Origin of the sequence: Ferrovibrio xuzhouensis (assembly GCF_042648965.1) — a bacterium.
Classification (GTDB): Bacteria; Pseudomonadota; Alphaproteobacteria; order Ferrovibrionales; family Ferrovibrionaceae; genus Ferrovibrio; species Ferrovibrio xuzhouensis.
This window is the reverse complement of sequence record NZ_JBHRYJ010000003.1, coordinates 440,336-496,045: the sequence shown is the minus strand read 5'-3', so window position 1 is coordinate 496,045 and position 55,710 is coordinate 440,336. Positions and strand designations below refer to the sequence as shown.

Genomic DNA, 55,710 nt, shown 5'->3' with positions numbered 1-55,710 from the left:
GAGATAGTCGGTGTAGAAGCCCATGATGGGCCAGAGAACATTGTCTGGATCTTCGATCCTGAGCTGAAGGCGAAGGGGTGTTGGCATGCTCGATCTCCATTTGTGGGGATTTCGAGCAGGCCTCCGGATTATGTGCAGTTCAACAGATAGCCTGGACGGAGTCGTCTCTTCGCGCACCGTCGATGGCGGCTTGCATTATCTCCATATGTCCAGTAGTCTCGACGTATGGACGCAGATCAAGCCATCCTCGCCTTCTCGGCGCTCGCCCAGCCCACCCGGCTGGGGGTGTTTCGGCTTCTGATGGAGCACGAACCCGATGGCCTGCCGGCCGGCGAGGTCGCACGCCGCATGGACGTGCCCCACAACACCATGTCGACGCATCTCGCCATTCTGACCCGCGCCGGTCTTATCGAGGCCGAGCGCCAGAGCCGCTCCATCGTTTATCGCGCCCAGCTTGAGGCGGTGCGAGGGCTCACTGGCTTCCTCGTCAAGGATTGCTGCGGCAGCCGACCGGAGCTGTGCGCGCCGCTGATCGCCGACCTGTCTCCCTGCTGCCCATCACAAAAAACGTCGTCCAAGGAGGTCGCTCATGGCTGACCGTATCTATAACGTGCTGTTCCTCTGCACCGGCAATTCCGCCCGATCGATCTTGGCCGAAGGCATTCTGCGCAAAGATGGCGCCGGTCATTTCCGCGCCTTTTGGGCTGGCAGCCAGCCGAAGGGCCAGGTCAATCCCTTCGCGCTGAAGGTGCTCGGCAGCCTCGACTATCCGACGGATGGCTTTCGTTCCAAGAGCTGGGAAGAGTTCGCGGAGCCTGGCGCGCCCGTCATGGATTTCGTGTTCACGGTCTGCGACGACGCCGCCGGCGAGACCTGCCCCGTTTGGCCGGGTCAGCCGATGACGGCGCATTGGGGAATCGAGGATCCGGCTGCGGTCGAAGGCTCCGACGTCCAGAAGGAAGCGGCCTTCGTCACCGCGTTTCGCTACATGAAGACGCGCATCGGGGTGTTCGCGGCGCTGCCGCTGGACAGCCTCGACAAGATCGCACTCGGCACGAAGCTGCGCGAGATCGGCAAAAGCGAAGGCACGACGTCGCCTCGCACGAGCGCGGCGTGAGGCACATCATGGACGTCATCATCTACCACAATCCCGACTGCGGAACCTCGCGCAACACGTTGGCGATGATCCGTAATGCCGGTATCGAGCCGCATGTGATCGAGTATCTGAAGACGCCGCCCTCGCGGAGGATGCTCGAGCAGCTCATCGCCCGCATGGGCATCTCTTCTCGCGCGCTCCTACGCGAGAAGGGCACGCCCTATGTGGAGCTTGGCCTGGGCGATCCGAGCCTTACGGATGACCATCTCCTCGATGCGATGATGGCGCATCCGATCCTGATCAACCGGCCGATCGTTGTGACGCCACAAGGCGTTCGGCTCTGCCGTCCTTCCGAGGAAGTGCTCAATCTGCTGCCGCCCCAGCAGGGGGAGTTCATCAAGGAGGATGGAGAGCTCGTGGTGGACGAAGAAGGCCGCCGCGTAGCCACGGCGTAAGGAAGAGCTATGTCCACATTCGAACGGTATCTCACCCTCTGGGTTGCTTTGTGCATCGTCGTTGGCATCGCGCTTGGGCACATCATGCCCGGCACATTTCAGGTGATCGGTGCTGCGGAGATCGCCAAGGTCAATCTGCCGGTCGCCGTGCTGATCTGGCTGATGGTTATTCCGATGCTGCTGAAGATCGATTTCGCCGCGCTCGGCGAAGTCGGCCGCCATTGGCGCGGGATCGGCATCACCCTATTCATCAATTGGGCGATCAAGCCATTCTCGATGGCGCTGCTCGGCTGGCTGTTCATTGGATACCTGTTCCGGCCGTACCTGCCGGCTGGCCAGATCGATAGCTACATTGCCGGACTCATCATCCTTGCCGCCGCGCCCTGCACCGCAATGGTGTTCGTCTGGTCCAACCTGACCAAGGGCGAACCGCATTTCACGCTGAGCCAAGTGGCGCTTAACGACGCGATCATGGTCGTGGCCTTCGCACCGATTGTCGGCTTGCTGCTCGGGCTCTCCGCGATCACCGTGCCGTGGGGCACGCTCGTCCTGTCGGTGGTCCTGTATATCATCATTCCGGTGATAATTGCGCAGCTTCTCCGGCGCCAACTGCTGGCGACCGGCGGACAAACCGCCCTCGATCGGCTGCTGGCCAGGCTCGGGCCGGTCTCCCTCGTGGCGCTGCTGGCGACGCTTGTTCTGCTGTTTGGCTTCCAGGGCGAACAGATCATCGCACAGCCTCTGGTGATCGCGCTGCTCGCCGTGCCGATCCTGATCCAGGTTTATTTCAATGCTGGTCTTGCCTATTTGCTGAACCGGATTTCGGGCGAACAGCACTGCGTTGCCGGCCCCTCCGTCCTGATCGGCGCCTCCAACTTTTTCGAGTTGGCGGTCGCTGCCGCAATCAGCCTGTTCGGCTTCCAGTCCGGCGCGGCACTAGCCACCGTGGTTGGCGTGCTGATCGAGGTGCCGGTCATGCTCACCGTTGTGTGGATCGTGAACCGATCGAAGAGTTGGTACGAGCGCGGCCAACCAGCGCCGCGCGTCGTCAAAGAAGCGCCGTGATGCAGGTGCCCGATTTGGCGGATTTGCCGAACATCGATGCTGATGCGTTCGAACGTCCGACGACGGCTGCGCTAACCCCAGACCCGCCGATGCACCCGCCGCGCATCCTGCTGCTCTACGGCTCCCTGCGCGGCCGATCGTTCAGCCGGTTTCAGGCCCAGGAAGCCGCGCGTCTTCTCGAAGCTTTCGGCGCCGAGACCCGCATCTTCAATCCCAGCGGCCTGCCGCTTCCGGACGATGCGCCCGTCGATCATCCAAAGGTTCAGGAACTGCGCGAGCTATCAGCTTGGTCGGAGGGCCAGGTCTGGTGCAGTCCGGAGCGCCATGGTGCCATGACGGGTGTCATGAAGGCGCAGATCGACTGGATACCGCTGTCGATCGGGGCGGTCAGGCCCACTCAGGGCAAGACGCTCGCGGTCATGCAGGTGAGCGGCGGATCGCAGTCGTTCAATGCGGTCAATCAGATGCGTGTCCTCGGCCGCTGGATGCGCATGATCACGATTCCGAATCAATCCTCGGTCGCCAAGGCTTATGAGCAGTTCGATGAGGACGGCCGGATGAAGCCGTCTCCCTATTATGATCGCGTCGTTGATGTCGTCGAGGAGCTGATGAAGTTCACGCTGCTGACGCGCGGCCCTTCCGCTTATCTCACCAATCGCTATAGCGAGCGCAAGGAAGCGGCGGAGAAGCTCGCCGCGCGTGTCAAGTTTTCGGCGATCTGAACTCCACTTCCTGTGGGTGATGGTGGGCGATGCGTGGCGCAATATGCGCGCTCGACCATCGCTGCCGCTTCGGTCGAGCGCCAAGCAAAGCTGCTCATAATCTCCCACGGATCATAATCATGGACGATGGCGGCGATGTCGCCGTCATACTCGCTGGCGGGCGTCACCGAGAGGGTGCCGTCGCCGGCCTGGAAGATGACGATGGCGGCCATGAGCGTGGTGGCGAGGCTGAAGGCGAAGGCGTGAGCGTCGTTGAGGGACATCGATCCGGCTCCTGTTTCGAGCGGAGGACCATCCCCCGCTGACAGGCGCCCGAAGTGTCGGACTGAGCGCTGCAATCACCGCGCAGGCGCAGCCGCAGCGGCGGCATGCTCGCATAGCCGACCCTTTACGGGTTGATGGCGTCAAGCGATCAGTCGGACCAAGGATCAGCGCAGATAAGCGGGGGGTGCTTTGCTCTACGTGGAGGCACAGATCAGTCCGGAGACCTCATGCGCTTAGCCGTGCGAAGTCACTCCGTGTCGGCTATTCTTGCACTAGGTGACTCGGCGTCTGCGCCTGGAGCCCCGAGGCGGTTACAGCGATGCCTCATCAGAAACAAAGAGGATATCCGGCATGGGAGAGATCACCATCCCACGCGATGAACAGGTCGCCATCGCGACGATCGACGCCAGCGAATTGGACAGGCTCATCGATCAGGCGATCCGAGAGGAAAGATCGGGTGATCTGCACCGTCTGCGTCTCGGAAATTGCGGCACCTACATCGCAACGAAACTCCATGCTTTCGAGCGGGCCTTGGCTAGACACCGCGAGGCCAAGGCGCCGCTAAAGCGCGCGCAAACGGGAGACGCTCTCCGCCGCGCAGGGCATGATTTGACCTTCGCCGTCGGGGCTATGAAGCAACGGCTGGAAACCGAACAGAAAGACGCGCAGCTCTTCACCGTTGATGACCAGATCATGCCGCCTCATCGCTTCAGCAAACATCTGAGTGTCAGGGTGAGCTATCGGTGGCGCGGGACGGTCGATGACGAGTGGAAGTTCGGCCACATAACCTTCGTCCATGACGTCGATCTGCGTCCGGACTATACGAGGCCGGCCCCCAAGCGAAAGCCGAGCGCCGCGAAGCAAGAGCAGGACCTACAAAACACGCTCTATCAAACCTGGGAGCACCTGATGAGAGGCGCGCTCTATTCGGTCAGGGACTATTTCAGGGACGGCGGTGAGGGAGACAAGATCCCGGACACCTTCCAAGCGACAGTCGACTCGCATAGTCGCGGGTTGAACAACTACAGCACGCAGTTCTGGCGCCAGCAGCCTTGAACGCTTTCGTTTGTCGGGACGGTTGAAGGTGAAAGATGGCGGCGCTTACGCGCCGCCGAACTTCCAGACCGGGATGCCGAGCTTCTTGGCCTTGTCGGCGAGGTTGTCGTTGATGCCGGTGCCGGGGAAGTGCATCACGCCCTTCGGCACGATCTGCAGCATCTCGTCGTTGCGCTTGAAGGGCGCCGCGCGACCGTGCTTCGTCCAGTCGGGCGCAAAGCCGATCTGCGGGACATTGCGATTCTTCGCCCAGAGCGCGGCGATCTTCTCGGCGCCCTTCGGCGACTTGCCGTGGATCAGCACCATGTCGGGGTGCTTCTCGTGGACCTGGTCGAGCTTGGCCCAGATCAGCCGGTGGTCGTCGAATTCGAGCCCGCCGGTGACGATGATCTTCGGCCCGGGCGGAAGGAGCGCTTCCTGATCGGCGCGCTTCTTCGCCATGAGGAAGTCCCGGCTGTCGATCATCGCTGCGGTGAGGTTGCGATGGTTGACCTTCGATCCGCTGCGGGGTAGCCATGCCTTGCCGACGTGGCGTTCGTAGTGATCGGCGGCCTGGTCGCGCATCAGCTCGAAGGCGTTCTGGCGCTCGATCAGGGTCATGCCCTCGGCGATCAGGCGCTCCAGCTCGACCGACTTCACCTCGCTGCCGTCCTGCTCCCGCTGCGCGCGCTTCTGGGCCTGCTCGTTGTCGTCCAGTTCTCGGCCGATCCGTTCGGTGGCGCGGTGGAAGACGTTGACCGTCGACCACAGGAGATCGTCGAGGTCGGGTTCGAGGCGCGTATCCTCCAGGGTGCCGATCAGAGCGTCGAAGATGTCGGCGACCGCACCTGCGACCGCGTTGCCATCGGGCAAAAGCCTCTGGTCGGGCTCGTCGGCGAAGGGTCGGTAGCCGTGGAGCTGGAGTTCGTTGAGGACATGGTCGGTGGGTGAGGATTCGTGGTGCGGTTCGTAGTCGTCGTGCTCGCGCATGGGATGCTCCGTCGGTTGGACCGCGACCGTCGCGGCCTTCATGGCGACGAAGCCCACCAGCCGGACGGCCGGGCACCCGGAGCGCAAGCGCAGGGCTCGATGGCTAAGGCCGGCTATTTTGTCTCGCGATGGAAAGCGGCCTTCAGGCCGCGCCGGAAAATAGTCGGCCGCCGCCATTGCCCGGCTGTCCGGCTTGTGGGCCGATCGCCCTCTCGAAGGCCGAGGCGCGGTCCCCCTTCGACGAATTGACGCATCCGCCGAGCACGGCGGCGTCGCGCACGCCCATTCTCCTGCCGGCTATGCCGCCAACGCCATGAAGCGGGCCACGTCCTGCGGTGCGACCTGCAACCGGGCTTCCATCCGCAGTGCGTCCAGGCCGAGGGTGCGGAGATCCTCGTTGAAGTCGCCCAGCTCGGGCGAGATGACGATCGCTTCGATCCCGGCCGCGTTCGCCCGTTCGATCAGGCTGTCGCGAGCGCCGTCACCGGCCGGATCGTTGTCGCGGACGATGTAGAGCCGCCGCAGCGTGTCGGGGAACAGGATCGCGGCGAGATGAGCCGCAGAGAGCGCCGCCAGCATCGGCATGTGGGGAAGGACCTGCCGGAGGGACAGAACCGTCTCGATGCCTTCGCCCGCCGCCATCACTTCGCCGCCGATGCCGAAGCGGACCGCGTTGCCGAGAAGGTCGCCCATTGCCCGCCGTGGCGTGTCGATCGGAGCCTTGTCGCGACGGCGCGGATCGAGCCAGGTGCGATGCGCCCCGGTGATTCTGCCGTCGAGGTCGGTGACGGCGGCGATCATCGCCGGCCATGTTTCGGTCGGCGAATTCTCGTCGGGTCGATAGTAGCAGCGCGGGTGGAAGCGCAGATTTCCGGTTCCGCGTAAATCCGTAATGCCGCGTTCACGGAGATACGCTTGTACGTGGGTGCCGATGATCGGCTGCGACATGGCGAACAGCCGTCGTGCCGCTTCGGGCGAACCGTGCGGCGCCGGGCTCTGCCGATGCTGCTGGTGGGGCTCCGGCTCCGGCGGCGGCATGCTGAGGAAGGTCCGGGCCTCGTCGGCGACGTCCTTGAAGTCGATGAGGCCGCAGCTCTCGCGGATCACGTCGAGGAGATCGCCATGCTCGCCGGTTGCAGCGTCGGTCCATTTGCCGGAGGGGCCCTTCGGCGAGTCCTTGAGCCGGACATACATCGAGCGACCCGGCGTGTTGCGCACGTCGCCCACCAGCCAGTAGCCGCCCTCGCGGCGGCCGTTGGAGAGATAGTGACGGCACACTGCCTCGGCCTGCCGGCGCAGACGATGTGCAAGATCGGAGGCGTCCTGGCGGGCCATCACGCGGCCTCCCGCTCGGAAATGCGCGCGACTGGGAACGTGTCGAGAAGTTTTGCGAGAACGGTCGGTCCTGTGGCGTCGGCCGGCACGAAGAAGCGCAGCTTCCACGAGATGATCTCGCTGAAGAGACCATAGGCCCGCAGACGGTCGCGCATGGCCTCGGTGAATCCGGTCAGCTCCAGTCGGTGGGCGCTCATCACGCGTGCGCGGCGAAGCTGAAGGCCTTCGGCGAGGTCGAGGATCGTCGTGCCGTCCATCAGGGCCCCGAAGGCCTGCTCCGGCGTCAGCGACGCGGCGCCCGTCGTCGTGGCGTTCGCCGCCCAGGCGGGTGAGACGCGACGGCCGATGATGCGCTCGCCGGCATCGGTCTGGAGCCGATAGACGCGGGTCGACTCGTCCGGCAGCCGTTTCCAGATCGGCAACAGCAGCCCTGCGACGATATGGATCGTGCTGTCGGAGAACTCCGGCACGTCGTTCAGCTCCGCCAACCATGCGGCCGCGAAACGAGCGCGATCGGCTTCCTCCCAATGGGTCTCGTCCATCATGCGTAGCGGCGCATAGTGCTGCTCCATGGGCCGGATCAGGCAGACGCGGCGCTCGATCTCGCCATCGTCGAGCATCATCGACGGCGCGGGGACTTGCACCGCGGCCCGGCCGGAGCGGCCGTTGACCAGCAGCCGAGCGCGCGGGTCGGACAGATGGTCGAGCGCATCGGTGAGCGTGATCGGCCGGTTGCGCTCGCGCCGGATGATGGTGAGCAGTCGGGTTTCGGCGCCGGTGCCCGGATGGGTATGGATCACCTGGCTGTCGGTGACGACGAAGCTCTCGGCCTGCAGCGTCTCAAGCCCGACATCGTAGACGCCGCTGCGGATCGCACCCTCGACCTTGGCGGTCAGGAGCTGCTCGAACGTTGTGAAGAGCACGCCCTGCAGGTCGATGGTCAGCGCCAGTAGGCGATTGAGGAAGGTGGTGATCGGCGGCAGCTCGTCCTTGATGCCGTTGTCATCCATGAGCTTGAGGCCGGTGGCGGACTCGAACCGGTCGAGCGAGCAGCCCTCGACCTTGCCGCGGACCAGCAGCAGGTAGAGCTGGCGAAGCGCATCGCGGGCATAGGGGCTCTCCAGATTGTCCTCGGGACGGAACAGGCCCTGGCCGCCGGTCTGACGCTGCCCTCGCGTGATGGCGCCGAGCGTGTCGAGCCGGCGCGCAATCGTCGAGAGGAAGCGCTTCTCGGCCTTCACGTCGCTGGCGATCGGCCGGAACAGCGGCGGCTGCGCCTGGTTGGTGCGATTGGTGCGGCCGAGCCCCTGGATCGCGGCGTCGGCCTTCCAGCCAGGCTCCAGGAGATAGTGGATGCGCAGGCGCTGGTTCCTGGCGGCAAGGTCCGCGTGATAGCTGCGCCCCGTGCCGCCGGCGTCTGAGAAGACGAGGACGCGCTTCTGGTCGTCCATGAAGGCGGCCGCCTCGGCGAGATTGGCCGACGCCGCCCGGTTCTCGACGACGAGACGTTCGCCCTTGCGCACCACGCGCCGCGATCGGCCAGTGACCTCGGCCACGACATCGGTGCCGAAGCGCTGGACGATCTGGTCGAGCGCGCCGGGAACGGGCGTCAGCGATGCGAGCCGCTCGATCAGCTCGTCGCGGCGGGCGACGGCTTCTCGGCTCTCGACGGGCTGGCCGTCCCGGTAGACCGGCCGCGACGACAGATTGCCCTCGCTGTCGGAGAACGGCTCATAGAGCTGCACCGGGAAGGAATGGGCGAGATAGTCGAGGACATATTCGCGCGGCGTGATGTCGACGCACACGTCGTTCCATTCCTCGGTCGGGATCTCGGCCAGGCGGCGCTCCATCAAGGCTTCGCCGGTCGACACGATCTGGATGACAGCGGTGTGCCCGTCCGCCAGGTCTTGCTCGATCGAGCGGACCAGCGTCGGGGTCTTCATGCTGGTCAGCAGATGGCCGAAGAAACGCTGCTTGGCGCTCTCGAAGGCCGAGCGTGCGGCCGACTTCGCCTGCCGGTTCAGCGTGCCGCTGTCGCCGGTGATGTTGGCGGCCTGCATCGCGGCATCGAGGTGATTGTGGATGATGGCGAAGGCGCCGGCATAGGCATCGTAGATGCGGGTCTGCTCGGGCGTGAGCTGGTGCTCGATCAGCTCATATTCGACGCCGTCATAGGAGAGCGACCGGGCCGTGTAGAGGCCGAGCGCGCGCAGATCGCGGGCGAGCACCTCCATGGCCGCGACGCCGCCGTTCTCGACCGCCTCGACGAATTCGGCGCGATTGGCGAAGGGGAAATCGTCGCCACCCCACAGGCCGAGCCGCTGGGCATAGGCGAGATTGTGGACAGTGGTCGCGCCGGTCGCCGAGACGTAGACGATGCGGGCGTTCGGGAGCGCGTGCTGGAGCCGCAGGCCCGCACGGCCCTGCTGCGACGGGGCGACGCCACCCCGTTCTCCCTTGCCGCCGCCGGCGTTCTGCATCGCGTGGGACTCGTCGAAAATGATCACTCCGTCGAAATCGGAGCCCAACCATTCGACGATCTGTTTGACCCGCGAAAGCTTCTCGCCGCGGTCGTCGGACCGTAGCGTAGCGTAGGTTAGAAATAGGACGCCTTCGTTCAGCCGGATCGGCGTGCCCTGCGGGAAGCGCGAGAGCGGCGTGACCAGCAGGCGCTCCATGCCCAGCGCCGACCAGTCCCGTTGTGCGTCCTCCAGCAGCTTGTCGGATTTGGAGATCCAGACGGCCTTGCGGCGGCCCTGCAGCCAGTTGTCGAGGATGATGCCGGCCGACTGGCGGCCCTTGCCGGCGCCGGTGCCGTCGCCGAGCATGAAGCCCCGGCGGAAACGGACGGCGTTCGGCGCATCGTCCGGCGCGGCGCTCACGAGATCGGCGGTCTCGTCCACGGTCCAGGCGCCGGCGAGATACTCGCCATGGGCCTCGCCGGCATAGATCACCGTCTCGAGCTGGGCGTCGGACAGCACGCCGTCGCTGGCGATCGCGGCCGGAAGCGTCGGGCGGTAGCCGGGCTTCGGGGGCGCGACCGACGCCATGGCGGCCGATTGCACCAGCTTGGTGGGATGCGGCTGCGCGTCCGGGATGCGGATCGACTGGAGCACGTAGGGCTCGTAGATCGAGTCCGACAGGCGGCCTCCCTCGGGCGGGGTCCAGTCTACTGTCTCATAGTGGAGCGGCACGCCCTCGATTTCAGCGATGCGGCGCGCCGGCGCGGCGGACGCGACCCGGGCGAGATAGCCGCGCACCGTGCGCGGAGCGGGCTCAGTCGCGACGGTCGGCAGCGTGACGGCCATCCGTGGCGGGACGTCCCGCTCGATCCAGGCGAGCAGCGTTGCGACGTCCGGCGCAAGACCGGCGGATTCGGGGACGCGAGCGGCATCCTCGGCCGGCGCCTTGTCGATGACGGTCAGGCGCGTCTCGATGGTCGTTCCGTGCTTCGCATAGACGGAGCCGGCGATCGCCGCGGTGAATACGACGCGCCCGCGCTCCTGCAGTCGGACGAAACTGTCCCGCCAAGCCGGGAGCTCAGGTGAGAAATTGGCACCGGTGATCGCCACCAGCCGGCCGCCCGGCGCGAGCCGCGCCAGCGCCGAGGCGACATGGCGATAGGCGGCATCCGCCACGCGTCCCGAGACGTTCGCCATGACCGAGAATGGCGGGTTCATGATCACGACGCTGGGAATGGCAGCGCGATCGAGATGATCGTCGATCTGGGCGGCGTCGAAGCGCGTGACAATCAGAGCCGGAAAGAGAGATGCGAGCAGATCGGCACGGGTTTCGGCCAGCTCGTTGAGGATGAGATTGGAGCCGGCGATCTCCGCGAGGAGAGCGAGGAGGCCCGTGCCGGCCGAAGGCTCCAGCACCCGGTCGGCGGACGTGAGCGATGCGGCGGTCAGCGCAGCCAGGCCGAGCGGGATCGGCGTCGAGAATTGCTGGAAGGTCTGGGCTTCCTCGGACCGGCGCGTATGGGTCGGCAGCAGACCTGCGATCTTGGTCAGCGCGGCGAGCCGTGCGGCCGGAGACGCGGCTTTGCGGAAAAGCGGCTTTCCGTACTTGCGCAGGAACAGGACGGTCGCCGCCTCGCAGGCGTCGTAGGCCGTCTTCCAGTCCCAAGCGCCGCTGGCGTCGGACGCGCCGAAGGCCTGTTCCATGGCAGAGCGCAGGATCGCGGCACCGACGGGCCGACCCTGTTCGAGATGAGGAAGGAGATGGGCGGCGGCGGCCAGGATGGCGGTGGCCGGAGGCGCGTCGGGCGCGAGCGGAAGCGAGGCCGCCGGAGCGGCTCCGGAGACGGGAGCGTGAAGCATGGAGGATACCTCGAAAGAGCGGAAGACGGACGAGCCGGTCCGGCGCTCTCTCTCGACCGGACGGGCTCAAACCCGTCCCGGCCGACCTCTCACTCTGGCGCGGCTGGCGCCCGTCCCATTGCTCCGCCTTCCGGCGGCGGCGATGGGACGCTAATCTCGGTTGGGAAAATTAGCCGCGGCGTCTCCTCTCACGGGCTCGCCGCGCCGGGCGAGGAAGGCAGACGGCATGAAGGGAAGCGCGATCGGCATCATTGCGGCGGGATGCCTGGTAGTCGGATTCGGCGCGGGCCTCGTTCTCCGGCCGGTGATCTCGCCCGTCGCGGCGTCTCCGGCCATGACCGCGGGCGTGGCGCAGCCGAGCGAGGAAGAAGCGACGGCCGCCGTCCGGCGCTATCGCCGATTCACGGGCACGTCGCTCGAACGTGCGGCGCTGAAGCTCGGCGACTGTTCGCCGGGCGGCGTCGGACCCGGCGTGACCTGCATGACGCAGCTCGTCATGGACCCGGCGAAGCCCGGTGCGGCGCCGCAGAACCGCCCGATCGGCTTCGCGCGGGTCAACGGCCAGTGGGAAGTCGCGGTCTGGTAGCGGCGGGCGACATCGACCGCGAGCTGGCAGCCACGTTCTTCGCCAATGGCAAAGGCTTCCTGCCGAGCGCAGCCTCTGCCGATCGCGGCGATGCGTGCGAGGTCTGCTACGCGGTCGCCATTGCCACCGAGCTGGCGCTGAAGGCGTTCCTCGTCGCCCAGGGCTGGAGCGACGATCGCTGTCGTCGGGATGTCCGCCACGATCTGGAGAAGGCGCTGGCCTTTGCCAAGGCCGCAGGTCTGGAGGCGGTGGCCGAGCTGGACGGTGTCGTCTCCGTGCTGAACGCCTACTATCCGAACCACGCGTTCGACAGGTTCGTCGTGCCGGCCGGTGACGAGGCGTTTCCGGCCAGGGCCCGCGCGATCGTCGCGGACCTCTTCGAGCGCGTCCGCCCTCAGGTCGAGGCCTCGGGCGGACGGTAAAGGTCGAAGGGATTGCCGTCGGCCAGATGGCCGAACGGTGTGAACACGTAGTCGCCGGCATCGCGCCCGACGGCGCAGATGACGTAGCGTGTCTCGCCGGTCGCGACCTCGGTGCATTCCATCAACGCCAGGTCGCCGCTGGTCGCGGCGCGCAGCAGCGTCTGGAAGTTGGCGCGGGTATGGTCGGGAATGCTCATCGCGCGCCTCCCTCTCCAAGTCGGTCGGCGAGCCAGCGCCCGGTGCTGATCCATTCGAGCGTCTGACCGGTCGAAAGATCGAGGACATGGGCGCCGCCGGAGAAGCCGTTGACGACGGGGTCCGAGGCGATGTTCGCCCATTGGAATCCGCAGCGACCGGTCAGACCAAAGGCCTCGGCGCAGCGTGTCACGAAGGTGATCGCGAGCTGCTGGTCGGCGCTCCCGGGATCGCGCAGCCAAAGGCGGGCCGGTCCGTGCTCGGGCGTCAGCGAGAGCATGAACGGCTCGGCCGGCGGGTCTTCGCGGCCGTTCTCGGCGATCAGCGCGGTGTAGATGTCGAAGGCGCTCGCGGCGTTGGCGGCGGTGCCGACGTCGAGCAGGCATGAATAGCGAGTGAGAAAATCGGTCATGGCGGGGGGCTCCTGAAACGAAAAAAGCCCGGCGCTGGGCCGGGCTCGGGAGGGATCGAAGGGCGGTCGGGCTAGTAGCTGAACTGCCAGGACGGCCAGGGTTGACCGTCGTCGGCGGCCCGCACGGCGTCGTCGAGATAGGCGGGGTCGCCCTCGACGACGGTGGGATCGCTGACCGGCGTTTCGTCGATGACGGTGACGTGGGCAACGAGCCCGTCCTCGACCTCGACATGCACGGGGACGAGATATTGGAAGACGACGCGCCGGGGCGCCGGGGCAGATTGCGACATGGCGCTGCTCCTTGCGTTGGAGGAATGGGCGGAGCGGCCGAAGCCGCTCCGCCTGCGCTCACTCGGCCGCGGCGAGGTGTTGTTCCTCGTCTTCGGAGGGGGCTTCCTCGTCATCACCCGCGAGGAAGTCGGGCAGTGCCGCGCCGTCATCCTCGCCGCCGGTCTGGGTCTCCGGCGTGGCCGCCTCGGTCTCGGTGACCAGGCGCAGCGGTTCCGGCAGCCAGCCGGAGTCGGCCAGCAGGCGCTCGGCCTCCTTGGCCATGTCGCCTTTCTTCAGGTGGTCGATGAGCTGCGCGGCCTGTTCGCCAGCGCCCTCGCGGACGGCCTGGAGGATGCGGGGCTTGGTGACCCGGCCGAGATAGTTGCCGACGGTCGGACGCCAGCCGACGTCCACCATGTCGAGGCCGGTCGCGCGGGCCAGTCGGTCGGCTTGGCCGAGCCGCATGTCGAGGCCGTGCTGCGAGACGCCGTTGCCGCCATACGGGTTGGGCTTCTCGTAGAGCGCATTGACGCCGTAGCTCACGCAATGCGCCAGGAGCGCCATCCGGCTGGTATCGTCGAGCGCCGCCAGCCAATCCCACAGAGCGTCGTCCTTGGCGGGGATGTCGCCGGCCCAGGCCTCGTGGCGCTCATGCACGGCGCGCGCCGACGGGCTGTCTTTCAACGCGTCATCCTGCACGGGGAAGAAGACGTGGCTGACGGAGGCCTCCATCGCGCCCTTGTACATGCGGTGCTGGAAGGTGTCGGAGACCAGCTTGTGCAGCAGCGCGGTCATCGCGACATGCGGGTGGCCGGCCAACGCATTGCGCAGCGCCAGGGTGCGATGGGCCGTCAGCTCGGTGACGAGGCGATCGGGAAGCGGCTTGATCGCGTCGTCCTCGTCGTCCTCCGGCTCGGTGGGCTGTCCGCCGATCGTGATGACCGCCCGTTGCACCACGGGCTCGGCCGGATCGCCGCCGCCTTCCACGCCGGTCTCGCCTTCGATCTCGATCGGCGCTTCGTCCTCGGCCCGGACGTAGCCGCGATCGATGTCGAGGCTGCCGTCGTGGGCGATGCTGATGAACACGCCCGCGCGGGGGATGTCGTCCGCCTCGAAGCGCACCGGCCGGGTTTCGAAGGCGGCGAGCGCCGTCTCGATTTCGCCGAGCCGCTGGTCGACGTCGTCCGGCAGCTCGTCGGCGCCTTCATATTCGGCCTCGAGCTTCTGGTATTCGGCGTTGAGCGCCTCGATGGTGGCCTGTTCCTCGGTCGAGAGGTCGAGCGGTTCGCCCTGCAGCTCGCGCAGGCCCCGGGTGGCGTCATAGGGGAAGCTGACCGCGACCTCGATCCACTTCCAGCCCTCGGCCGCGATCGCCTCGGCCGTGGCCTTCAGCTTCTCGGCGACCAGCCGGTCGAGCAGCGCCGGGTCCTGCAGCCAGCCGCCATCGTCGGACTGGAAGAGATCCCGCATGGTGACGCCGCCGACGGCCTCATAGGCCTCGACGCCGACGAAAACGGCCCGCTTGTCCGAGGCGCGCACCGTGGTTTCGGTGAGCATGCGCCGGATCTGGTACGGCTCTTTCGACCAGGCGTCCTTGATCGCCTCCCAGACCTGCTCCTGGCGGGCGTGGTCGTTCGACACGGTGAACGCCATGAGCTGCTCCAGCGTCATGCCGTCCTCGGCATAGACATCGAGCAGCGCCGGCGACGCGGACGCCAGCCGCAGCCGCTGCTTCACGACCTGCGCCGGCACGAAGAAGGCGGCCGCGATCTCTTCCTCGCTCATGCCCTTGTCGCGCATGTCCTGGAAGGCGCGAAACTGGTCGAGGGGATGGAGCGGCGCGCGCTCGATATTCTCGGCGAGCGAGACCTCTTCGGCGAGGATGCCGCTGTCGCGCTCACGCACCACGCAAGGAACCGGCGCGATCTTGGCGAGGCGCTTCTGCTTGACCAGCATCTCCAGCGCCCGGAAGCGGCGACCGCCGGCGGGTACCTCGAACATGCCGGTCTCGTTGCCCTCGGCGTCGACGACGGGGAAGACGCTGAGGCTCTGGATCAGGCCGCGTCGGGTGATCGAGGACGCCAGGTCCTCGATCGAGACGCCGGCCTTCACGCGCCGGACGTTGGACTGGCTGAGCGCCAGCTTGTTGAAGGGGATGTCGCGCGAGGACGACAGGGTGATCTTCTGAACGGCAGTAGCCATCGGGATGTACTCCGCGACGGGCGGCCGAGAGCCTCTCTCTCGACCTCCAACCCGTCACGAAATCCCATCCGCTCTCTTCCTCTACTTCCGGCGACGCCCACCACTGACGCCGACACGAAGCGAAAGCCTCTGCCGCGCGTCACGGAGGTAGTCTCGATAGGTCACGGTCTGCGAGACGGATTGACGATATCCGTTGCTCAGTGCGATCGCGATGAGGCCGCGTGGGGGCTTCAATGTCCCACTGGCCTGCGCTTGGGCAAAGAGGCGCTTCGCAAGCGCAATTTCTGCATCGGTATAGGGGGCTGACTTACGTGGCATGATGTTTCTCCAAAGGTTGAAAGTGGCCCTCGGAGAAAACTGCCGCACACGACGCGCCCCTCCGCGGGGCTGCGCCGGTTAACCTCCACGTTTGGAGGACGGGGCCCTGATCGGAATCGGGGCTGACGGCGAAGCGCCATCATGCGAAGCAGAGCGATACATAAGTTCGACAACGCGCCGATCAAGGCCAGGGCCGTTTCAGGCCGCCTCGCAATCGGGACGGGCGACGAGCGTCTCGCCGGCTAAGGAACCGAGCATCCAGTCGGCGTGGTCGCTTGCGGTTGCGGCCGTCGTCGGTGCTATCGCTGTTCTTGCACTCATCGCGATTACCCAGCTACCGCACCTGCTTGACCGATCGCATCACGCTCTCAGCCGTGCTGAGACCTAGTCCCATATCCAAGCAGAGCTTAAAAAACTCCTCAGGTGCATCGGCGATATCCAAGCGGTATCTCCGCGTCAGCTCACGCGCCGCTTTGCCGATCGGAACGATGTCGCTCGAAGAAACCCATTCAGGGTTGCCCACCTTCGCCTCAAACTCTTTGACAACGGGCTCCGGCAATTCGGTCCCGAACAGAAAATAACGCAGATGCTCAAGGAAATGAGGATGCGTGTAGATATCGGAGCCGGTGCATCCATTCCGCTCAAACAGGCCCTTGCGTGAGCCCTTGACGCGGCCGGTCCGATAGTTGGGATCATTCCAATAGCTGAGGCGCACCTCCGGCACGGCTTTCCGCGCGCTCAGCAACTTGAGAAGTGCCAGGATCGGCTCCTGGTTATTCAGATATGCTGCACGACCATCGTCATGATGGGGATGATGAGAGCGGAGGTCGATCTTCGATAAAAGCTCGGCCTCTTCTTTCGTAAGTTTGATGTGGTACTTCTCCATTGGCGCACCGTCTCAGCTTCGATTCCTAATTACTCCAGAAATCACCGGAAGTTGCGAGCAAAGATAGACGCGACACACCGATATCCACCGAAGCTTCACTCACGCCGCCTCGCGTTCATCGTCCAGCTCCGGCGTTCGCAACGCGAGATCGGGGGCGAAGCCGAGCAGCCAGTCGGCCGCCTTGCTCGCCTGCGAGGCTGCGCGGACGATGGCGCGGTTATCTTCCCGTAGCACCTCAAGCCACGAACCGATGTAGTCGGCATGGCGCACGGTCGGAACGATGCCGAGCGAGGCACAGCAGAAGGCGGCGTTCATCTCGGCGCGTTATCTGAACAGTCAAGCTGTCTCAGCGGACTTTCATCAGCCGAAACCAGCCGATCTGGCGGCGTTGCGCGGTTTTAGAACGGGTGAGACACTCGGGAGTATCTGGAGGGCTGCTCTTCGCATTGCGGTTCGTGGTTTTTACGACTGCTCAGCGAACCGAATGCGACTGGTGAAGGGATTTCTTTCGTGCAGACTGCTCCGCGGCCGTACCGGTCGACCACCTCACTTACGCTCAAAGCATCTCGCCGATATCTGACGCGCCGCTGGGATATGCGAACATGGTGGTCTTCAACTGCTCTGCCGTCAGCCCTTGCCTGATCGCCAGTGCAAAGATGTTGATCACTTCGTCAGCGTGCGGACCGACAAGATGGGCGCCGAGGATGCGGTCAGTGTCCGCGTCGACCAACGTTTTGAAGCCATACACCGTCTCGGCCTGCTGGCGTGCGGTGAACCAGCCGTCCACGCGCTCGGTCTTTACGCGAACGTTCAGGCCTTTCTCACGCGCCTTGGCTTCGCTCATGCCGACGGCTGCGATCGGCGGGATGGTGAAGGCGACACTCGGAACGCCTGTGTATTCAGGCCTGACCGTGTTGCCGTTGAGCAGGTTCGCCGAGACTACCTTCGCGTCATGGCTTGATACCGGAGTGAGCGGCGGTCCTAGGCCGGCGGCATCACCTGCTGCGTAGACCGCGGGGTTGGAGACGCTTTGCAAAAATCCGTTCAACGCCAGCCGCCCGTTATGGTGCTTTACGCTCCCGGCATCGAGATCGAGCGTCGCGAGCGCCGGCGCCCGACCCGCGGCATGGACGACCAGATCTGCGTCCATATCGAGTTCGCCGTCAGGACAGTCCGCCCGGACGCGATAGCCGTCTGATACCTTCTCAATGGCGGTCACCCCTGCCTGTGTGCGGACATTGATGCCGCGCTCGCTGAACTTGTCCATCAGCCAGCCGACGAGATCGGGGTCGAATTGCTTGAGCATTCGCTTCCCGTGCTGAAGAATTGTGACCTGTGCTCCGGCGCGCGCCGCGATGTGCGAAAACTCGGCCGCGATATAACCGCCGCCGACAAGGACGATGCGTTCAGGCAGGCTCTCCAGTTCCAGGAAGCCTTCATTGGTGATCAGGTGCTGCTCGCCCGGAATGCCGAGCGGCACGGCCTCGGCGCCGGCGGCGATCACGATACGGTCCGCCTCGATCCTCTCTCCTCCGAACTCGAGCGCATTCGGGCCGATAAAGCGAACGTGACCGTGGAAGGCGTGAATCCCTTTGTCGGCAAAGGCTTTCTCACGCTTCTGCGGTACCGGATCGGTGAAGCTGCGCTTGAAGGCCATCAGTCCCGTCCAATCGAGCGTCGCGTCCCCTTCGATTCCACGTCCGCTCATGCGCCAGGCGTGATCAGCCGCCTCGGCGCCGCCGACCATCATCTTCTTCGGATCGCAACCGCGCAAGGCGCAGGTGCCCCCGAAGGGCCGGAAGTCCGCGACGGCGACGCTCCAGCCAGCCGCACGAACCCTGTGTGCTGTTACGATCGCAGCCGTTCCCGTGCCGATGATCGCAAGGTCATATCTCTTCGCCACTAGATCTCCTCCAACATTGTCACGTTCGACATCCGAGCCTTCACGGCTCAGCCGGCGCAGCATGAGAGCTTCGCCACGTCCTTGTCGAAGGCAAGAGCCGCGAGCTTCAGGCCCTCAACGGTGGTGAGATACGGAAAGAGCGTATCCGCGAGGTCGTCGACGGTGAGGCCGTGCCGGATTGCCAGGGCCGCCGTCTGGATGCTGTCGGCTCCCTCCGGTGCGAGGATATGCGCCCCGAGCAGCCGGCCGCTGCCAGCGTCGGCGACGAGCTTGATGAGCCCGCGTGTGTCTCGGGCGGCAATCGCGCGCGGCACCTGGTCGAGACCGATCGTGGAGACACGGACGGCGTGGCCGGCGGTCCGCGCAGCCGCCTCTGTCAGCCCGACGCTCGCCACCTGCGGATCGGTGAAGACGATGGCCGGCATGGCACTGTTGTCGTAGCGCAGGCTGTCGCCGTTGAGGGCGTTCTTCGCCGCGAGCTTGGCACCGTAGGCGGCCATGTAGACGAACTGATCGTGACCGGTGACGTCGCCGGCAGCGTACACGCCCGATCTTGTCGTGCGCATGCGGTCATCGACGAAGATGCCGCCCTTCGGCGAGAGAGCGATCCCATGCTCGGCGAGCCCGAGACCTTCGATATTGGGCGCGCGGCCCGTCGCCACGAGCACCTGATCGGCGTCGATCGTGACGTCCTTGCCGTCGCGATGGACAGTGAGTGCAACACCGTCCGCGGTCTTGCGGATCGTCCGGTACGTGATGCCGGAAATCACCGCGATGCTCTCGTCCATGAAATACCCCGTCAGCGCCGTGCCGATCTCGGGTTCGGCCTCCGGAAGGAGACGCGAGCGGCACACCAGCGTCACCTCGACGCCGGCGCGGGCGAACATCTGGGCGAGTTCGGCCCCGATATAGCCGCCGCCGATCACGAGCAGAGATCGGGGCAGCGCCTCGAGATCAAGCGCCGTCGTGCTCGTCAGGTATGGCACGGTCTCGATGCCTGGGATGACAGGGACGGCCGGTCGCGCGCCGGTCGCGATGATGATCTTGCCGGCTGAGACAAACGTGCCGTCCACCTGGACGCCGCCGTCCACGATGCGCGCCGGCCCTTCGCGATAGGCGATGCCGTTGTAAGCCGGGAGCAGGTCGGCGTACTTGGCCTGACGTAGCTCCGAAACCAGCGCGTCCTTCTGACGGACGGTTCCGCCCCAGTCGGTCAGTTCGGCCTCGGCCGTGATGCCGGCGAAACGTGCCGCGGCTCGGGCATTGTGGAGCGTCTCGGCGGCGCGGATCAGCGTCTTCGACGGCACGCAACCGATATTGACGCAGGTGCCGCCGATGGTGCCGCTGCCGATGAGGGCCACCTGGGCGCCCTGATCGGCTGCCGTGATCGCGGCCGAGAAGCCGGCCGAGCCGGCGCCGATGATGGCAAGGTCGTAGGAACCATTGTTGCGGCCATTCGTGCCAAGGCGCCGATGCGTCACGGGCCTGTCCGGCGATGCCGTATCGCCCGACGATTGAGGCTCACCTTGTGTCTCGGCCGCGTTGTTGCCGTGGCCGGCGATTGTGCCGATTCCGGCAAGGCTGGGCCCGAAGATCGCCCGACCTGCTTCGAGAGCTTCCTCGATCGACAGCCGGAATCCCGGCTCGTCTGCAGGACGCTGCCGGCGCCACGCGGCGAGGTGATCGTCGGAACAGAAGAAGGATGTTGCAGTGCACAGCGAGTTCGCAGCGCATCCGCCTTCGTAATGGACGCTGAGCCATACGACGGCCGTCGTCGGCTCAACGTCGGCCAGAGCCCGGCCCCGTTCCTGCGTGGTGATCCGGACCGGCGCGCCGCAGTGGCGGCAGCGCGAGACGATCGAGATGTCTTGGTCGGTCATAGCGCCGATGCCGAGCGCGTCGACCGCGCACATCGCAGTAAGAGTGCGTCCGTCCAGTGTGACCCGGTGGCCGGTGTCGCGGTCGGTGAAGGGATACGCGCCGACAATCATGTCGCCATCGAGTACGACGAGGTCGCGACGGCGGAGCTCTTCGAGCAGCGCACGGACGGCTTCCTCGCTCAGCCCCGCACGCTTGGCAAGCGCGCTTGGGGTCGGGGCTCGCCCGTGTTCGGCGTAGAGCTGTAGCAACGCAACGCGCACGCGATCCGTGGCCGCCTCGTAGCCGCTCCAGCGGTTGAGCACATGGTCGGAGCCGACCATGGCCAGCAGGGCCTCCTTCACCACGGGTGACGAAACCACCGACCAGTCCGGAAACGTCACACCCGGCCGCACGGCCAAGCTCGGCACCGTTGCGGATGTAGAAACCGTCGCCTTGTCGCGGGACGCGGAGGATGTGCAGCAATCGTTCATGGCTTCAGGCCTTCATTCAGAATCTTCGTGTTGGAACAGACGACCTTTGCACGGCGATGATGGATGCCGCAGGCGACAAGCCCGAGGCCCGCGGCGATCAGGGAAAGCACGACCAGACCCGAACCCGTCAACCACGCGCCGAGGCCGGCCAGCGGCGGGGGCACGGCAAGGAGTGGCGCCGCGCAGCAGATCGCAACGACAATGGCGCCTGCGGCGCCGGTGCGGATCAGGGCGCGGTCATGCATGTCAACTGCCTTGCTCCTGCGTCGGGCGGGCCGGATAGCCGGCATTCATGCTGGCGGCCGCGATGGCATCCGGGGTCGTCTGCGCGTCGTCGAAGGTCACGGTCGCGGTCTTGGCTTCGAACGAGACGGCCACCGTCGAGACCCCGGGGACCGCCGCCATCGAGGTCTTCACGATGTAGGGGCAGGAGGCGCAGGTCATGTTGTCGATGGCGAAGGTGACTGTGCGTTCGGTAGCGAACACGGCAGGCGCGGTCATCACCGACATGATCAAAGCAAGAGCACTCAAACTCTTCTTCATGGGACGGGTCTCCTCTTGGTGTCAGGCGGAAAGCAGCAGCGGGGCGACGTAGTCGAATGCGAAGGCGGCCGCGACGAGCACCGTCGCAAACCAGAGCGCGATCTGGACAATGCGGCTGGGGATCGGGCGCGCGCAGGCAGCATCCTCGGCGCAGGCCCGCCTCGGCTTCCAGTAGACGAGATAGAAGCCGTAGCCGAGAACGCCCGTCGTCCCGGCGACGAAGAGCGGCTTGTAGGGCGCGAGCGCCGTCAGATTGCCGATCCAGGCGCCACCAATGCCTAGGCTAAACAGGATGAGCGGGACGATGCAGCACGAGGAGGCGGCAAGCGCGCCGAGAATGCCGCCGACGGCGACCAGGCGCTGCCGTCCGACTTCGGCTCGGTCCGACGCGAGCACGTCGGTCGTGGCGGACGTCATGCCCGCCGTGCTGGGTCGCGATATATCCATGTCCGATCTCGCTTTCCTTGCCGAAATCCTCATTGCGCAGTACCATGCGGTCTGTAGCAACTACAGGGTCAAGAGGGATTTTTGCGATGCGCGATCACGCTGGCGTGAAGGGCCTGCAGCGGGCTGAGCTCGCCCGGCGGACGGGCAGCAATCTGGAGACTGTGCGCTACTACGAGAAGGTCGGGCTCCTGCCCGAGCCACCGCGCACGGCGGCCGGCTACCGCAGCTACGACACGACGCACGAGCGGCGCCTTCGCTTTGTGCTGCGGGCACGCGAGCTCGGCTTCTCACTCGACGAAATCCGCGAGCTGTTGCGCCTGGTCGACGAACGCGACCAGCCCTGCGCCGAGGCAAGCGCGGTCGCCGCCGCGCATCTCGACGATGTGCGGGCGAAGATCGCTGACCTGAAGCGCATGGAGCGGGTGCTCAAGGACGTCGTCGCGCAATGCGCCGACGGCACGCGGCCGGAATGTCCGCTGATTGAGGCGCTGTTCCGGGAGCGAACTGTCAACTGATCGGGTCGAGGAGCGCCTATGCGGCGCCCCTGACGTCGTTCCGGCAAGCGTTGCCCTGCTGGGCGTGCAGCCAGTCGGCGATCTGCTGCGCCTTGGCTGCGGCGGTGAAGATCGCGCGCTTGTCGGAGCGAAGCACCTCGAGCCAGGAGGCGATATAGCTGGCGTGGTCGGGCCGCGGCTCGACGCTGAGATGGAGGTCGGCGCAGATCATGGCGCTCAGGAGCTCGACCGTGCATTCCTCCATAGCATAGGCGGCCGAGCCGAACCGTCCGGAGAGATCACGGTCGAGGCGATGCCTGGCGCCGGAGGCGTGCCCGCATTCGTGGAGCAGCACGGCGTAATAGGCTGCGGCATCGCGGAAGCAGGCGAAGTCGGGCATCTGCACGTGGTCGGTGGATGGGCGGTAACAGGCCTGCGATCCGCCGTGGCGGATGTCGATGCCGAGCGCTGCGCAGAACCGTTCGGCCCGCTCGATGCGCTCGGCCTCGGGTAGCACCGGTATCTCGGGCGGCGTGTAGCCGTCGACCTGCGCGCAGTTGAAGACCGTGTAGCCGCGGGCGAACATGCGCCGGGCGGGCTCGTCGCGATCCTCGTCGCCGTCCTGTACGTCTGCCTTGCCGTGGCGATCGACGGTCTTCCAGAACACGACGAGGTGCCCGCGCTCGCCCTTGCGGACCTGGGCGCCGAGCGCCTGCCACTGGCGATAGGTGCCCCAGATGCCGGCGGGAAAGCCGGCGGCGTGCGCGGCGGCCCAGAGTGCGATGACGTTGACGCCACGATAGGCCTTGCGCGAGGCGACGTTGACGGGCGTAGTGATGGCCGATCCGTCGTGGTGCCAGGGCATCCGGTACTGGTCGGCGCCGGCCTCGATGGCGGCGATGATCTGGCTGGTGACACGCTCGTAGATGTCGTTCCGGGGCTGGGGTGTGCGATCGGTGGTCATGGCTGCCTCCTGTGTTCGCCCTCTCCGTCGAGGGCGAGGCGGCAGGGGCAGACGCGGGAAGCCGGGCCGTCACACCCTGTTCTCGGTGCTGGTGCGGAACAGGGTTGATGGGCCGGCAGCGTCTGCCACAACCCGAGCCCTGCCTCGACGGGCGAGCACGGGAGGCAGCCATGACCGGCGAGCGGCGCCTGGACCGGTCAGGATGAAGCGCGGCTGTCAGCCGGTGCCGTCCAGAGGCGGACGCCGCAACGGGACGACCCTGGCGTCCACGGATCGAGACAGCTCCGCTCGCAGACCTTCGATGACGGCATCTCGCTCGGCGAGCTGCAACGTCAGCATCTGGATGTGCTGCGCGAGCGTCCGGGTGAGCGCCCGCAGCTCCGCCATCTCGGCACCACGCACGGCGCGTAGTTCCGCTTCCAGAGCATGGATGCGTTCCTTGAGGGCCCTGGGCGACGATCGCCGCAGGCGGGCTTCGGCCGCGCGGAGCTCGGCGAGAAGATCGCCGGCCCGGTTCGCCGTCGCTCGGCTGACGCCGGCCTCGCGCGCCAGGTTGGCGACGGTCAGCGCCCCGTCGGTGCGTTCAGGGCGGCCGTCGAGCAACCGCTTCATGGCAGCCCTTAGCGCCGCTTGGCTCTTCGGCCCGAGCGCGGTCATGCGTCACCGTCCATGAGAGGCGCGATCAGCCGGCACTTGCGCTCGTTGTCCCGCAGGATCGCCGTGCGCTGCAGCGGCGATAGACGCCGGTCGGCCAGAAGCGCTTCGCCCTCGACGATCGAGGCCTGCCACGGTTCGCGGTGCCGGGCGGTCAGGCAGGCGTTCGGGCACCGGTCGGGGCTGCAGCGCGATAGGGCCGGCGCCGTCCGCTCGGCATCTGGCGCGCCGGTGAGGCAGAGCGCGGTCGCTGCATCGAACAGGCAGTCGTTGAGGAAACCGACATGCAGGGTCCGCCCGAGATGGGCAACCATGGTGCGCAGCCGCTTGCGGTCCAAGATCCGGCCGGGAAGATCGCCAAGTTCCTCCTGCACGCGGCCGAACTCGCGTCGCAGTCGCGCAGCACCCGGTCCCGCCGGGCCTTCACGGCGAAGATAGGCCTCGTAATGGGCGACAATGTCGTCGAGCTGGCCGAGTGCACGTTCGCGCTCGATCGCCAAGCGGAAGTCGGCCTGCGCCGATCCGGCATAGCCTTCGAACATGGCGACCGAGGCGTGCTTGTACTGGATCTTGCCGGCGACCGTGCCGAACGGCCGGTTGGCGATGTACCAGGCGATCGTGCGTCGGAGCTGCCGGGTCGTAAACTTCCAAGGCTCGTCGCCGATGCGCGGAATCGCCGGCGCGGCCTCCGAGCGCGTGTCGAGGCCCTCGCGGAAAAGGTTGAGTGTCGGCGTTGCACCCATCCCGAGATGATCGTTGCTCCAGGGCCAGTCCTTCAGCGCCACCCACAAGGATGACAGTTCCTTCTCTCGGCGATTGCGTGCCGAGAGAACCTCCATCACCGCGACGGCGCGAGCGACGGGCTCGATCGTGATCCAGTCGGCCGTGACGCCGCGCGCGCCATGGCGCTTGTACACCGTGCTGCGCAGCCGGTACCGCTCGACCAGGCCGTCGGCGCTGCGCACCGGCGACACGCAACCCGGCTGCATCGCCTGCACCTCGCTGTCGCGCATGCCGGTGAGGTAGGCGCAGACGAGATAGCAGGCGCCCTGCAACATCCGTTCTTCGCGGGCGAGGCTGAGGCCGTCGAAGCGCTCGCGCCATGGCAGTCCGGTGTCCGGATCGATCGAGATCGGCGTATCGAGCCCGCCGATCTCGGTTCCGAGCTCGGCGGCTGCCTTCTCGATCAGTCGTGCAGTCGGCTCGGACTGGCTGATGCGGCCGCTCTGCGGAGCGCCGGCGTGAAGGCGCATCAGATGGAGATTGTAGGGCGGGGTCTCTTCGCCGGTGAGCGGGTCGATGCGGCGGGCCACATTGGGCGCGTGCTCCCAGATCGGCACGCCTCGGCCCATGGCCCGGCGCACGTCGAGCCACTTGGCCACGCGGGCGCGATAGTTCTTGGCCACGGCCCGTCCGGCCCGCGCGTCCCGCGCCATCAATCGGGCGCAGCGGGCTTCGAGAGCGTCAAGCTCGGCCCGCGCCGCGAGGATATCGGGCGCATAGACCTCGACATACTTGAGCGCCCAGCGCAGCATGGCGCCGATGACCGGCTCGGGAATGCGCGGCGTGGCGTTCTCGGCGGGCGCTGGCGGCCGGCCGGCAACGCGGTGCGCCGCACGTCCACGCCACGGCAGGAAACCGATGCCGCCGCCGGTTAGCCATGGCGCCAGGTGATGCAGGTCGATCGGCACCTCGACATACTTCACCGTCTCGTGAGGCGTTCGCCGTCCGCCGTCACGGGCATACGCCAGATAGGCGTCGAGCAGCGCCTGATCGATCCGGCTGAGATCGACGGCGCCAGTCCTTGCGCGGAGGAACGCGGCGAAATGCTGGATGTAGCGCAGCAGGCGGATCGCCGAGGTCGCGCCGCAGGGCGCCCGATATCCCGGCACATGGATGCGCAGGCGGGCGATCACGTACTCCTTCGCCAGCCGCCGCGTGACGGGATCGGCGATGCGGGCGAGGTTCAGCCGGTAATTGCTGTAGCGGGCGTTCACCCGGAAAATGGCGGCGCCCAGGTCCCAAAGATCGTCACCGAAGCGCGGAAGTCGCGTGCGGTCGGCATCGCCCCTGACCGCCACGCCGGCAAGCACGGGCTCGTCGTTGCCATAAATGGCCGAAGGCAGCGACGCGTGCTGCGGCAGCTTGATCGGTGCCGGCATCATGGCGCTCTCGCTTCGGGCGGCAGGTAGAGGAGCGCGGGGTCCGATGACCCAATCCGACGGGCTTCCTCGATCTCGGCGTCGGCGAACCGGGGCAGAATCTGTTCGGCGATGCGTCCGTGAACCCGGCCGAACTTGGCGATCCAGTCGGCTTCGCTCAGCACCTGCCGCTGCGCCCGGATGAAGTTGAGGAAGGCCAGGAGCGCGGGCACCTTGCGGGCGGTGACCACGGCATTGCTGCATTCGAGACACCCCCAGAAGGGGGACGGACAGGCCTCTCCCTCCGAGCCGAACGGGCTGTTGTAGAAGCCGCCGCAACTGGCGAGCCAGACGTCCTGCTCGCCGCCGAACAGCGCCTTGACCGCGGCGGCGCCGACAACGGGAAGGCCGGTCGCCTTGTCGGGATCGGTCTGGACGGCCGCTTCCTCCTCCGACGACAGGACACAGGGGGGGAACGCGGCGTCGAGCGCATCGGTCATGGCGTCGGCAATTGTCGCCTCGTGCAGATGACGAAGCGCGGGAATGTCGGCGTAGTGGTCGGCCGCGACCGCGACAGTGTGGCCGACGGCGAAGCGGTCGAGCTGGCCGCCCGTGCGCCGGTACCATGCCGCCTTATGCGTCTTGCGCAGGCGCGTCAGATTGAGGCGAAGGCGTTGGCCCCGCTCATCAAGGATGCCGTGCCGGCGCGTCCATGAAGCCGCGAGCTCCTTCATGCTGAGCACCCGAGGGGTCAGGCGGCCCCAGGCACAGTGCGCCCAGAGCGTGTCGGCGCCGAGCCGGCTTCTCGCCGGACCGGTCCACTGCAGCGCCTTGCGGATCAAGCCGCCCGGCGTCGAGGAACCGCCGTCGCGCACACGCAGCCGCTTCCACTCGGCGCCGCGCGCCCGACGCTTGCAATACTCGATCTCGACATAGCCGCCCGCCGGGTTCTTCAGGCAGTCCGCTCGCAAGCCCTTGATCGCTTCGATCTCCATGCCGGTGTCGAGCGAGATAAGCACGATGAGCGGCACGAGATCGGCGGCGATGAGATGCCGGCGGCCATGCAGATCGTGGATCAGGCGATCGTTCGGCAGGCCACTCTCGCGGCGGAGCGTGTAGAGTCGCTTGAAGAGAGGGTGCCTGTGCCCGATGACGCCTTCCGCGTCGATCACTTCCATTACCTGTTTGTGGGTTGCTGCCAGCGCCTTGCTCCGATCGGAATCCTCGACCGCCGGAATACGATCGGCCTCGCCCAAGCGGCGGATGATGGCGGCGAGATCGGTGCGCGCCGCCTTCCGCAATGCCGCGGCGACATCATCGCCATAGGCATCGCGCGGCCTGGCGCGCACGCCGGGCCGATCGCTCGTGTACATCAGCCGGCGTGAGGCATCGGGCGGCAGGTGGCTGGGCTCCGCGGCCTCGGCAAGCCGCAGCAGGTTGAGCACCTTGCTCATGCGGTGCAGGCGGTGATTGGGATGCAGGCCGCTCCCCTCCATCCAGGAATCGAAGCCGTCGATGCAGACGGCACTGACGTCGGAGAGACGGGCGACGTGCGATCCGGCGGAATCGAGATAGCGCCAAAATGTCTTGAGCGCATTGGCATAGGCGTAGGCCGTCGAGATCGAGCCGGCCGGACCACCGACCTGGCAGGCGCGCCAGAGCGCGCCGGCAAAGGTCCGCGCCAATGCCTTGCGGCCGGCGAGCATCGTCAGGTCGATCGTCTTGCTGCGATCCGCCAGCGTGACGGTAAAGCGCAGCGATGCGATCGCAGCGGCGGCCTCGCCCTCGGGATCGGGCAGCGCCTCGGGAAAGAGGGCGCGGCGACCCGGCCGCCGCACCGATGGAGCCGCCGCGGCGGTCATGCCGCGCCGCCAGCCGTGTCTTCGGCCCAGCGATCCGCGGCGGCCTCGACCAGCTCCTGCGCCTCGGCGAGGCTGTCGAGATAGATGTAGGTGCTGGTGATACTCGCATGCCCCAGCAGGTGCTGGAGCTTCTGCAGAGGATCGCCGAGAATCCGCCGATAGGCTGCGCCGTGCTGGTCCTGCGGATCGAACACGGATCCGATCTGCTCGCGGATCAGCATGGAGAGCATGTTGACGGCGAAGGTGTGCCGCAGCGTGTGTGGCGTCACCTCGACCTCGATGCCGAAACGGCGGCAGCGGGTGCAGGCCCGCCGAAAGGCAGCTTCCCAAGTCGCCGAGGGCACGGGCTTGCCGCCTTCAGTCAGCCAGAGCAAGGCATGCTGCGCCTGGCCGGGCGTGCCGACCAGCACGCGGCGGCGTTCGCCCAGCGTCAGACGGTCGAGCCGGACACGCTTGCCCGCCGCGTCTGTTGCCTTCCCGTCCTCCAGCATCAGCCAGAGCGGATCGGACACCGAAGGCTCTGAGCGCGCGGCAGAGACCGTGCGCTCGAGATCGACATAGTCGCCGATCAATCTCAGTACCCGGCGGGGAACGCGGATGCGCCGTGGTCGTCCGCCCTTGGCGATCGGACCGGGGAGATCGAACGGCACCGAGCGCGATTCGGGATCGGTCAGGCGCGGCAGCTCACTCAGCAGCAGACTGCCGGCCTCTGTCAGCCGCAGGCCGGTCGTGACGAGAAGCTCGGCAAACAACGCATTGCGCTCGCCGTTGCGGCCGCGCCACGTCGCGTCCTCCGAGCCGTCGGGAAGCCGGCCGCGCAATCCCACCTCGCGGAACAGCAGGTAGCGGCCAAGATCGATGTAACGGGTATCGTGGCGCCGCGCGGCGCGCTCGCGGGCACGGTTCGTCGTCACAGCGAGCACTGCGCGGCTACCGCCGGCCCTGCGAAGGGTGGCGCCGTAGCTGAAGGGCGAGATCGCAATGATTCCTTCCTCGACAGCCCAGCGATAGAGCTTGTCGAGCGCGGCAACGCTCCGGTTCCAGCTCGCAGCCGAGATGCGGTAGGGAGCTGCCGACAGCCGACGCGCCCGGTGAAAGGCCAGGACATCGTCGCGGCCGGCCTGCCAGACCGTCTTGCCGCCGCGCCGTTCGACAAGAAAGCGCGCCCAGACGAGAATGTCGCGGGCGTAGGAGCGCCACGTGTTCGGCGATCGCGCTCCCATAGCAGGACAGGCACGAAAGAACCGGTTGAGAGCGAGATCGTAGCTGCCGTCATCCATCAGGATGAACGGCATGCCGTGAATCAGCCCGGTGCGCTCGACCGCGTCGAGCGCACCGGGCGCGAGGCTCACTGCAAGGTCATCAAGGAAAAGCGGACGCGAAATAGTGTCAAGATCGGTAAAATACAAATGCACGCACGATACCCAAGCGGAGCGCCTTCGGCGCAACTTCATTGTTTAGAATGCGAGGGGTTCCCCTCGCGCTCTCCCGCTCGCCGCGTGGCAGGGGTGCAGGACTTAGCCTGCACCCCATGAACAGCTTGTCGTGCCGCCGCCGCGTCAAGCGTTGTCCTCGCTACGCTGCGGGAACGCTTGACCCGGACGTCTGAAGAGCTTCACCGGAGCCGTGGTGAGGCGCCTCCAATGCATGATTCTGAGACAGGATCACAGAGTCAGGATAAGGCCACCAACTCCTCGAACGCGTATTTCTTGGAACCGAAACTGCCGGCCATATCCCGGCCGAGACGCGACGGATGGCCCGTGGCGTGGCCGAGCTCGTGGAGCGCAGTGCGGTGCCAGTTGATCGGCTCGAAATAGGCCTGGGGCGGCGGCACCTGCACATAGTCGAGCGCCGGGACGTAGAAGGCGCGGTTGCCGCCGATGCGAAAGTCGATGCCGGTCGCGCGGATCAGCGCCTCGATCTGGGGTTCGATCAGGCCCGGCGGCGGTGGCGGCGCGACGATCGCGATGTCATCCGGCAGGTTCTCGCACTGCGCGGCGTTGAACACCGTGAAGCGTTTCAGGAACGGGATCGCCTGGGGTTCCTCGCCGGTCTCGCGGGCGCGCCGCTTTTCGTCGTCGGGTACGAAGCGGTCGGCATAGACGACGGTCGTGCCGCGCTCGCCCTTGCGGACATTGCCGCCGAGCGCAAGCGCCTGGCGGAAGGTGAGCCAGCTCTGGCCGGGAAAGCCGTGTTCGACGACCGCGCCCCAAAGGATCAGAACATTGATTCCGGAATAATGCCGGCCGGTGGCGGCGTTCCTTGGCAACGCCAGCGGCGCCTTCGCCGCCGCCGTCCCCCAGGGCTGGACCCACGGGATGCGCCCGGCCTCCAGCTCGGCGATGATCTTGTCGGTGATTTCGTCATAGAGGCTCGCCCGGTCCTGGCCGGCGCGAGCAGTTGCGATCTTTCTGGACATCGCGGATCTCCGCGACGGGCGCCGGAAGCCTCTCTCCCAGCCCTCAACCCGTCACGGGCAAAGCCTGTCCGCACTCTCACTCTAGGGGGCGTTGCGGGGTCTCCCCGCAGAAGGGGTCGGCCGAGACGAAGGCTCGGACGTAGGGGAAAGCATTCCCCTCCCATGAAATCGGTCCGCAGCAGTCTCGAAATTCAGCCTGGCCCAACGTACCTTACAGCGCATGTGCAACGACTATCAGCTACATGTCAGGCGGGAAGAATACTGCGAGGTGCTGCAGGCCCTGGAGCTTGGCGTGCCGACACAGCGGGGCGAATTTTCGCGCTTCGTCGCTGAAGGAACACTGGTCGAAACCATCAGACCGGGCCGCAATGGTTAGCGGCGGTGCTGGCGGCGCCACGCGCACGATATCGGGAGATGAGGCGAAGGCCCTTATTGAGAGCCAGTTGGCCGCGCACGGCAACGGCGTGCTCTCCGTCCTTGCGCAGTATCGGTGCGAGGACGCGGTGGCTGCGTGGCATGAGACGATCCGAGCGGTTGAGGAGTTCATCAACCTGCCGAAATTCGGGATTGCGGATGATCAGCTCCGGGCCTGGTTGTGCGCGATACGATTGGACGATCCGTTCGTTTCGAATCCGGGTCCGACATGGCTGGCGGTGCGCCGGGCGCTCGCGCCCCATCTCGAGCCGTCGGTGATTGCTCGGTTCACGCGGACCATGCTGTACGCGGGCGCGATGGGTGTGGCCTTCGCCATGCATGGCCAAGACGCCCGTAGCGCTCAGATCACGCTCGACACGATCGGCGGCGCCGTCGACTATTTTCAGTCGCGGCGACGTCACTTCGTCTCGCTGCTCTACACCATGCCCTATGCATGCTCTGGCTCGGCGGTTCTTGAGTCATACGATGCGCTCACGGTCCTATTGCCGCAGGTCGAGCATAGCTGCGTCGCGATCACCGGCTTTCACCAGAAGCTCGCGCTTCTCGATGTGCTGCCGGATTTCCATCTGAAGATTGACAGCATTGGCGCGATGGCGAGCCACGGCTTCGAGACCTTGGACGACTACTTTCTCGAACCGGAGCGCGCGTCGATCCATGTGATGGCTGAGCTGCGCGGCGATCAGTTCACGATGCCCGCCATGGAGGCGCTAGATCGAAGGAAGATTTTTTCAGCCGCCGAACTGCGCAACGGAGTGAGGCTGATCGGCGCGACCTACGAGGCATTCGGCCTCAAGGACTCCGACTTTTCCGCCATGGGCCTGCTGGTGATCGCCTTCGCGCGCCATTGCCGCGACGACTATTACGTTGAGATCGAGAAGGAGAAGTTTCGCTCGATGCTGCGCGCGCAGTCCGAGTTGGACCCCGCCGAGCTTGAGGCGCTCCTCGTCAACAAGCCCTCGAACTACGCGACGAACACCAATGCCTATCAGCCGTTCTTGGATTTGGGGGATCGGATCGTCTCGAACGTCAACCTTCTGTCGCGCTTTCTCTACGCATTCAAGAATGTCCACCTCGGCAGCCGCCGGCGCTTTCAGATCCACGCGGGCTTCATCTTCGAAGACATGGTGAAACGCGATCTTGAGCGCATGGGATTCACCGTCACGAACATCAAACGGATCAATCGGAAGGAGTTCGACGTCGTCGCCACGCGCGGCGGTGTCATCTTCAACATTCAGTGCAAGAATAATTGGATTGATCTCTCGAAGATTGAGGCTGAGCGCGCGCTGTTCGTCCGATATAACCGATCCCTGACGAACTACTATACGCGCGCGCTGAAGAAGGAGCGGGGTCGCGAGCATCTACTCAAGCAGGAACTGGGGATGGACAAGGTCGTGCATTACGTGGTGAGCCGATTTCCGGTGATCGGCGCCGACTCGGCGGTGATCAACTATAATCAGATCGATCGGCTTCGTTTCGCCGGCCAGGCGGGCGCGTGACCAATCCTGCGAATATTCGCGATCTGCTATTGCGGTTCACAGGCCCCGATCTGACGCAGACGCTTGCGCGGATCGAGAGCGCGGTGCGCGGTGTGGCAGCGAAGGATTGCGATAGCTTTCTCGAGGGCGCTGGCGTGGGTCGGGAGGCGTTGGCCGCGGCGGCCGAAATGAAGCGCCTGGCCGGGCAGATCAATGTGACGATCCATGCGCTCGGCATCCTGCTCTGCCTTCCGCACATCCTCGAACCAGAGGAGCGGGTCGAATATGTCTCGCTCGGCGCCGGGAATACCGGGCGCGAGTTCGACCTGGAGACCAACCTGCGGGTCGCCGAGTTCAAATTCATTCGATGGCGGGGCGGCGCGGAATCGATCCGCCAGAATTCCGTGTTCAAGGATTATCTGCTGCTCGCGGAGCATCCGACGGCGAAGCGAAAATATCTCTATCTGCTCGGCACCGAACACGCGCTCAAATTCCTGCGGGGCGGTCGCGCCCTATCGAGCGTGCTGAGCCGGAATGACAAGTTGCAGAAGATATTCGCGGACCGCTTCGGCGAGGCGTTTCGGACGGTCCGGGACTATTACGCCGTCCACGCCGGCGCGGTCCAGATCGAGGACGTGTCGCCGTGGCTTTCGGAGCTGGCGGAAGAGTTGATCGCGGAGCCCGACGCTGGCCCAGTCGACTAGGGAGCAGGGCGAGTGACGCGTGCGCGTCGCGCGGCGCGGCCCGCTGGCGTGCGCGTCGCGGTCAAGAGCGCTTCCTCCGCAGATTTCTGCGGTCCCATGAAGTCCATGCGATCGGCGATATAGGCACCGAACGCGGGCGCGTCTTTGGCCGATGGCATCGTGACGCCGTATGTGAGCGGAAGGAATGCTGTCAGCGCGATACGGTAGAGCGGCGCGGCATATTCGAAAATCGTCCGCTGCGGCGTGGTGAGGTATAGATTGCTGCGCTCGACAGGATTGCCGTGGAGAAAGTCGTTTCTGCATTCGTAGAGCACCTGATAGAGCCAAGATGCCAAGGTGCGCTTCACCTTGGTCTTGCCGCCCGTGTCGTGCGCGAGTTGGCCGATTTCCGGGTTTGCCCACGGCGTCCGCTCGATCATCTCGAACACCTTGTCCCGGTTGGCCTGCCCGCTTCCGCCAGGATGCACGAGGATCTCGAAAGCGCTGACCCAGAGCGAGACGACCCGCCCGACGTCGTAGAACGTCGTATCCGTCCCGGCCGGCAAGAGCGAGGCGTTATACGCCATGTCGAGCGAGCGCATTAGCGCAACGTCCTCCCAGGCGGGCTCTGCAGCTTCATAGCGTCGACGCCAGCGCGCCATGAGCGCGGCAAGGAGCGGCTGGTCGATGTCGCTTTCGCCGAGTGACGTGCGGAATAGGGCCGGCGACGATTGGCCTTTGAAGCGAGAGAGCTCATGCGTGCCGAGGATTGCCGGTGTGCTCCCGATCACATCCTCATAGTGTCGGTCGAGCATCCAGGGGTAGATCGCGAAGGCCTCGCCGAAGAGCACGCGATGCCCGCGCGGATATCGAAGCTCCAGCGCCCGGCCGTGCGTGACCGCGGAGAGCGCGATGAGGTCGCGGAAGCTCGCCAGCGCCGTGACGTCGCGAAAGGTCGGCGGTGCGGCCGTGTTCAGGATCAGGACCGAGGGCTCGAACTTCTGCCCGAAGTTATCGGCGAAACGGTTGAGGAAGCGCCTGAGCGTCGGGTGCGTCCGCTTGAGGGCCGCAACGCGGCGATCGTGCGCGGGAGCGAGCGCGGCGATCTCGCAGCCGATCGCAGCTTCCAGCGGAATATTCGGCAGGACGAATACCGGCGTCCAATCAGCAGCCATGGTTATTCCTGTTTAGATCGCTAGCGCTCCACTTCTTCATTCGTAAGGAAGTTCGCCGAACAAGCCGATCATGAGGTCGCCGTCGTAGAGCGAGAACGGAATCTCTACATAATGATCACGGTGACGTGGCAAGGCACGTCCGTCATTTGGGCCGTTCTTAGTGTGTCCGCGAACGTGCTCACCGTCCTCCTTGACATACGGCAGCACAACGAGGCGGCCGTGATTGGTGGAGAGGATCGTCCCTTCCTTCCAGATCGTCGCGCCTTCGGACTCGCGCGTCGACGATGTCTCCTTGACCTGCCAGCCGACACCACCATCCGGCTCGTACCAGAATACAATGCCGTTTGAGACCAGCACACGTTCGCCTCGTGCAAGAGCTTCGGCGAGCATCCGCTGAACGCTCGCGAGCTGAAGCAATTGATTGGCGCGGGGCAAAAGGATCTGTCGGATTTTGGCCTTTGCCTTTCCCCAATGAGTGCTGGCGCTCAGACCGAATCCATTGGCGATCTTCGCGCGTTCGGCGGTCAGTGCGGCCTTCTCGCCGGCGTGATAGGGTTTCGACCAAACGCCATCCGGGCCCAGATATAGAAGGGCGTGGGTCCATCGGTTGTTCGAGCGACCCACTTTTGCCACCCTCAGATAGGGCATTTTGGCCAGTTGTTCGGCGAGGTCCTGACGATAGCGCTCGGAGTCCGGCGCGAGCTTCAGGGCGGCGGCGTCGGGCGGCTCGCCATCGGTGTGACGGCGCAAGGCTTCCGCTAGCATCAGCACTTCTTCGTCTTGCAGACGCCGTTTCGCCTGCAGGGCCTTGTCGATCTTGAGTTCGAGCGATCGCTTGACGACGGGGTCCATGGGACGCGCGGAGAGTGCCTGCCGCAAGGTTGGATTGAGTGCATTGGCGGCCGCGATGGCAGCTTCGCGATCGGGATAATGGTCGGCAAAGACGGTGTCGTTATCCCCCGGCACCATGCGCTCGCGCCAGATCGGCGCGAGTTCGCCCTTGTCGATGAGCTCCTGCATGAACCAGCGCTCGAACAGGGGACGGTAGTGGGGCCAGACGGCCAGGACGATGTCAGACGCCCGTTTCAGCTCGGACCATTTCACCATAAAGGGGCGCCTCCGACGCGAGGCCGCGTGGCCTGAAGCTTCATCATCATGCGGCCTTCTCCTGCCGCGACCGGATATCGGCGATCCACTTTTCTAGCGCGTCAATTTCGGTTTCGATTGCCGATGGCGCGGGCAGCCGCGGATTGATCTCACCGGGCTGACTGTGAAGGAGCGCCGAGCAACGCCCGAACGCTTCACGCATAGCGGTGCAATCGACATCGGTGAGGACTGTGAGCTTGATGAGGCCCGTTGTGTCCACCTTACGGGACAGGCGGCGGATTACCGGCCCGACCACTTCCTCGACGGCGCGCTCCCAGGTCGTGCGGAGTTGGTCCTGGAAGGACGTTACCTCGCGCAGCCATCTTGCCTGATCGCCGCGTTCATGATGGATTTTCACGTTGGCGAGGTGGGCCTTTATCCCGTCGATCACCTTGTCGAGCGGCATGACATTGGCGGGCGGGTCTTGATGGCAATAGCCGGTATTTTCCGGGCCACGGCTGATCAGGCGGTACGCGACCGGCGTCGCTTCCCGGTCCTTCGTCGCCCGGCACGCTTCATCGAGAAGAAGCAAGAACGCCATATCGTGGGTGAAAACGATCACTTGGCGTGTCTGGCCGGCCTCGGCCAATCGAGCGGCGACCCTGTCGCGATGCAAATGGTCGAGCGAGGAGACAGGATCGTCGAACACGATCGCTGACTGCGCATCGATGGTCGACAGCTCGGCGAGGAAGGCGGCCAGCGCGACGCAACGATGCTCGCCTTCGCTGAGGACCTTGCCGACCGGCTCGTTCGGTTTGTTGATCAGCCGGACCTGGAAGAAGGGGACGCCAGCGGTGGTCTTGGCCTGCTGAAGCTCGATGGCGAGACCCGCGACGCCGAGCTTGTCCACCTCGATCGCGAACCTTCCGCGCAGGCGGTTGGTGACGAGCGCTTGGGCGATACGCGCGCTCTGAGTCGTGATCTTGTTCGTGGCTGTGTCCTTGTTGGCTTTCTCGATCGCCTCGACGGCCTTGAGGCGCTCGATCTGTGTAAGCACATCGGCTTTCACCAGGCCGACCCATTTGCGGTCCGCAAGGCCGTCGCGCTCGGCGATGAGCGCTGCGCGCTGCGGTGAGCTGGCCTCCGACTGCAAGCCTTCGATACGCGTAGCAACACCGCTGAGGGCCATGCGTAGTGGATCGAGCGAGATGGTGGCTGGGGGCGGAAGATCGGGCAGAGTCGCGAGGCTATGGGTTCGCAGAATGGCGCGCAGCCGCCAAGCCAGGTGCAGGATCCCGCGGCGAAGGGTGCCTGCGACCTCCTCCTGGCCGATATCATCGCGGATCGTCGCGATGATCGCGGCGAGATCCTTCATCGAGATGGCTTGCGATGAGACCTCTTCGAGCTTCTTGTCATACGCGTCCGCCGCTTCCTGTTCACGGCGCTTGCTCTCGTCCTGTACGAAAGCCTCGAAGCTGCTGAGCCGCTTCGAGGCTTCCTCGCTGAGCGGCTGCTGGCAGAGGACGCAATGGGCTCCAATCTCGGTCACGGGGAACGGCCGGTCGGGATAGGCGGATGCGCGGGAATAATCCCTGGCTGCCTCCCACAAGGCCTTCCAGACGTCCGAGCCGATGTCGGGCAGCGGCTCATCGGCGAACAGGTTAGCGGAGGCGGCGGCAGCGGCGGAGCGCGCCGTTGCAAGGTGCGTATGGGCGTTGCGGAGCGCTGCCCGGGTTTCGTCCGTGGCGGCGGCCAGCAGCCGCTCGAGCTGCTCGATCGCCGACTTGATGCGGGCTTCCTGGCTCTGGAGCTGCCGAACCGTGCGCGCAGGATCGCTGGCCAGGTCGGTAGTGAGCGTTTGAAGCCGAGTTTCTTCTTCCGCTGTCACGCCCGCGAACTTCTCGACGGCGTCCTGCTTCGTCTTGCCCGACAGACCGGCGATCAGCTTGCCGACGGGCGTGTCCGGCTTGCATTCGGGCTTCGACAGGATCGCGGGTGTTTGCTCTTGGAGCGCCTTTATCTCGGAAGCCAGTTTGGCCTTCACATCCTGGCATGCCTGCGCGAGACCGGCGAGGATTCGGAGCGGCAGCGGCGTGTAGGCGAGATCGTTGGTGTTCTCGACATGGACATTGGCAGTGCGCGAGTCGAAGACACTGACGGCCGAGAGCATTGGATCGGGGGCGTTCCCCTGGGTCCAGGACGCGCTTCGCTTCTGTCCGCCGATGAAGAAGTCGACGCTGGCGGCTGGGGTGCCGGAGCCGGCCGCATAGATGTTTGGAAGGATCGCGTCGCCCTTCGGCGAGCGCGCCCGGCAGAGTTGCTTCAGGACGCGGGCATAGCCGGATTTGCCGGCGCCGTTGTCGCCGTAAATGACGGTTAGGCCCGTCTTGCCGAACGAGAGGCGTTCGCCCGGCGCCAGCGCATTGACGTGGGACAGGCTGTGGAGGGCACCGAGGCTGACGACGGCATGGCTGGCCGCTGGGTCCCTGATGTGGCTCGCGTCGAGCGGGACGGTTGTCGCGTCACCCTTGCAAATCGCGACGAAGGCCGTGATGTCGGCTGCCTCCAACTTGGTCTGGCCGCACAGCCGGCGCAGCGCATCGCGTTGCCAGGCCGGCAGGTCCACTGACCATTTGAGGATGTCGGCGAGCGCCGCCGCCTCATTCGAGAGATCGTTCTCTTGCGCTTCCATTATTGCCCCCTGATCGTGCCGTGTCTGGTGTGGTCGGCTGTTTCCCCATGATGCTTATGTTCTCGGTGCTCGGCGGTTCAGGCGCCGCCAGTGATGCGTCGCTCCTGACCGAGTGGGACAATCCAGCCGCCGGCGCGGTCAGGCCGAGCAAATTCATCCGGATGAACGGTCTGGGTCAGGCGAGTACGCACAGCTTGCGGCTCCGCGTCGATGGCGGCGCGGATGAGGTCGCGCTCGATCCCAACGAAGACAGGTCGGAGGTTGAGGCGGGCGAGCGCCTCCTGGTCGGCGGGCGCGGCGTCGGCATCGGTGACCGGCCCCGCACGCGTGACAATCCCGCCGATCAGCCCGCCCATAGCAGTCGCTTTCTCTACCTCCCTTACCGGAGCCGCATCCAGCAGCGCCCGGGCGCGCCCGAGGTCGTCTTGGAGCCTGCGCGCGAATGGCTGGTGGGTGATGCGGTAGAGCGCGCCAGCCAGCTCGGTGTGGCCGAGTGGCTTGATCAGGTTGGCGATGTGCAGGCGCAGAAGCCCGATGAAGAGTGCATCCTTCTCCTGGGGATCAATGGGCTCGCCTTCATCGATCGGATCGCGAACCGAGAGGTGGGCCTCGGTTGGGCCTGCCGCAGCCATGCCCCAGCGCGTTGCGATCGCAATGCGTTTCACCGTGACCTTGCGGCCTTGTGCGGTGATGTTGATCCGTCCGGCTTGCGTCCAGGCGCGGTCCAGCGCTTTTGCCGGGCCTCCGACATCATGGCAGCCTTTCGCTTCGGCCACCGTCAGAGAGGACAGGTCGGCGGCGCAGGCGATCCAATCGGGCAGATCGCCACGCGACAGGCGCGTGACCTTGACCCGCCGGCGACGATCGAGATCGATCGTTCGGCTGCCGAGATGGGCGAAGATCGAGAGATTGAAATAGCGCTCAAGATAGGCGCGAGCGACGAAGCGCCCGAACAGGCCTGACAGGGCGACTTTGACTTCACGCGCCTGTCCGAGCGGCTCCTTGAAGATGAACGGCGTTCCCGCGCCGGTCGGTGCAAGCAATGCGTCCAGGATCGACCACGCACCGTAGGCCGCGCCGGGCGTCTGCAGCACTTCCCGAATGCCGGCGTCCTCGATTTCTGAGACCTCCAGGTCGACGGTGGTGCCGGTGATAGGGCTCGCTGTCGCTGGCTCGAAGCTGTGAAGAAATGTCCTCGTCATAGCGCCAGCGCCTGTTTGAGATCGTCATGCTCGAAGGCGCTGGCCATGCGGTTGATCTCGGCCGTGCGCGCGCCGACCGCTTTGGCTGTATCGCGCCAGGTGGCGGTCACGGTCCCGACTTCTTTGATAATCGCGCGGGCTTGCGGCAGCGTGAGCGCAAAAAACTCCGACGCCGCCTCCAGCAGATCGAGCGAACAGGTGCCCTCGTCGAGATCGATGTTCGTCGTCAGCACCCGCGCCTTGAGATCGGTCGGAACGGGATTGAGGTCGTATGCCGGCGAGAGAGACCAGCCCGCTTTTCCCAGCCACAGGAAACCGTGATTGCGGAGGTGGTCGTCGACATTGGAAATCAGGACATTGAAGACGACACGCCGATAGAGGGCGTGGGCGTCCGTCTTCCCCTGGGCGCCGTGTTGAGCAAGGGCATCGACGATCTCCGGATAGCTGCCGCGCTCGCCGTCCTTGGCGCCCATCATCGCCATCGCCGACAGGAACGGGGTGCGGATCGCCCCGTCACGATCGAAGCGTCGCGACAACATGACCGCCTTGCCGGCGACGTCGATCAGCTCGTGCTGAGGGGTGGCGATACCTGCCTGGCCGGCCAGCCGCAGCGCGATCTCTTCCCAGGTCTCCATGCTGTAGTCATCGGTCTCCTTCGGGAATTTCGCGATGGAGAGATGACCATGTTGGTCGATGACCGACGCCTTCGGGCGGGCACCGCCAAGGGAGGAGCCTGGGGCAAAGATGAGCTGCAGGTCTTCATCCGTTTCCTCGTCCCGGAGAACCCGTTCGGTGATCTGGAGCAATCGGCCAAGCTCGATCAGGGCAGGAACGCCCGCACGGATCGGCGCTTGAAAAATCTCTTCGCCGACCCAGCGGAATCGGAGCGCGCCAAGCCGGGTCTCATCGGCGACGCCAAGGAGGTAGTCGCTTTCTACAAGCGTGCGAACCGCGCGGCCTTCCCGATCGGCGAGACGTCGTTCGGCGCGCTGCATGAGGCGCCGGCCCCAGGTATCCGGCGCTGAGTCACCGATGGAGCCGAAAGTCGCAAGACCGGCAGGAGGGGCGAAGGCGCCACGGGTCAGAGCAAGGGCTGGCTCCAGGGAGAAGCGGTCCGGGTCCTCAAGCCATGCGCCGTCATACTCGAAGAGGATGGTCTCGGTGCCTCGGACGCGATTGCTCCTCGCCAGTCCGACCGGGCGTGTGCGGCCGTCCAAATCGACATGGACCTCGAAGTCAGTCATCGCGGGACGATCCGATTGGCCGCTTGAGGTGGACATGCTTAGGCAGATCGGCGCTGGCAAGCGCTTGGCCGACGCTGTCGTTGCTGATGTCGGCGACCTGGCCCAGGCCGTCGAGCAGGCCAAGCGCCTGCAGGACGCCGGCATAAATGCCGACGCTGACATTGGTGTCCCCAGCTTCGACCCTTTGCAATGTCGAGCGAGACGTGAAGGCGCGCTCGGCTACGACCGCCATCGGCAGCCGTCGGCGTCGACGGGCATCATGGATGTCCGCTCCAAGCTTGCGCAGTGCGCGCCGCACCGCAGCAGGAGGGTTGTGTGGAGTAGGCATTTTGGCACCTTCGCACTACAGATTGGCCAGATATGTAGCACGAAGATTACAATTTTCCTAGACCCCCTTGAGGGGGATCACCTCAGTAGAGAGCGAAGGTTCGATCTTACCGCTGTCGTGACGGTATCGACCGGGACCCTCCGGACGTTGGCGATCGCGGCGACCGTGGTTTTTACGTCAGCGGGCTCGCTGGGACGACCGTCAACCTGAGTGAAGGGGCCGTCTGTCTCCGTCAGTATCCGATCGATGGGCAAGTCGGAGACGAGGGAGCGGCCGCGATCCGAGCGGGTCATCTCGGCATTGACGGAGAAATAGCAGCCGAGCGTCGCCGCACGTCGAGCCTCGCTCTTGCTTCCGGTGAACCAGTGAAGCACGACGGTGCCGCGATCCTGCGGGAGATATTGTTCGATCATCGCGAGCACCGCTGGAACGCTTCTGACACTGTGGACCGTGAGAATCTTGCCACCGGCTTCTGCGCATCGCTCAAGGACGCTGCGGAACACATGCTTTTGGGTATCTAGCGATTTGTAGAAGCGCGGGCCGGCATCAAGACCGACTTCACCGACGTAGCGTGTCTCAGGCAGGTGACGCTCCCATAGCGGCAGTTCGCCGGCGCGCTCCGCGACAAGCTGCGGATGCAGCCCGAGCGCAGCGCGCACGAAGCGGGTATGACGCGTGAGTTCATGATTGCGCGCCCAGGCCTTTGGTGTCGTCGTGACGGTCAGCGTGTAGATCCGAGCGGCTTCTGCCCTTGCGATCGCGGCCTCATGGTCGGGATAGAGGTCGAGATGGCAGTGGAAATCGACACCGACGGCTTGAGCATTCTCGGTCATCCCGGCCGCGTCCTCACACCTGCCAGGAGTGCTCCAACCTCTTCAAGGCCGCGCCGGTACACGCCAGCGAGGGCGGTTTGCCGAGCCGGCGATTCATCGAAGAGCGGCCCCGGTTTGTGGATGAGAATCGGCGCCAGCGCCGGCCGGGCGCGAAGCCGCTCGATCGCAAGCTGGAAAGAGCGAATCTGGACGCCTTCTGATTGACGTGTGTCGAGCGCGCGGGCGGTGAGGTCATCGACCGTGTAGACGGTGGGATCTGGATCGGGGTGTAGGCCGGCAACGAGTGCTGCCCGTCTGATGAGACAAGGCAGGCAATAGCCGCAATGCTGTGTGCCGAGACCCTGCCAGCGCCCCTTGGTTGGGGACGCGCAGGATAGCGATGAGGGTACGAGGCGGCGTAACAACGCGCCGTTGGCGCAGGCCGCGACCATCTCGCCCTTGGTCCTATCCCAATAGGGATTTTCGATCCTGCCGTTCAGGCCGAGCCCATGGAGGGCGTCATTCCAACGGGCGATGTAAAACGGATGGGTCGTGCGCGTGCTCAGTGCGCCGAGGCGCAATGGATCGAGCGGCACGTTGACGGCGATGAGGCCGTTCTCGGGAACTTTCAAGGTGAACGCCCCCTCAAGGCCGCTTCCAGCGAAGACGCCGAGGGCGAAGAACAGGAACGACCTGCCGCGGGTCGTGTTCTCTCCGCCTGAACCGCGGACGAAACCGTCCGGGTATGCCATCCAGAGGCGCAAGCGATCGAAGGCGCGGCCTCGATAGTGGGTCTTCAATGTGTCGAAGATGGTGGACTGCGCATCGCTGGTCGCACCTTCGCCAGCGTGACTGATGAGAAGCGGTGTACGGCCATTCTCGAGGGCATCGATTGCGCCGATGAGACTGTCGAGGCCGCCCGAGAAGAGGGCGAGGTCGTCGAAGGGAGGACCGATGAGCCGAGCAGGGCGTGCGGGAGCGACCCTGACGAAACGGCGCGGTCGGGCGCGAAACGCGATCGACCAGCGGTCGCCGGTGAGAAAGTTCAGCATCCGGACGAAGGTCGGCGCGACGGCTGTCCATCGATCAGGATCGGAAACCGGGACGATCAGCCGGATTTCGCGGGTCCAGCCATCCTGCGATTCACTCGCCCGCGAAATGCGCGTGTCAGCAGCGTGGACGTGGGCGGCCAGGACCAGGATATCCACGCCGATCTCTGAAGGATGAACGCCAAGCCGCGACAGATCGCCGATTGCGCGGCCGATCCCGTGATCGAGTGTTCGCTCGCCGACAACCAGGTCGAGGCGGGTTTCGACCTCCCCATCGCCAAGTGGAAAGCGGCTGCGGTCGCCGGGGCCGTATCGGCCTATAATGACGTGTCTCCTCATGCGCCTTCCGCCTCCGCATCGCCCATGATCTGCAAGATCCCGAACGCTTGCTCGTAGATGCGCCCGACGAACTGGAGCACGCGATCGGGCGTCAGCGCGGCAGCTGCGGCGCGGGCGACCGTGAGCGCATCAGCCACCCCGCGCCGAACGAAGTCATTCAATTGCGCCTGCACGCGCGCGGCTTCGCGGCTATCCGACGGCAGGGTGATCGTCTTCGCGCCGATGTCGTTGCAGAGCCGTGCTTCGATCGCGTTGGTCGCATAGAGTTCGAACACGGTCTGCATCTGGTCAGCCGTGAGCCCGTCGAGGTCGGTAATGCCTGCACCGGCGAGGTCCGTGATGGTTTCGATGAACGCTTCGCGTGCGATGCCTTCGTCGATCGAACCGCCGTCAGGACACACATAGTCCGCCAAACCGAGAAAGATTTCTTCGATAGGGCGGCCTGCGAGGGCGCCGAGGTTGAGCGACCGAAGCGCTTCGGTCGCGCCGCGCGCAACGGCGTCTGACAGGAAGCCAAGCAGGCGGCTGCCTGCGCCGCGCGCCGATCCCATCCTTGCGGCTGCCGTGCGCGCGCCGCCTGACGATGAGCCCACATAGTGCGATACTGCTCGGCCGAGGCTCTTGCGGTCGCTGCCGCCCGAACCAGCGAAACGCGAGAAGTTGTTACGAGCCGCTGAGAAGCGCGCGGGATCGGCTACCGGCGGTATGGGCGGGCGAGCCGGCGGTGCCGGGGGAGCGGCTGGTGGGGCACCGTCTGCTGGCGCATCCGCGGGCGGACCGTCTGGTGGTCCACCATCAGGAGGAGCTCCGTCTGGAGCGGCAGGCGGTGCGCCGTCATCGCCTAGCCAGCTTGGAACGAGGGGCGTCCCGCCGCCCTGGCCGCCGAATGCACTGGAGGTGCCCATCAGCGGACTCCCTGGCGGGTGCGAAGAACACCCATGGCCGCCGCCTTGAGCATCGCGCCACCTTCTTTGCCCCAGGTCTGAAGAAGGCGGTCGAAGCGTTGGGTCGCATCGCCGTCCTTGAGAACACCTTCCCAGCCGCCGCAGACCCATGGACCGAGACGATCTCGCGGGAGCGCTTCGAGGAAATCGACGAGATTGGCCTGCAAGGTCGGATGAGCCTTGACGAGAACCGCCAAACCCGCCGCGCCAGGCGGCTCAGTGTCAAAGCTGTCCCCACCGACGATGCGGCCGCGCACGGCTTCGAAGATCTGCGCGGCTTCAGGCGTGGCCAGGCGCTTGAGATCGGCTTCGAGGCCCTGCACCGCGAATTTCCCGCCGAAGAGCTGTTCGACCACGGCGGCGAGGTGGCCGAGCACTGAGGCGGCGCCGAAATAATCTTTCCTGTCCTTGGCGACGAAGAGGTAGGGGCGAAGATCCTCGCCACCGATCGCGGTTGGCACCGCCGCCCAGGCTTTGATCGCAGGCGACGATAGCCACTCGCTCAAAAGCGCGCTCTCAGTCGACTTCACGGCTTCCAGTTTGGGCGTCGACTTCACGGCGTCGTCGCCTTTGGCAGCGGCCTTCTCCGGCTTGGCCGCAGTTTTCGCGTCATCCTTGGCGGTCGCCGCCGCTTCGAGTGCTGACAGGTCCGGGCATTTGCCATTTGCTGCCGCCGCGGCGGCCGCGGCGATCTGATCGAAGAGGCGGGGCAGGAACCGCTCGGCGAGCATGAGTTTTGCGAGCACCGGCAGCTTGACGTCATCCCCGAACCCTCTCGCTTCGGCGGTGCGCTGCCGCAAGACGAGCGTGTTGAGGAATCGCTTGATCTGACGCGGATTGCCCTTGGTTCCGCTAGCGAGGATCGGTCCGATCTGATCGCTGAGCGCCAACGCATTGTTGGCGCGCGAAGCCTTGTCCCCGAGAGCGGTTCTGACGGTGGCTGCATCGAGCGCACCGGAGGTCCACGGGCGCTTAAGCCGTTCACGAGCGACCGTGATCAAGGCATTGAACGCCGCGTCGTTGTCGCCGAGTTCGGCGCCGACAAGGAGGAGCGTCACATAGGTGCGCGTTTCCGTGTCCCCCAGCGCAGGGATGCGGAAGGGCACCTGGATGAGCTTCTCAAGGTAGTTCCGGGCATATGTCTGCGGACCGGTGGTGTCCGGCAGATCGGGAAAGTGTTTGCGCACCGCATATTCGATCATCGCCTCGTCGGCGGCGACGACGAAGGCGGTGCGCGACGTGAAGACGAAGAGACGGACGGCCTCCAAGGTCTCGATCGCGGTGTCGGGCAAGCAGCGATCGAGGTCATCGATCAGGACGACGAGTTGCTCGACACCCGCCTTGTCGAGAAGATCGTCGAAGGCTTTTCGGAATGCGTTGATCTCCTCCGGAACGTTGGTCGAGTCGCCTTCACCCTTCGGCTTCAACAGGCCTTTCACGCCTTCGACGGCGGCTTCGAGATTGTCCTTGGTGGCGAGCTTTGCCGGATCGGCGAGGAAGCCTTCCAAGGTGCAGACGATGGTCTGAATCTGATCGGGCGTCGGAATTCCGGTAAAAGCGGTGAAGGCGAGCCCACCAGCCTTCTTCGCCACCTTGAGCCAGTCGATCCGGCGAAAGACATCCTTGACCGTTTCGCCCGCCGAGGTGAGAGTGGGTCGCTTTTCGATGAGGCCGGTAACGATGCACTCGATGAGCGCAATTTTGGCGTCTTCAAATCCTTGGAAGCGCCAGCCATTGAACTTGAGGCACAGGACCTTTGCTTCGCCATCGAAGCCGGCCTCAATCATTTCCAGTACGCTAGACTTGCCGGCGCCCCAATCACCGTGGACACCAACAGTCACTGGTTGATCGGGCCGGTCGCGCAGGAGTTTGATGATGGTTGTTGCGATCGCCTCGTTGTTGAGAAGGTCGACCTTAGTCTCGTTGTCCGTCAGGATCACCGCTTGCCCCCACAGCTCTAGCAGCCGAAGGAGCCCCTCCTAGCGGCCGCCACCCGTCGCGGCGGCTAGCCTGCCGTCTTCGTGCTACGGATTTCTAGGTTGTGTAGCATGAAGCATACAATTTCTCCAGACTGGCAGGTTGCGGAAGTATTGAGGATCTGACGCCACCGCTGCTGTCGACGCGCCGGCGCACGAACTGTTTCGGATACGGAACACACCGCCCCCGTTCAGCCACGGTGGGGAAACGACATGCCCGTGAGTTTCTCGCTGACCCGTCACAACCTCTCGGCGACCTCGGGTGCCATGGCCATGGCCGGACGCCGAGCAGTTCGTGTGGATCTGCGGGCACAGCCTTTGCGCATGGACCCGCGTCGATCTGCCAACGGTCAGAAGAAGTATATCGCTAGCTCGATCGGCGTTAGCGGGGCGTGTTCAGGACCTGAAAAGTCATCCTCTTCGAGTAAGATGGAGAGACGGGCTTGGAAATTCTGGACGAGCTAGTGCCGCGGACCGGACTCGAAACCGGCTGGTGGATGGGCTTAGCGCACCGAGCCATTGCGCCGCTGCCTTTTCGTCACCATCTCGGACCTTTGCTGGCCGTGTGTCCTTCCACACCGCCGCAGCGAAGGCTTTCTACGTTCTCGCCAGTCTTCAATCAATCGCAACGAGCCGCGTTACCAGGGGCAGGGACTACCGAGCTCGAGCTTGAATGAACCGATCTCGGACGGCTGCGTGCTAGCGCTGCCGTCCGAGTCGCGCTACACGTCGGTGACGGTACTTTTTCAGCGAGAGTTTGATGCACCGAGCCTCACTCGATGAGGTGAGAGTCATCCGGCTGATATCGATAGACGCTGAAACGTCAAAAAAAATTTCTCGGCAATTTTTCCTTTAAAATCAAAAGCGTAACTTTTTGACGGCCCGTGCGTCGGCTTTCGCCCGTCATTTGGTGTTATTTCGTCAGCCTTTTCAATGGCTTATGATCGAATTAAACAATCGAGTGGGAATAGAGGCGTTATCGGACTCTTTCAGTTAGTACGGACCGCATGATTCGCCTCGATAACGTCAGCAAGCAGCACGGCCACCAGATTCTGTTCATCGATGCGTCGATGGGCCTCCAGAAGGGCGAGAAAGCCGGGCTGGTCGGGCCGAACGGCGCCGGCAAGTCGACGCTGTTCCGCATGATCGTCGGCGAGGAAAAGCCCGACGACGGCCAGGTGTCGATCGATACCGGCATGACCATCGGCTATTTCAACCAGAATGTCGGCGAGATGTCGGGCCAGAGCGCGGTTGCCGCCGTGATGGACGGCGTCGGGCCGGTCAGCGCGCTGGCCGCCGAGATGGCCGCGCTCGAGGCCGCCATGGTCGACCCCGAGCGGGCCGACGAGATGGAAGCCATCATCGAGCGCTATGGCGAGGTGCAGGGCCGCTTCCAGGAACTGGACGGCTATGCGCTGGAGGCCAGGGCGCGCGAGGTATTGGCGGGCTTAAGCTTCAGCCAGGACCGCATGGACGGCGATGTCGGGCTCTTGTCCGGCGGCTGGAAGATGCGCGTGGCGCTGGCCCGTATTCTCCTGATGCGGCCCGACGGCATGCTGCTCGACGAGCCGAGCAACCATCTCGACCTCGAAAGCCTGATCTGGCTCGAAGCCTTCCTCAAGACCTACGACGGCGCGCTGCTGATGACCTCGCATGACCGCGAGTTCATGAACCGCATCGTCGGCAAGATCGTCGAGATCGATGGCGGCGCGCTCACCACCTATTCGGGGAATTACGATTTCTACGACCAGCAGCGCGCGCTGAACGAGAAGCATCGCCAGGCGCAGTTCGAGCGCCAGCAGGCGATGCTGGCCAAGGAGATCAAGTTCATCGAGCGCTTCAAGGCGCGCGCCTCGCATGCCGCCCAGGTGCAGAGCCGGGTGAAGAAGCTGGACAAGATCGAGAAGATCGAGCCGCCGCGGCGGCGGCAGTCCGTGCAGTTTGAATTCCGCAGCCCGCCGCGCTCGGGCGAGGACGTGGCGCTGTTCCGCGATGTGCACAAGGGCTATGGCAGCCAGCCGATCTATGCCGGGCTGGATTTCCAGGTGCGCCGCCGGGAGCGCTGGTGCGTGCTGGGCGCCAACGGCGCGGGGAAATCCACGCTGCTGAAGCTGGTGGCCGGCGATGCCAGGCCCGACCAGGGCAGCGTATCGCTGGGCAGCAGTGTGAAGATGGGCTATTTCGCCCAGCATTCGATGGACCTGCTGGACGGCGACGATACGATTTTCGCAACGCTGGACAAGGCGTTTCCGCAGGCCGGACAACCGGCGCTGCGCACGCTGGCCGGCTGTTTCGGCTTCTCCGGCGACGACATCGAGAAGGCCTGCCGCGTGCTGTCGGGCGGCGAGAAGGCGCGGCTGGTGATGGCCCTGATGCTGTTCGACCCGCCGAACTTCCTGGTGCTCGACGAGCCGACCAATCATCTCGACATGGCGACGAAAGAGATGCTGGTCGCGGCGCTGGCGGATTTCGAGGGCACCATGCTGTTCGTCTCGCATGACCGCCATTTCCTCGCGGCGCTGTCGAACCGCGTGCTGGAACTGACGCCGGACGGCGTGCACCAGTTCACCGGCGGCTATACCGAATATGTCGCCCGCACCGGCCAGGAAGCGCCGGGTTTGCATCCGGGCGGGTAAGTAGGCGCCAAACCGCCTGACACTATTGAACGGGACTGGCGGCGAGATGGAAGGCGCGGCCGACCGGCCGCGCCTTCCGGGATTTCACTTCGCGGCGGCCTCGATGTCTTCGGCCAGTTTCTTCGGTTCGGTCAGGAACGGGGTATGCCCCGTCTGCACCGTGAATTCTTCACGGACCGGCGTGGCGGCGACCATCTGTGCCTGGAACGAGGGGCTGATGACATGGTCGAACGCGGTGTGGATGTAGACCTTGTCGACCCGGCCGAAATTGGCGGCCGTGACATGCACCGGCGTGGCCAGCGGGCCGAGGGGTTCATCCACGATCCCATGCGGGATCGCCTTGCGGACAGCCTCCGGGGCGCCGTTGGCGAACAGGTCCGCGCGGGCCGAATATTCGACCGAGGCGAGACCCCTGGCCTTGTCGATCTTCAGATGCGGACCGATCTGCGCATCCGCGTCCTTGCCCGTCATCGACACCAGCGAGTCGCCGTCCTGCGGCAGGAGAGCGGCGACGAACACCAGCGTCTTCACCTTCGCCGGCACCGTCTCTGCCACATCGGCGATGACGATGCCGCCGAAGCTGTGCCCGACCACGATCGCGGGACGCTGCAGCTTGCCGAGCGCCGAGACCACGGTATCGCGATAGAGGTCGAGGCTGACCTTGTCCGGTGCTGCCGGGTCGCCGGGACGGCCGGGCAGATCGACGGTCACGACCTTGTATCCGTCGGCTTTCAGCCTGGCGCTCACATGGCCCCAGATTTGCGCGTCTTCGAATGCGCCGTGAACCAGAACGACCGGTGGCTTGTCCGCCGCCACGGCACTGGTGCCGAAGGCAAGGGCGGAAGCGGCGACAGCCGAAGCGGCGAGAACGGCATGGAACGGTTTCATGTTGAAGTTTCCTTTAGGGATACGGGAAGAGCGGGACGGAAGGGCATCCGTCGTTTCGATGGATTGTCCGGATGTTTCACGCGGCGCGCGTGGCAGTCTCCGTATAGCGGGCCGCAGGCGCCGATTTCGAAAGGTTGGGGGCGAGGGCCTTGCGCGCAGTCTCGAGCGCCGCCCAGTCGCCGGCATCGGGCAGCGAGGGGATCGTCACCAGTTCGCCCTGGGCGAGACCGGCGAGCGCCGCATCGACCAGTTGATCGGGCGTCATGACGATGCCGGCCGGCAGGTTGGCGACCGGCAGGCCGGCGGTGGCCCAGAATGTGGTCGAGGTCACGCCCGGCAGCACCGCCTGGACCCGCACGCCCTTTTCGGCAAGCTCGTGGTGCAGGGCCTGGGTCATGGTGAGGACGTAGGCCTTGCTCGCGGCATACACGCCGTTGAAGAGCTCGGGAGCCAGCGCGGTCACCGACGAGACATTGATGATGGTGCCCTGGCCGCGCCGGGCGAAGGCCGGCGCGACGGCATGGGTCAGGCGCGTCAGCGCCGTGACGTTGAGGGCGATCATCGCCTCCAGCGCATCGATATCCGAAGCGAGCAGGGGCGCGGTGGCGCCGATGCCGGCGTTGTTGAGCAGAAGCGTGATGGCTTCGTCGTCGCGCAGGATCGTGGCCACTCTGGCGATTTCGGCGGCCTTGGTAAGGTCTGCGGCCACGGTGCGCACCGCGCGGCCTGTGCCGGCCAGCGCCTTCGCCTTGGCCTCCAGGCCGGCCTGGTCGCGGGCAACCAGAATGAGGTCATAGCCCTGTCCGGCAAGACGGTCGGCATAGACCGCACCGATGCCGGAGGAGGCACCGGTGATCAGGGCGGTTCCTTTGTTGGTCTGGGATGTCATGGTGGAAGTCCTTGGTTGCGGGAGGAACATGCAACGGCGTGTTGCCGCCCGCTGAACCTAGGCGCACTTGCTTTTGTCTCAAATGTCGTATATGCCACCTTTCAGGACACAGAAGGAAAAGCACCCATGCTGTCGGTCGCACTGGTGGTCGGACCCCAATTCCAGGTGATGAGCATGGCCGCGCTGACGGTCTTCGAATTCGTCAACCTGCTGGCGGACGAGCCGGTCTATGACCTGCACCTGGTATCGGAGACCGGCGGCCCGATCCGCACGTCATTCGGCGTGATGATCGATACGCATCCGTTCGACCTGCGCATCCACGATACCGTGATCGTCGCGGGCGGGATCGAAGTGGTCCCGGCCGGCGCCGGCACCATCGGCTATCTGCAGACCATCGCGCGCCATTCGCGCCGTCTGGCCGCGATCTGCAACGGCGCCTTCATCCTTGCGCAGGCCGGCTTGCTCGATGGCCGCCGCGCCACGACGCACTGGGCGAGCGCGCGCCTGCTGCGCGAGCGCTTTCCGGCGGTGAAGGTCGATGAGGATCGGATCTTCATCGCGGACGGGTCGATCTGGACATCGGCCGGCATGACGGCCGGCCTCGACCTGGCGTTGGGCATGGTCGAGAATGACCTCGGCGCGGACGTGGCGCGAACGGCGGCACAGCATCTGGTGCTGCATCACCGCCGGGCCGGCGGCCAGTCCCAGCATTCGGCGCTGCTCGAACTCGATGCCAAGAGTGACCGGATCCAGACGGCGCTTGGCTATGCGCGGCGCAATCTTCGATCCGAACTGTCGGTCGAGGAACTCGCCGGCGTGGCCAGTCTCAGCCCGCGCCAGTTCAGTCGCGCGTTTCGTGCCGAAACCGGCCAGTCCCCCGCCAAGGCGGTCGAGCACCTGAGGATCGAGGCCGCGCGCGTCATGATGGAGCAGACACGCCATCCGATTGAGACGGTCGCCGCCGAAACCGGCTTTGCGGACCGCGAGCGGATGCGGCGCGCATTCATCCGGACGTTCGGTCAACCGCCCCAGGTGATACGCCGCAATGCGCAATTCCTCGAAGGCGATGGCAAGGCCTAGCCTCGGGACCCGCGACCAGAAGGAAGAGGACAATGGCGGTAAGGACATGCCGGTCGCGGAGCTGGCGGATTTCGAGGGCGCCATGCTGTTCGTCTCGCACGACTGCCACTTTCTCGCCGCGCTGTCGAACCGCGTGCTGGAACTGACGCCCGACGGCGTCCACCAGTTCACTGGTGGTTACACGGAGTATGTGGCGCGCACCGGCCAGGAAGCGCCGGGCCTGCATCCGGGCTGGTAGGCTTGGTCATGCGGTCATTGAATGGGTGGCGTAAGTCTGCAGTTTGAAGCGAAGATGGGCTTTCTTAGTTATCAGCAAAACGCAATAGAACTTCGATACAAAGAGTTTCAGCTTCAGCACTCTTTCTGGCGCGTTCGACTAAGTAATAATCGAATGCCATCATCGGCGTGGTGGTTTTTCCTCGCGCGGCGATCATTTCTGCGGCTTGCACAATGCGAAGCAGTTCCGAAGTGTCAAGTATATGAATAAAGCTCCCGGTGGCGCTCATAAAATCTGTAATAAACCGAGTTCCGTATAGAGCCCGATTCTCAACTAAATCTAAATCTGGAATTAGTATGATGCCGTGCATCGGTTTTGTGCGCTCAATGTCGAGGGCAATTCCGGCATCGTTAAACACAAGTGTATTCTGTTTTAGCTGTCGTATGCCGCCGCGGAGTTGCTTCGCAGCTTTTGCGATGTGGCTGGACACATCTCGTGCAAGTTTTGATCTATTGGGTAGAGAGGCTCGAGTGGTTAAGGAAATCGCCTTCGACTCAATAAGGATTGAACCATATTCGTGACTAAAAAGAATGTCGGTGAGTTCCCGCAATTTCTTGCCATCGGGGATTTTTGGGCTGTGGAACACGCCGCGAGGATGAAGATTGTCTGTAAGCCAGATTCCGATCTGCTCCTGCTGCCCACCTTCGTCCTGATCAAATAAATCAATGAGGCTACTTGTGGCGTGACTTGTGATGTAATGGTTCTTGAGTGGTTTCCAGTCTGTCGTGTTGGGAATGTCTGAAATAAATAAATTTTCGCTAGACTTCATCGTGTGAAAGCCATCAAGGGCGTCTGACACTTGATTCTGAAGGGCTGAATGATCGATGGGGCCAATTGTCGTTCTGGCAAGTAACTCATGCAATGTGGGACTTACGACTATAGTTGTCTCCATCCAGGCGACATTGACTGCTATTTCATTGAATAGAAACAGTTGGAATTTATCACCTTTACCCTTTTATGCATTTTACGGAATGACCGCACCTCGGACTTCTCTCAAAATCAATACTTCTGCGACACATGAAACTCCGCCGGCAGGGTGCAACCTTGTAATGCGGATCGAACACCCGGCCCGGCAGCGTGAGGCCCTCGTGCAGGACCTCCTCGTAGGGAATCCCCGAGAGCAGGTCCGCGATCAGGTTCAGTCGCGCATGCTTCTTGTCGTTGCCTTCGACGGTATGTCGCGGCGCTTCGGAAATGCTGGTGCGCACGAAGATGTCCTCCTTGGCCCTGGTGTACTGCTCCCGGCGCACGCGCGACTGCATATCCCTCGGCGCAGCTTCCATTGCTGGTCGTTGGCTGGATTGAAGCGCGATTGTCCGGCATCGGGCATGAAGGCATGAGCATTCATCGGCCGATGACTGACGGGTGAGAGGGGGAAACCATGCGGCGAGCGGCCCGCTGTCTGCGTTAATAGTTGAATTTGCTGCCATGGAGGCCTATGCGTGGCGCCATGGAGACCCAGACCAGCACCCTGAGCCCCCTGATGCCGCCGGCCACCTTTCAGCAGGGGGCTGGCCGTCAGGCCGCGCCGTTCCTGCCGATGAGCCGCGCCGAGATGGAGGCGCTCGGCTGGGATGCCTGCGACATCGTGCTGGTGACCGGCGATGCCTATGTCGACCACCCGAGCTTCGGCATGGCGATCATCGGCCGGCTGCTCGAGGCCCAGGGCTTCCGGGTCGGCATCATCGCGCAGCCCGACTGGCAGTCGGCCGCGCCGTTCCGGGCGCTGGGTAAACCGACCCTGTTCTTCGGCGTCACCGGCGGCAACATGGATTCGATGGTCAACCGCTACACGGCGGACCGCCGGCTGCGCCATGACGATGCCTATACGCCGGGCGGCGAGGGCGGCCGGCGGCCGGACCGCTGCACCATCGTCTACGCCCAGCGCTGCCGCGAGGCGTTCAAGGACGTGCCGGTCATCCTCGGCGGCATCGAGGCCTCGCTGCGCCGCATCGCGCATTTCGACTACTGGTCCGAGAAGGTGCGCCGCTCGATCCTGGCCGATGCCAAGGCCGACCTGCTGCTCTACGGCAATGCCGAACGCGCCGTGGTCGAGGTGGCCCGGCGCCTCGCAGCCGGGGAGGCGCCCGCCGATCTCGACAGCATCCGTGGCGTCGCGCTGTTCCGCCGCGTGCCGGAGCATTACACCGAACTGCATGCCGACGATCTCGATAGCGCCGACGAAGGCGCCGCGCGCCAGCCCGGCGATGTGGTCATCCGCCTGCCGGCCTGTGAACAGGCCGAGCAGGACAAGGAGGCTTATGCGCGGGCTTCGCGCGTGCTGCATCGCGAGAGCAATCCCGGCAATGCGCGGCCGCTGGTGCAGCGCCACGGCGACCGCGACCTGTGGCTCAATCCGCCGCCGATCCCGCTGACCACCGACGAGATGGATTCCGTCTACGACCTGCCCTATGCCCGGGCGCCGCATCCGTCCTACGGCGATGCGAAGATCCCGGCCTGGGACATGATCCGCTTCTCGGTCACCATCATGCGCGGCTGCTTCGGCGGCTGCACCTTCTGCTCGATCACCGAGCACGAGGGCCGCATCATCCAGAACCGCTCGGAAGCCTCGATCCTGCGCGAGATCGAGCAGATCCGCGACCGCACGCCGGGCTTCACCGGGGTGATCTCGGATATCGGCGGGCCGACCGCCAACATGTACCGCATGGCCTGCAAGGATCCGAAGATCGAAGCGGCCTGCCGGCGGCCGTCCTGCGTGTTCCCCGATATCTGCCCGAACCTGAACACCTCGCATGACGACCTGATCCGGCTCTATCGCAAGGTCCGCGAGACCAAAGGCATCAAGAAGGTGATGGTGGCGTCTGGTGTGCGCTACGACCTCGCGGTCAAGAGCCCCGAATATATCGAGGAGCTGGTGACCCATCACGTCGGCGGCTATCTGAAGATCGCGCCGGAGCATACCGAGCGCGGCCCGCTCGACAAGATGATGAAGCCGGGCATCGGCGCCTATGACCGCTTCAAGGAGATGTTCGACGCGGCCACCAAGCGCGCCGGCAAGAAATATTACCTGATTCCGTATTTCATCGCCGCGCATCCGGGCACCACCGACGAGGACATGATGAACCTCGCGCTGTGGCTCAAGAAGAACCGCTACCGCGCCGACCAGGTGCAGACCTTCCTGCCGTCGCCGATGGCGACCGCGACCGCCATGTACCACACCGGCGTCAATCCGCTGCGCGGCGTGCGCCATGGCGCCAGCGACAGGGTCGAGACGATCAAGGGCCTCACCCAGCGCCGCCTGCACAAGGCGTTCCTGCGCTACCACGACCCCGAGAACTGGCCGGTGCTGCGCGAGGCGCTGAAAAAGATGGGCCGCGCCGACCTGATCGGCTCCCTGCCGCACCAGCTGGTGCCGGCCGGCCAGCCGCCCGGATCCGCAAAGGGCAGCGGCACCCGGAGCCCGGCGCAACGGCCGGGGCAGGGACCGGGGCGCCGCACCGGCGGTCCGCGGCGCTTCACCACCAAGGGCGTCCCGTTTCCCGGGAAGTCGTGAGCGGCCCACAGGGCCGGCTTCAGCAAAGTCGGAAGCATTAACCGCGTGACTTACGCATTCCCTCGAAGCCGACCGGTACCATTGGGTGGGCGGAGAGGGTGCGCCGCATGCAATGGACGTCGACGGCAGTTGCGTCAGGCGGCAGTGGCCGTATTTACTGCGGCAGGAATTGCGGCCATGAGGACATGATGCCGGCGGGTTGTGCGCCGAGTAAGTCCCATTGCAAGCGATAGCGATTTCCGAAAAGGTAGGATGACAGGTCCTTGTCCAGCATCACTTTTGCCAGGAGGAGCTGGGCGTCCTGTACGGGGCCGGGTGCGCGGCCACCTTGGGGCGGTGCAAAAGGGGTGAGGGTCTCGGCGAAAACAACGTGATCTTCGAGTTCGGGATCGTCGTACAGAAGTTTGTCGAAAAACTGCCGCTGCAGGTATTTTCTGCGGGCCTGATGGATGCCGATGATCACCACGACGGCCTCGTGCCATTCTAGAGTTTTATTTTCATTTCTCCACTTGATCATTTGAGCGTGGAACTGGGTGAGCTGCGAAGTCGCCGCTGCTGTAAGGCTGGCTTTTATGCCGTCCTCTGTTGTCGCCTTGAGATCGTTCAGCCATTGCGGAGTCAACTTCCTTGAGG

The 55,710-nt window shown here is 64.9% G+C and carries 52 protein-coding genes and 1 pseudogene (2 of these 53 only partly in view); 15 read left to right on the top strand and 38 right to left on the bottom strand.

Features of this window, described 5'->3' with window-relative positions; translation table 11 throughout:
* On the bottom strand, positions 1-87 hold the beginning of the coding sequence (locus ACFOOQ_RS16135; RefSeq protein WP_379728511.1) for a tyrosine-type recombinase/integrase. It extends 1,149 nt beyond the left edge of the window; only the first 87 of its 1,236 coding nucleotides appear in the window; the start codon lies at positions 85-87; the stop codon falls past the left edge of the window.
* A gap of 138 nt (positions 88-225) precedes the next feature.
* Between ACFOOQ_RS16135 and ACFOOQ_RS16130 the strand changes: the two genes are divergently transcribed.
* From ACFOOQ_RS16130 to arsH, 5 genes are read left to right on the top strand one after another with little or no spacing between them, the layout of a single operon-like run.
* On the top strand, positions 226-597 hold the full coding sequence (locus ACFOOQ_RS16130) for an ArsR/SmtB family transcription factor (RefSeq protein WP_379728509.1): 372 nt from the start codon (positions 226-228) through the stop codon (positions 595-597).
* Positions 590-1,117, top strand: a complete 528-nt coding sequence (locus ACFOOQ_RS16125) for an arsenate reductase ArsC (protein WP_379728507.1) — start codon at positions 590-592, stop codon at positions 1,115-1,117. The genes ACFOOQ_RS16130 and ACFOOQ_RS16125 overlap by 8 nt, the downstream gene beginning before the upstream one ends.
* 8 nt (positions 1,118-1,125) lie before the next feature.
* Positions 1,126-1,551, top strand: a complete 426-nt coding sequence (gene arsC / locus ACFOOQ_RS16120; RefSeq protein ID WP_379728505.1) for an arsenate reductase (glutaredoxin) — start codon at positions 1,126-1,128, stop codon at positions 1,549-1,551.
* Positions 1,552-1,560: 9 nt separating this feature from the next.
* Positions 1,561-2,616, top strand: coding sequence for an ACR3 family arsenite efflux transporter (arsB, locus tag ACFOOQ_RS16115; protein WP_379728503.1), 1,056 nt, complete (start codon positions 1,561-1,563; stop codon positions 2,614-2,616).
* Positions 2,616-3,338: an arsenical resistance protein ArsH gene (arsH, locus tag ACFOOQ_RS16110; protein WP_379728501.1), complete on the top strand. Its 723-nt coding sequence runs from the start codon at positions 2,616-2,618 to the stop codon at positions 3,336-3,338. The genes arsB and arsH overlap by 1 nt, the downstream gene beginning before the upstream one ends.
* Here arsH and ACFOOQ_RS16105 read toward each other — a convergent pair.
* Positions 3,275-3,601, bottom strand: coding sequence for a hypothetical protein (locus ACFOOQ_RS16105; RefSeq protein ID WP_379728679.1), 327 nt, complete (start codon positions 3,599-3,601; stop codon positions 3,275-3,277). The genes arsH and ACFOOQ_RS16105 overlap by 64 nt on opposite strands.
* Before the next feature lie 352 nt (positions 3,602-3,953).
* On the opposite strand from ACFOOQ_RS16105, the gene ACFOOQ_RS16100 reads away from it, so the two are divergent.
* Entirely contained in the window at positions 3,954-4,658 is a 705-nt protein-coding gene (locus ACFOOQ_RS16100) for a hypothetical protein (protein ID WP_379728499.1), read from the top strand.
* Between the two features lie 45 nt (positions 4,659-4,703).
* On the opposite strand, the gene ACFOOQ_RS16095 is transcribed toward ACFOOQ_RS16100, so the two are convergent.
* The 4 genes from ACFOOQ_RS16095 to ACFOOQ_RS16080 all read right to left on the bottom strand — a co-directional run bounded on the left by ACFOOQ_RS16095 (position 4,704) and on the right by ACFOOQ_RS16080 (position 11,284).
* The gene (locus tag ACFOOQ_RS16095; protein WP_379728497.1) at positions 4,704-5,627 is read right to left on the bottom strand and encodes a DUF2493 domain-containing protein; all 924 of its coding nucleotides are present in this window, start codon (positions 5,625-5,627) and stop codon (positions 4,704-4,706) included.
* A gap of 142 nt (positions 5,628-5,769) precedes the next feature.
* On the bottom strand, positions 5,770-5,907 hold the full coding sequence (locus ACFOOQ_RS16090; protein WP_379728495.1) for a hypothetical protein: 138 nt from the start codon (positions 5,905-5,907) through the stop codon (positions 5,770-5,772).
* 17 nt (positions 5,908-5,924) lie between these two features.
* Positions 5,925-6,962, bottom strand: coding sequence for a DUF7146 domain-containing protein (locus ACFOOQ_RS16085; protein WP_379728493.1), 1,038 nt, complete (start codon positions 6,960-6,962; stop codon positions 5,925-5,927).
* On the bottom strand, positions 6,962-11,284 hold the full coding sequence (locus ACFOOQ_RS16080; RefSeq protein WP_379728491.1) for a strawberry notch-like NTP hydrolase domain-containing protein: 4,323 nt from the start codon (positions 11,282-11,284) through the stop codon (positions 6,962-6,964). Before ACFOOQ_RS16080 ends, ACFOOQ_RS16085 begins: the two co-directional genes overlap by 1 nt.
* Positions 11,285-11,510: 226 nt before the next feature.
* Between ACFOOQ_RS16080 and ACFOOQ_RS16075 the strand changes: the two genes are divergently transcribed.
* A complete protein-coding gene (locus ACFOOQ_RS16075; RefSeq protein WP_379728489.1) occupies positions 11,511-11,870 on the top strand; it encodes a hypothetical protein in 360 nt (119 codons plus the stop codon).
* Positions 11,849-12,292, top strand: coding sequence for a hypothetical protein (locus tag ACFOOQ_RS16070; protein ID WP_379728487.1), 444 nt, complete (start codon positions 11,849-11,851; stop codon positions 12,290-12,292). Before ACFOOQ_RS16075 ends, ACFOOQ_RS16070 begins: the two co-directional genes overlap by 22 nt.
* Here the strand turns inward: ACFOOQ_RS16070 and ACFOOQ_RS16065 are convergent.
* From ACFOOQ_RS16065 to ACFOOQ_RS16015, 11 genes are all read right to left on the bottom strand, one after another.
* Positions 12,265-12,489, bottom strand: coding sequence for a DUF6117 family protein (locus tag ACFOOQ_RS16065; protein WP_379728485.1), 225 nt, complete (start codon positions 12,487-12,489; stop codon positions 12,265-12,267). The two genes, ACFOOQ_RS16070 and ACFOOQ_RS16065, sit on opposite strands and share 28 nt — an antisense overlap.
* A complete protein-coding gene (locus ACFOOQ_RS16060; protein ID WP_379728484.1) occupies positions 12,486-12,899 on the bottom strand; it encodes a hypothetical protein in 414 nt (137 codons plus the stop codon). The genes ACFOOQ_RS16065 and ACFOOQ_RS16060 overlap by 4 nt, the downstream gene beginning before the upstream one ends.
* Before the next feature lie 71 nt (positions 12,900-12,970).
* Positions 12,971-13,189: a hypothetical protein gene (locus tag ACFOOQ_RS16055; protein ID WP_379728482.1), complete on the bottom strand. Its 219-nt coding sequence runs from the start codon at positions 13,187-13,189 to the stop codon at positions 12,971-12,973.
* Between the two features lie 58 nt (positions 13,190-13,247).
* Positions 13,248-15,371 carry a ParB/RepB/Spo0J family partition protein gene (locus tag ACFOOQ_RS16050; RefSeq protein WP_379728480.1) on the bottom strand — a complete coding sequence of 708 codons (2,124 nt, stop codon included), beginning with the start codon at positions 15,369-15,371 and terminating at the stop codon, positions 13,248-13,250.
* 652 nt (positions 15,372-16,023) lie between these two features.
* The gene (locus tag ACFOOQ_RS16045) at positions 16,024-16,575 is read right to left on the bottom strand and encodes a hypothetical protein (protein WP_379728478.1); all 552 of its coding nucleotides are present in this window, start codon (positions 16,573-16,575) and stop codon (positions 16,024-16,026) included.
* Positions 16,576-16,674: 99 nt separating this feature from the next.
* A complete protein-coding gene (locus ACFOOQ_RS16040) occupies positions 16,675-16,890 on the bottom strand; it encodes a zincin-like metallopeptidase domain-containing protein (protein WP_449265813.1) in 216 nt (71 codons plus the stop codon).
* A gap of 241 nt (positions 16,891-17,131) precedes the next feature.
* Positions 17,132-18,541, bottom strand: coding sequence for a dihydrolipoyl dehydrogenase family protein (locus ACFOOQ_RS16035; RefSeq protein ID WP_246670937.1), 1,410 nt, complete (start codon positions 18,539-18,541; stop codon positions 17,132-17,134).
* On the bottom strand, positions 18,526-20,829 hold the full coding sequence (merBA, locus tag ACFOOQ_RS16030) for a bifunctional organomercurial lyase/mercury(II) reductase MerBA (RefSeq protein WP_012112815.1): 2,304 nt from the start codon (positions 20,827-20,829) through the stop codon (positions 18,526-18,528). The genes ACFOOQ_RS16035 and merBA overlap by 16 nt, the downstream gene beginning before the upstream one ends.
* Entirely contained in the window at positions 20,826-21,074 is a 249-nt protein-coding gene (locus ACFOOQ_RS16025) for a hypothetical protein (RefSeq protein ID WP_036742955.1), read from the bottom strand. The genes merBA and ACFOOQ_RS16025 overlap by 4 nt, the downstream gene beginning before the upstream one ends.
* Position 21,075: 1 nt before the next feature.
* Complete coding sequence (locus ACFOOQ_RS16020; RefSeq protein ID WP_012112816.1) at positions 21,076-21,372, bottom strand: heavy-metal-associated domain-containing protein; 297 nt, start codon at positions 21,370-21,372, stop codon at positions 21,076-21,078.
* A gap of 21 nt (positions 21,373-21,393) precedes the next feature.
* Complete coding sequence (locus ACFOOQ_RS16015; RefSeq protein ID WP_231771510.1) at positions 21,394-21,789, bottom strand: mercuric transporter MerT family protein; 396 nt, start codon at positions 21,787-21,789, stop codon at positions 21,394-21,396.
* A gap of 116 nt (positions 21,790-21,905) precedes the next feature.
* On the opposite strand from ACFOOQ_RS16015, the gene ACFOOQ_RS16010 reads away from it, so the two are divergent.
* Positions 21,906-22,334 (top strand): MerR family transcriptional regulator, encoded by a 429-nt coding sequence (locus ACFOOQ_RS16010; protein WP_012112818.1) that lies wholly within the window; start codon positions 21,906-21,908, stop codon positions 22,332-22,334.
* A 16-nt stretch (positions 22,335-22,350) separates the two neighbouring features.
* Here the strand turns inward: ACFOOQ_RS16010 and ACFOOQ_RS16005 are convergent, their stop codons facing one another.
* The 6 genes from ACFOOQ_RS16005 to ACFOOQ_RS15980 all read right to left on the bottom strand — a co-directional run bounded on the left by ACFOOQ_RS16005 (position 22,351) and on the right by ACFOOQ_RS15980 (position 30,353).
* Positions 22,351-23,277: an ArdC family protein gene (locus tag ACFOOQ_RS16005; protein WP_012112819.1), complete on the bottom strand. Its 927-nt coding sequence runs from the start codon at positions 23,275-23,277 to the stop codon at positions 22,351-22,353.
* 216 nt (positions 23,278-23,493) lie between these two features.
* Positions 23,494-23,934 (bottom strand): hypothetical protein, encoded by a 441-nt coding sequence (locus ACFOOQ_RS16000; RefSeq protein WP_012112820.1) that lies wholly within the window; start codon positions 23,932-23,934, stop codon positions 23,494-23,496.
* Complete coding sequence (locus ACFOOQ_RS15995) at positions 23,931-26,096, bottom strand: hypothetical protein (protein ID WP_379728474.1); 2,166 nt, start codon at positions 26,094-26,096, stop codon at positions 23,931-23,933. The genes ACFOOQ_RS16000 and ACFOOQ_RS15995 overlap by 4 nt, the downstream gene beginning before the upstream one ends.
* The gene (locus tag ACFOOQ_RS15990) at positions 26,093-27,934 is read right to left on the bottom strand and encodes a hypothetical protein (protein WP_012112822.1); all 1,842 of its coding nucleotides are present in this window, start codon (positions 27,932-27,934) and stop codon (positions 26,093-26,095) included. Before ACFOOQ_RS15990 ends, ACFOOQ_RS15995 begins: the two co-directional genes overlap by 4 nt.
* Positions 27,931-29,349, bottom strand: coding sequence for a tyrosine-type recombinase/integrase (locus ACFOOQ_RS15985; protein ID WP_012112823.1), 1,419 nt, complete (start codon positions 29,347-29,349; stop codon positions 27,931-27,933). The genes ACFOOQ_RS15990 and ACFOOQ_RS15985 overlap by 4 nt, the downstream gene beginning before the upstream one ends.
* A 257-nt stretch (positions 29,350-29,606) precedes the next feature.
* The gene (locus ACFOOQ_RS15980) at positions 29,607-30,353 is read right to left on the bottom strand and encodes an ArdC family protein (protein WP_449265812.1); all 747 of its coding nucleotides are present in this window, start codon (positions 30,351-30,353) and stop codon (positions 29,607-29,609) included.
* Between the two features lie 368 nt (positions 30,354-30,721).
* Between ACFOOQ_RS15980 and ACFOOQ_RS15975 the strand changes: the two genes are divergently transcribed.
* A complete protein-coding gene (locus ACFOOQ_RS15975) occupies positions 30,722-32,284 on the top strand; it encodes a hypothetical protein (RefSeq protein WP_379728471.1) in 1,563 nt (520 codons plus the stop codon).
* Positions 32,281-32,967 carry a hypothetical protein gene (locus ACFOOQ_RS15970; protein WP_379728469.1) on the top strand — a complete coding sequence of 229 codons (687 nt, stop codon included), beginning with the start codon at positions 32,281-32,283 and terminating at the stop codon, positions 32,965-32,967. Before ACFOOQ_RS15975 ends, ACFOOQ_RS15970 begins: the two co-directional genes overlap by 4 nt.
* On the opposite strand, the gene ACFOOQ_RS15965 is transcribed toward ACFOOQ_RS15970, so the two are convergent.
* The 10 genes from ACFOOQ_RS15965 to qatA form a co-directional block, all read right to left on the bottom strand.
* The gene (locus tag ACFOOQ_RS15965) at positions 32,964-34,121 is read right to left on the bottom strand and encodes a hypothetical protein (protein ID WP_379728467.1); all 1,158 of its coding nucleotides are present in this window, start codon (positions 34,119-34,121) and stop codon (positions 32,964-32,966) included. The two genes, ACFOOQ_RS15970 and ACFOOQ_RS15965, sit on opposite strands and share 4 nt — an antisense overlap.
* 36 nt (positions 34,122-34,157) lie before the next feature.
* On the bottom strand, positions 34,158-35,228 hold the full coding sequence (locus ACFOOQ_RS15960) for a hypothetical protein (RefSeq protein WP_379728465.1): 1,071 nt from the start codon (positions 35,226-35,228) through the stop codon (positions 34,158-34,160).
* Positions 35,229-35,274: 46 nt separating this feature from the next.
* Entirely contained in the window at positions 35,275-37,899 is a 2,625-nt protein-coding gene (locus tag ACFOOQ_RS15955; RefSeq protein WP_379728463.1) for an AAA family ATPase, read from the bottom strand.
* 77 nt (positions 37,900-37,976) lie between these two features.
* Positions 37,977-39,101, bottom strand: coding sequence for a hypothetical protein (locus ACFOOQ_RS15950; protein WP_379728461.1), 1,125 nt, complete (start codon positions 39,099-39,101; stop codon positions 37,977-37,979).
* Positions 39,098-40,345 (bottom strand): type II toxin-antitoxin system HipA family toxin, encoded by a 1,248-nt coding sequence (locus ACFOOQ_RS15945; protein WP_379728459.1) that lies wholly within the window; start codon positions 40,343-40,345, stop codon positions 39,098-39,100. Before ACFOOQ_RS15945 ends, ACFOOQ_RS15950 begins: the two co-directional genes overlap by 4 nt.
* Positions 40,338-40,673, bottom strand: coding sequence for a helix-turn-helix domain-containing protein (locus tag ACFOOQ_RS15940; protein ID WP_379728457.1), 336 nt, complete (start codon positions 40,671-40,673; stop codon positions 40,338-40,340). The genes ACFOOQ_RS15945 and ACFOOQ_RS15940 overlap by 8 nt, the downstream gene beginning before the upstream one ends.
* Positions 40,674-40,750: 77 nt before the next feature.
* On the bottom strand, positions 40,751-41,506 hold the full coding sequence (qatD, locus tag ACFOOQ_RS15935; RefSeq protein WP_379728455.1) for a Qat anti-phage system TatD family nuclease QatD: 756 nt from the start codon (positions 41,504-41,506) through the stop codon (positions 40,751-40,753).
* Entirely contained in the window at positions 41,503-42,873 is a 1,371-nt protein-coding gene (gene qatC, locus ACFOOQ_RS15930) for a Qat anti-phage system QueC-like protein QatC (protein WP_100954811.1), read from the bottom strand. The genes qatD and qatC overlap by 4 nt, the downstream gene beginning before the upstream one ends.
* Entirely contained in the window at positions 42,870-43,778 is a 909-nt protein-coding gene (gene qatB, locus ACFOOQ_RS15925; RefSeq protein WP_379728452.1) for a Qat anti-phage system associated protein QatB, read from the bottom strand. The genes qatC and qatB overlap by 4 nt, the downstream gene beginning before the upstream one ends.
* Positions 43,778-45,757 (bottom strand): Qat anti-phage system ATPase QatA, encoded by a 1,980-nt coding sequence (qatA, locus tag ACFOOQ_RS15920; protein WP_379728450.1) that lies wholly within the window; start codon positions 45,755-45,757, stop codon positions 43,778-43,780. Before qatA ends, qatB begins: the two co-directional genes overlap by 1 nt.
* Before the next feature lie 1,043 nt (positions 45,758-46,800).
* Between qatA and ACFOOQ_RS15915 the strand changes: the two genes are divergently transcribed.
* Positions 46,801-48,429 carry an ABC-F family ATP-binding cassette domain-containing protein gene (locus ACFOOQ_RS15915; RefSeq protein WP_379728448.1) on the top strand — a complete coding sequence of 543 codons (1,629 nt, stop codon included), beginning with the start codon at positions 46,801-46,803 and terminating at the stop codon, positions 48,427-48,429.
* An 84-nt stretch (positions 48,430-48,513) separates the two neighbouring features.
* Here ACFOOQ_RS15915 and ACFOOQ_RS15910 read toward each other — a convergent pair whose 3' ends face one another.
* Entirely contained in the window at positions 48,514-49,317 is an 804-nt protein-coding gene (locus ACFOOQ_RS15910; RefSeq protein ID WP_379728446.1) for an alpha/beta fold hydrolase, read from the bottom strand.
* A gap of 76 nt (positions 49,318-49,393) precedes the next feature.
* The gene (locus ACFOOQ_RS15905) at positions 49,394-50,206 is read right to left on the bottom strand and encodes an SDR family NAD(P)-dependent oxidoreductase (protein WP_379728444.1); all 813 of its coding nucleotides are present in this window, start codon (positions 50,204-50,206) and stop codon (positions 49,394-49,396) included.
* Positions 50,207-50,332: 126 nt separating this feature from the next.
* Here ACFOOQ_RS15905 and ACFOOQ_RS15900 point away from each other — a divergent pair, with 126 nt between their 5' ends.
* A complete protein-coding gene (locus tag ACFOOQ_RS15900) occupies positions 50,333-51,286 on the top strand; it encodes a GlxA family transcriptional regulator (RefSeq protein WP_379728442.1) in 954 nt (317 codons plus the stop codon).
* Between the two features lie 61 nt (positions 51,287-51,347).
* A pseudogene (locus ACFOOQ_RS15895) lies at positions 51,348-51,524 on the top strand (ABC transporter ATP-binding protein); the annotation flags it as partial.
* Between the two features lie 64 nt (positions 51,525-51,588).
* Here the strand turns inward: ACFOOQ_RS15895 and ACFOOQ_RS15890 are convergent.
* Both ACFOOQ_RS15890 and ACFOOQ_RS15885 read right to left on the bottom strand, forming a co-directional pair.
* Positions 51,589-52,332, bottom strand: a complete 744-nt coding sequence (locus tag ACFOOQ_RS15890) for a hypothetical protein (RefSeq protein ID WP_379728440.1) — start codon at positions 52,330-52,332, stop codon at positions 51,589-51,591.
* Between the two features lie 178 nt (positions 52,333-52,510).
* Positions 52,511-52,825, bottom strand: coding sequence for a hypothetical protein (locus ACFOOQ_RS15885; RefSeq protein WP_379728438.1), 315 nt, complete (start codon positions 52,823-52,825; stop codon positions 52,511-52,513).
* Between the two features lie 221 nt (positions 52,826-53,046).
* Here ACFOOQ_RS15885 and ACFOOQ_RS15880 point away from each other — a divergent pair, with 221 nt between their 5' ends.
* The gene (locus ACFOOQ_RS15880; protein ID WP_379728673.1) at positions 53,047-55,077 is read left to right on the top strand and encodes a YgiQ family radical SAM protein; all 2,031 of its coding nucleotides are present in this window, start codon (positions 53,047-53,049) and stop codon (positions 55,075-55,077) included.
* 154 nt (positions 55,078-55,231) lie between these two features.
* Here ACFOOQ_RS15880 and ACFOOQ_RS15875 read toward each other — a convergent pair whose 3' ends face one another.
* Positions 55,232-55,710: the final stretch of a hypothetical protein gene (locus ACFOOQ_RS15875; RefSeq protein WP_379728436.1), read on the bottom strand. Its footprint extends 532 nt past the window's final position; the window shows 479 of its 1,011 coding nt (coding positions 533-1,011); its start codon lies off the right edge, out of view; it ends in the stop codon at positions 55,232-55,234.

Excerpts from the sequence above, each read along its gene's own strand:
- ACFOOQ_RS16125 (WP_379728507.1), top strand. The coding sequence starts at position 590 with ATGGCTGACCGTATCTATAACGTGCTGTTCCTCTGCACCGGCAATTCC.
- ACFOOQ_RS16005 (WP_012112819.1), bottom strand. The coding sequence starts at position 23,277 with ATGACCACCGATCGCACACCCCAGCCCCGGAACGACATCTACGAGCGT.
- ACFOOQ_RS15880 (WP_379728673.1), top strand. The coding sequence starts at position 53,047 with ATGCCGCCGGCCACCTTTCAGCAGGGGGCTGGCCGTCAGGCCGCGCCG.
- ACFOOQ_RS15980 (WP_449265812.1), bottom strand. The coding sequence starts at position 30,353 with ATGTCCAGAAAGATCGCAACTGCTCGCGCCGGCCAGGACCGGGCGAGC.
- ACFOOQ_RS15900 (WP_379728442.1), top strand. The coding sequence starts at position 50,333 with ATGCTGTCGGTCGCACTGGTGGTCGGACCCCAATTCCAGGTGATGAGC.
- qatD (WP_379728455.1), bottom strand. The coding sequence starts at position 41,506 with ATGACCGAGAATGCTCAAGCCGTCGGTGTCGATTTCCACTGCCATCTC.
- ACFOOQ_RS16105 (WP_379728679.1), bottom strand. The coding sequence starts at position 3,601 with ATGTCCCTCAACGACGCTCACGCCTTCGCCTTCAGCCTCGCCACCACG.
- arsB (WP_379728503.1), top strand. The coding sequence starts at position 1,561 with ATGTCCACATTCGAACGGTATCTCACCCTCTGGGTTGCTTTGTGCATC.
- ACFOOQ_RS16035 (WP_246670937.1), bottom strand. The coding sequence starts at position 18,541 with ATGCTGCGCCGGCTGAGCCGTGAAGGCTCGGATGTCGAACGTGACAAT.
- ACFOOQ_RS15995 (WP_379728474.1), bottom strand. The coding sequence starts at position 26,096 with ATGATGCCGGCACCGATCAAGCTGCCGCAGCACGCGTCGCTGCCTTCG.
- ACFOOQ_RS15955 (WP_379728463.1), bottom strand. The coding sequence starts at position 37,899 with ATGGAAGCGCAAGAGAACGATCTCTCGAATGAGGCGGCGGCGCTCGCC.
- ACFOOQ_RS16000 (WP_012112820.1), bottom strand. The coding sequence starts at position 23,934 with ATGACCGCGCTCGGGCCGAAGAGCCAAGCGGCGCTAAGGGCTGCCATG.
- ACFOOQ_RS16010 (WP_012112818.1), top strand. The coding sequence starts at position 21,906 with ATGCGCGATCACGCTGGCGTGAAGGGCCTGCAGCGGGCTGAGCTCGCC.
- arsH (WP_379728501.1), top strand. The coding sequence starts at position 2,616 with ATGCAGGTGCCCGATTTGGCGGATTTGCCGAACATCGATGCTGATGCG.
- ACFOOQ_RS16080 (WP_379728491.1), bottom strand. The coding sequence starts at position 11,284 with ATGCTTCACGCTCCCGTCTCCGGAGCCGCTCCGGCGGCCTCGCTTCCG.
- qatB (WP_379728452.1), bottom strand. The coding sequence starts at position 43,778 with ATGGGCACCTCCAGTGCATTCGGCGGCCAGGGCGGCGGGACGCCCCTC.
- ACFOOQ_RS15940 (WP_379728457.1), bottom strand. The coding sequence starts at position 40,673 with ATGCCTACTCCACACAACCCTCCTGCTGCGGTGCGGCGCGCACTGCGC.
- ACFOOQ_RS16050 (WP_379728480.1), bottom strand. The coding sequence starts at position 15,371 with ATGGCTACTGCCGTTCAGAAGATCACCCTGTCGTCCTCGCGCGACATC.
- ACFOOQ_RS15910 (WP_379728446.1), bottom strand. The coding sequence starts at position 49,317 with ATGAAACCGTTCCATGCCGTTCTCGCCGCTTCGGCTGTCGCCGCTTCC.
- ACFOOQ_RS15950 (WP_379728461.1), bottom strand. The coding sequence starts at position 39,101 with ATGACGAGGACATTTCTTCACAGCTTCGAGCCAGCGACAGCGAGCCCT.
- ACFOOQ_RS16100 (WP_379728499.1), top strand. The coding sequence starts at position 3,954 with ATGGGAGAGATCACCATCCCACGCGATGAACAGGTCGCCATCGCGACG.
- ACFOOQ_RS16130 (WP_379728509.1), top strand. The coding sequence starts at position 226 with ATGGACGCAGATCAAGCCATCCTCGCCTTCTCGGCGCTCGCCCAGCCC.
- merBA (WP_012112815.1), bottom strand. The coding sequence starts at position 20,829 with ATGAACGATTGCTGCACATCCTCCGCGTCCCGCGACAAGGCGACGGTT.
- ACFOOQ_RS16075 (WP_379728489.1), top strand. The coding sequence starts at position 11,511 with ATGAAGGGAAGCGCGATCGGCATCATTGCGGCGGGATGCCTGGTAGTC.
- ACFOOQ_RS15945 (WP_379728459.1), bottom strand. The coding sequence starts at position 40,345 with ATGACTGACTTCGAGGTCCATGTCGATTTGGACGGCCGCACACGCCCG.
- ACFOOQ_RS15965 (WP_379728467.1), bottom strand. The coding sequence starts at position 34,121 with ATGGCTGCTGATTGGACGCCGGTATTCGTCCTGCCGAATATTCCGCTG.
- ACFOOQ_RS16055 (WP_379728482.1), bottom strand. The coding sequence starts at position 13,189 with ATGTCGCAATCTGCCCCGGCGCCCCGGCGCGTCGTCTTCCAATATCTC.
- ACFOOQ_RS15885 (WP_379728438.1), bottom strand. The coding sequence starts at position 52,825 with ATGCAGTCGCGCGTGCGCCGGGAGCAGTACACCAGGGCCAAGGAGGAC.
- ACFOOQ_RS15905 (WP_379728444.1), bottom strand. The coding sequence starts at position 50,206 with ATGACATCCCAGACCAACAAAGGAACCGCCCTGATCACCGGTGCCTCC.
- ACFOOQ_RS16065 (WP_379728485.1), bottom strand. The coding sequence starts at position 12,489 with ATGAGCATTCCCGACCATACCCGCGCCAACTTCCAGACGCTGCTGCGC.
- ACFOOQ_RS16060 (WP_379728484.1), bottom strand. The coding sequence starts at position 12,899 with ATGACCGATTTTCTCACTCGCTATTCATGCCTGCTCGACGTCGGCACC.
- ACFOOQ_RS15975 (WP_379728471.1), top strand. The coding sequence starts at position 30,722 with ATGGTTAGCGGCGGTGCTGGCGGCGCCACGCGCACGATATCGGGAGAT.
- ACFOOQ_RS16040 (WP_449265813.1), bottom strand. The coding sequence starts at position 16,890 with ATGAACGCCGCCTTCTGCTGTGCCTCGCTCGGCATCGTTCCGACCGTG.
- ACFOOQ_RS16020 (WP_012112816.1), bottom strand. The coding sequence starts at position 21,372 with ATGAAGAAGAGTTTGAGTGCTCTTGCTTTGATCATGTCGGTGATGACC.
- ACFOOQ_RS15960 (WP_379728465.1), bottom strand. The coding sequence starts at position 35,228 with ATGGTGAAATGGTCCGAGCTGAAACGGGCGTCTGACATCGTCCTGGCC.
- qatC (WP_100954811.1), bottom strand. The coding sequence starts at position 42,873 with ATGAGGAGACACGTCATTATAGGCCGATACGGCCCCGGCGACCGCAGC.
- ACFOOQ_RS15990 (WP_012112822.1), bottom strand. The coding sequence starts at position 27,934 with ATGACCGCCGCGGCGGCTCCATCGGTGCGGCGGCCGGGTCGCCGCGCC.
- ACFOOQ_RS16015 (WP_231771510.1), bottom strand. The coding sequence starts at position 21,789 with ATGACGTCCGCCACGACCGACGTGCTCGCGTCGGACCGAGCCGAAGTC.
- ACFOOQ_RS16025 (WP_036742955.1), bottom strand. The coding sequence starts at position 21,074 with ATGCATGACCGCGCCCTGATCCGCACCGGCGCCGCAGGCGCCATTGTC.
- ACFOOQ_RS16085 (WP_379728493.1), bottom strand. The coding sequence starts at position 6,962 with ATGGCCCGCCAGGACGCCTCCGATCTTGCACATCGTCTGCGCCGGCAG.
- ACFOOQ_RS16045 (WP_379728478.1), bottom strand. The coding sequence starts at position 16,575 with ATGGAGAAGTACCACATCAAACTTACGAAAGAAGAGGCCGAGCTTTTA.
- ACFOOQ_RS16095 (WP_379728497.1), bottom strand. The coding sequence starts at position 5,627 with ATGCGCGAGCACGACGACTACGAACCGCACCACGAATCCTCACCCACC.
- ACFOOQ_RS15890 (WP_379728440.1), bottom strand. The coding sequence starts at position 52,332 with ATGAAGTCTAGCGAAAATTTATTTATTTCAGACATTCCCAACACGACA.
- ACFOOQ_RS15915 (WP_379728448.1), top strand. The coding sequence starts at position 46,801 with ATGATTCGCCTCGATAACGTCAGCAAGCAGCACGGCCACCAGATTCTG.
- arsC (WP_379728505.1), top strand. The coding sequence starts at position 1,126 with ATGGACGTCATCATCTACCACAATCCCGACTGCGGAACCTCGCGCAAC.